We start from the raw sequence: 57671 nt of genomic DNA on the forward strand, positions 1-57671 counted from the left end.
GCGTGGTGATGTAGTAGTAGACGTTCTCTTGCGCTTCGCCGTACATACGCACCAGACCGTCATGCATGATGACTGCCACTTCGTAAGCATAAGAAGGATCGTAAGAGATACAGTTAGGGATAGTCAGAGACTGAATATGGCTGTGGCCATCTTCGTGCTGCAGACCTTCGCCGTTCAGCGTGGTACGGCCGGAAGTCCCGCCCACCAGGAAGCCACGAGCCTGCTGATCGCCTGCTGCCCAGCACAGGTCGCCGATACGCTGGAAACCGAACATGGAGTAGTAGATATAGAACGGGATCATTGGCAGGTTGTTGGTGCTGTAAGACGTTGCCGCCGCCAGCCATGACGCGCCAGCGCCCAGTTCGTTAATCCCTTCCTGCAGGATCTGACCTTTCTCGTCTTCTTTGTAGTAAGCAACCTGCTCGCGGTCCTGCGGGGTGTACTGCTGACCGTTCGGGCTGTAAATACCGATCTGACGGAACAGACCTTCCATCCCGAAAGTACGCGCTTCATCGGCGAGGATCGGAACCAGACGATCTTTGATCGACTTGTTCTTCAGCATCACGTTCAGGGCACGCACGAAGGCGATGGTGGTCGAAATTTCTTTGTTCTGCTCTTCCAGCAAGGCGGAGAACTCTTCCAGCGCAGGCATTTCCAGCTTCTCGCTGAAGTTTGGCTGGCGGGTTGGCAGGTAGCCACCCAGTTTCTCACGCTGACCGTGCAGGTATTTGTACTCTTCAGAGTCTTTCTCGAAGGTGACATACGGCAGTTTTTCGATGTTGCTGTCGTCAACCGGCACGTTGAAACGATCACGGATATAGCGCACGCCATCCATGTTCATTTTCTTCACCTGGTGAGCGATGTTTTTGCCTTCCGCGGATTCGCCCATACCATAGCCTTTAATGGTATGTGCCAGAATAACCACAGGTTTCCCTTTGGTATCCTGCGCTTTTTTCAGGGCAGCAAAGACTTTCTTCGGATCGTGACCGCCACGGTTCAGTGACCAGATTTCATCGTCAGACATGTCTTTAACCAGCGCAGCGGTCTCCGGGTAACGCCCGAAGAAGTGCTCACGCACGTAAGCGCCATCGCGGGATTTGAAGGTCTGGTAGTCACCGTCAACGGTCTCGTTCATCAGCTGAACCAGTTTACCGGTGGTGTCTTTACGCAGCAGTTCATCCCAACGTCCGCCCCAGATAACTTTGATCACTTCCCAACCGGCGCCAGCAAAGATGCCGTCCAGTTCGTTGATGATTTTGCCGTTACCGGTGACCGGGCCATCCAGACGCTGCAGGTTACAGTTGATGATGAACACCAGGTTGTCCAGCTTCTCACGGGTGGCGATAGTGATCGCCCCTTTGGATTCTGGCTCATCCATCTCACCGTCGCCGAGGAAGGCGTAAACGGTCTGCGCCGCGGTGTCTTTCAGACCACGGTGCTCAAGGTACTTGAGGAATTTCGCCTGGTAGATCGCGCCGATAGGGCCCAGGCCCATGGATACGGTCGGGAACTGCCAGAAATCAGGCATCAGTTTCGGGTGCGGGTAAGAGGACAAGCCTTTCCCGTCAACTTCCTGGCGGAAGTTGTTCATCTGCTCTTCGGTCAGGCGGCCTTCAAGGAAGGCACGTGCGTAAACGCCCGGAGAGATGTGGCCCTGGAAGTACACCAGATCGCCGCCGTCTTTTTCGCTACGCGCACGGAAGAAGTGGTTAAAGCACACTTCATAGATGGTCGCAGAAGACTGGAAGGAGGACATGTGACCACCGAGGTCCAGATCTTTCTTCGATGCACGCAGAACGGTCATGATGGCGTTCCAGCGAATTGCGGAACGGATACGACGTTCGAGAGAAGTATTGCCCGGATAGTCCGGCTCGTCTTCAACAGCAATAGAGTTGACGTAGTTGCGGGCGTTCACGCCTGCCGCGATTTTAACGCCACCTTTACGTGCTTCGCTCATTACCTGGTCGATCAGGAACTGTGCGCGCTCAACACCTTCTTCACGGATGACCGATTCGATCGCCTGTAGCCAGTCGCGAGTTTCGATCGGATCCACGTCATTGTGTAAACGTTCTGACATGGGGGTATTCCTTATCTGTGTCTAATACGTTGAATTGTCTGGAGCCTGTCCCACTGTGTCCGCAATCCTTCAGGCACAGTGAGACAGGCTCGTCGTGTATACCTTGCCAGTGGCAGGGCATAGTTCCGCGTTATGGTTACGCGTTAGTCCTTACGTTGCTGTAATCGTCGTAAGGAGCGCTCTCTGCGACTCTGCTCCCGACTTCTGTCCAGCAATATTTCCTCGATAAACGCCAGGTGACGGTGTGAGGCTTCGCGCGCCTTTTCGGGTTCGCGTGCCACAATCGCCTCAAAAATTCTGGCGCGGTGACCGCCTACTTTTGCCAGCATTTCCCGGCGCGAGTAGAGCAATTCGAAGTTCTGTCTGACGTTCTGTTCCAGCATCGGCCCCATGCTGCGGAGTAAATGCAGCAGCACCACATTATGGGCCGCTTCTGTTACAGCGATCTGATACTGCATCACCGCATCCGCTTCTGCGTCCAGATCCCCGCTGTCTTGTGCGGTCTGGATCTGCACATGGCAGTGGCGAATACGTTCAAAATCATCGTCCGTGCCCCGGAGCGCGGCGTAATACGCGGCGATCCCTTCCAGTGCATGGCGCGTTTCCAGCAGGTCAAACTGGGATTCCGGGTGGTCAGCCAGCAGTTCAACAAGCGGGTCGCTCAGGCTCTGCCACAGGCTGGTTTGCACAAAGGTGCCACCGCCCTGACGACGCAGCAGTAAACCTTTCGCTTCCAGACGTTGGATAGCTTCACGCAGAGAAGGACGGGAGACATCAAACTGTTTTGCGAGCTCACGTTCCGGGAGCAGCTTTTCACCCGGACGCAGGGTCCCTTCCATAATCAGGGACTCGAGCTGTTGCTCGATAGCATCGGATAGCTTTGGTTGGCGGATTTTACTGTAGGCCATCATCCCTTCTTCTGCCATTTGCCGAAGTTAATTGGTAATACCAATTGCAAAAAGGTGCCCGTAAACTAACAAAGTATTCACCTTATGTCCATATGGCAACCCACTGAAACAGGACCCACGTCTCGTTTTCCCATAGAGGACGAGTCCCAAAAAAGGGGGGGAAAAGCGGGGCGTTTCAAATGTTAAATTTTTTAACTTTTCTGAAACAAGGCAAGCGTTTAGTGGGTAAAAATCCACCGGCCATAAGGCAACGATATTCGTCTTTTGGCCGGGTTTGTGACAGAAACATGAATTGTGATTAAGCGATGAATTTTTAGGCATTCTCCCGCACAAAAAGCGAAAGCGAGTGCAATGGCCACCGCTTATCACTATTCTTGTCGCGAAGGTAGCATGAGCCTCTTTTTAGTGTCTCTGGCACTGTAAATTTTTCAATACGTTACCTGTGACAACTGACTGACAAAGACGCGTCTTTTGTTGAAAATAATAACGACATCATGAGGTTTATATGGAACAAACACAGGGCGACACGCTGAAGCGGGGATTGAAAAACCGCCATATTCAGCTGATCGCGTTGGGCGGTGCCGTGGGTACGGGCCTGTTTCTCGGCATTGCCGATACCATCCGCATGGCGGGCCCGTCGGTGCTGCTGGGCTACGCGATCGGCGGCTTTATTGCCTTCCTGATTATGCGTCAGCTGGGTGAAATGGTGGTCGAAGAGCCGGTAGCCGGTTCCTTCAGCCACTTTGCCTACAAGTACTGGGGCAATTTTGCCGGTTTCGCCTCTGGCTGGAACTACTGGATCCTGTATGTGCTGGTGGCGATGGCGGAACTGACCGCCGTCGGCAAATATATCCAGTACTGGTATCCGGATATTCCGACCTGGGTGTCCGCTGCCGTGTTCTTCGTGGTGATCAATGCCATCAACCTGACCAACGTAAAAGTGTACGGTGAGATGGAGTTCTGGTTCTCGATCATTAAAGTGGCTGCGGTCGTGGCGATGATTGTGTTCGGCTGCTGGTTACTGTTCGGTGGCCATGCCGGACCTGAAGCCCGCGTCTCCAACCTGTGGGATCGTGGCGGTTTCTTCCCGAACGGCATCTCCGGCCTGGTGATGGCGATGGCGGTGATCATGTTCTCCTTCGGTGGCCTTGAGCTGGTCGGCATCACCGCAGCAGAAGCGGATAACCCCGAGCAAAGCATCCCGAAAGCGACCAACCAGGTGCTGTATCGCATCCTGATTTTCTATATCGGCTCGCTGACCGTGCTGCTGTCGCTGTATCCGTGGACCAAAGTGATTGGCGGTGCCAGCCCGTTCGTAATGATTTTCCACGAGCTGGGCGACAGCCTGGTGGCGAATGCGCTGAACGTGGTGATCCTGACGGCGGCGCTGTCGGTGTATAACAGCTGCGTGTACTGCAACAGCCGTATGCTGTTTGGCCTGGCGCAACAGGGCAACGGCCCGAAAGCGCTGCTGAAGGTCGATTCACGCGGCGTGCCGGTAATGGCCATCGCGGTTTCTGCTGCCGCCACCGCCTTCTGCGTACTGATCAACTATCTGATGCCGGGTGAGGCCTTCGGTCTGCTGATGGCTCTGGTGGTGTCGGCGCTGGTGATTAACTGGGCGATGATCAGCCTGGCGCACCTGAAGTTCCGCCGTAAGAAAGATCAGCAGGGCGTGGTCACCCGCTTTAAGGCGCTGCTCTATCCCGTAGGTAACTATCTCTGCCTGCTGTTCCTGGCCGGTATTCTGGTGATTATGGCGATGACGCCAGGCATGGCGATCTCCGTCTGGTTGATCCCGGTGTGGATTGCCATTCTGGGCGTGGGTTATCTGCTGAAGTCACGGTCTCAGAAAGCCTGACAGCATGAGGGCACCCCGGTGCCCTCTTCTTTTCCTTCCGCTCGTTCACCAGTTCTGCTTACTGTTCATCGTCGGCTTACCCGCCTGAAAGCATAAATGTTATCCACCTCACACTTTCTCGCCGACAGGGATTTTGTCCATTTCTGCGACGCTTTCCACCAGCGCAAATCCCCCCTAAGCCATTAATACTGCACTTCATGATTCCAGTAAGGGAAAAATCCATGAAGGGCACTGCACTTTCGATTAAAGAGAAGATTGGCTACGGCATGGGCGATGCAGGCTGCAATATGATCGGCGGCGCCATCATGCTGTTCCTTAATTATTTCTACACAGACGTGTTTGGTCTGGCGCCCGCGCTGGTCGGCGTGCTGCTGCTGTCGGTAAGGGTTATCGATGCGGTGACCGACCCAATCATGGGCGCGATTGCTGACAGAACGCAGAGCAAATATGGCCGCTTCCGGCCCTGGCTGCTGTGGATTTCCCTGCCTTATGTGCTGTTCAGCGTGCTGATGTTTACCACGCCAGAATGGACCTATAACAGCAAGGTTATCTATGCCTTTGTCACCTACTTCCTGATGTCGCTGACCTATACGGCGATCAATATTCCCTATTGCTCGCTGGGCGGCGTGATCACCAATGACCCGAGCGAACGCGTCTCCTGCCAGTCTTACCGCTTTGTGATGGTCGGTATCGCCACCCTGATCCTTTCCCTTTCCCTGCTGCCGATGGCGGAGTGGTTTGGCGGAGAAAACAAAGCCCGCGGTTACCAAATGGCGATGAGCGTGCTGGCGCTGATTGGCCTGTGCATGTTCCTGTTCTGCTTCGCCACGGTGCGCGAGCGTATCCACCCGGCGGTGCCAAGCAATGACGATCTCAAATCTGACCTGAAGGCCGTGTGGAAAAACGACCAGTGGGTTCGCATCCTGCTGCTGACCTTCTGCAACGTCTGCCCCGGCTTTATCCGTATGGCAGCCACCATGTACTACGTCACCTGGGTGATGGGCCAGTCAACGCACTTCGCCACGCTGTTTATCAGCCTGGGCGTCATTGGCATGATGATTGGGAGTACGCTGGCGAAGGTGATGACCGACCGCTGGTGCAAACTGAAGGTATTTTTCTGGACCAACATCGTGCTGGCGATTTTCTCCAGCGGCTTCTACTTCCTCGATCCTCACGCGACCGTGCTGGTGGTGGTGATGTACTTTGTGCTGAATATCCTGCATCAGATCCCTTCACCGCTGCACTGGTCGCTGATGGCCGACGTGGATGACTACGGTGAATGGAAAACCGGGAAACGCATTACCGGCATCAGCTTCTCCGGCAATCTGTTCTTCCTGAAAGTGGGACTTGCGGTCGCCGGTGCCATGGTGGGCTTCCTGCTCTCGTATTATGGCTACGATGCGGGTGCGAAAGCGCAGGCACCGAGTGCCATCAACGGTATTATGCTGCTGTTTACCGTGATCCCAGGCGTGGGCTATCTGATCACCGCCGGCGTGGTTCGCCTGCTGAAAGTGGATCGTCCGATGATGCTGCAAATCCAGCAGGACCTGGAAAAGCGTCGGCAGAACTTCCAGCAATTGAACGACTATCACGACAGTAAATCCCCAATCAAACCGGTGAATACATAATGACTTCCTCACTCTGGCAAAATCCGTTAATCGAGCAGCGCGCCGATCCTTTTATCCTGTTCGATCGCGGCAGCTACTACTTTATCGCCTCCGTCCCGGAATATGACCGGCTGGAAATCCGCCAGGCAAAAACGCTGGCCGCACTGGCTGAGGCCTCGCCGGTTGTGGTTTGGCGAAAACCAGACAGCGGCGAAATGAGCGAGCTGATCTGGGCACCCGAACTGCACAGAATCGACGGTATCTGGGTCATCTACTTTGCCGCGGCGCCCACCCAGGCGATCAAAGACGGCCTGTTCCAGCACCGAATGTTTGCGCTGGCCTGTACGGACGATAATCCCCTCACCGGCACGTGGCGTGAATGCGGGCAGATTGTCACCCCGATCGACAGCTTTGCGCTGGATGCCACACACTTTGTGCATCAGGGAAAGAACTGGTATTTGTGGGCGCAGAAAGATCCGGCCATCGCCGGTAACTCCAACCTCTATCTTGCGGAGCTTGCCACGCCGTGGGCGATAAAAGGTGAGCCGGTGATGATCAGCCGGCCGGAGTTTGACTGGGAATGCCGGGGGTTTAGCGTCAACGAAGGCCCTGCCGCAATCCGCCATGGCAATCGTCTGTTTGTCAGCTATTCCGCCAGCGCAACCGATGAAAACTACTGCATGGGCTTACTGTGGATTGAGGCGGACGCGGACCCGATGGACAGTGCTAACTGGCATAAATCGGCGCTACCGGTCTTTACCACCAATACTGATCATCGCCAGTTTGGGCCCGGTCATAACAGTTTTACGGTCTCAGAGAAGGGAGAGGATGTGCTGGTCTATCATGCGCGGAATTACACCGAAATTGAGGGCGATCCGCTGTATGACCCTAATCGTCATACGCGGATCAAAACCTTTAGCTGGAATGCGCAGGGGATGCCGGAATTTGGCACGCCACCTGCCGATTCGTCGTCAGACCAGCGTGCCGTAAATGGTTAACAGCGCCACCACCACCACCATCACCCACGAAACCTTCTTCGCAAGCGCCACGGCGACGCGAGGGGTTTCGACCTTATCGGTGTGCGGATCGCGTGCCAGAGAGAACTGGGCAAGCCGCGTCAGCACCTGATATTGCGAGGTGTGGCGGTCGCCAAGGGAAGCAAACCAGGCGGGCAGCGCGCGCTCGCCATGGCCAAGCAGCGCATAGGCCACGCCCACTGCCCTGACCGGCAGCCAGTCAACAATATGCAGGATCGCATCCACGCCCGACTGTGAGCGCTCCAGCGGTGAATGATGACGCGCCAGCCACGACTGCCACGCCCGCAGGAAGGCGTATCCCACCAGCAATACCGGGCCCCAGGGGCCGCCAACCACAAACCAGAACAGCGGCGCCAGATAGTAGCGGAAGTTAATCCACATCAGCGCGTTTTGCAGTTCGCACAGGTATTCCCGTTCGTCGCAATCGACCGGAATACCGTGGATGAGCGTCAACTCTTCCGCCATCGCCTGATGCGCATCGGTGTCATTATGGCTCGCCGCTTTCAGATAGGTATGATAATGCAGGCGAACAGACCCGGCACCGATGCACAGCAGCCCAACCGCAATCCAGAACAGCAGTTGCAGTATGCCGAAAAACAGTCCTTTCAGCGCCAGCAGACAAACCACCATCACCGCCATCGCCAGCAGCATCATCGATAGCGTACGCACCAGCGAAAACCGGTGCTTCTTACGAAACAGCGGCGCCAGGTGATGATCCAGCTGCCAGTGCTCGCCCATTTTGAACAGGCGTTCCCAGCCCAGAACCAACAACAAACTAAAAAGCGTCATGCCTGTTACTCCTGTACTGGGGCGTCCGGGCGGCTGCCCAGCGCGTCCCGAAATCTTGTCCAGTCGAAAGCCGGACCCGGATCGGTTTTTCGTACCGGCGCAATATCACTGTGCCCGGTGATGTGCTCGGCTATTCCGGGATAATGGGCGATAAGCAGCGCGGTGAGTTCTTCCAGCGCCTGATACTGCGCATCGGTGTAGAGCAGGTTGTCCGTCCCTTCGAGTTCGATGCCAATGGAAAAGTCATTACAGGCCTCACGGCCCTGATAGGTCGATACGCCAGCGTGCCATGCGCGAAGGTGAAAAGGAACGTACTGCACGATTTCACCGTCGCGGCGGATCAGGCAGTGCGCGGAAACCCGCAGCTGGGCGATATCGGCAAAATAGGGATGGGCGTGGGGATCTAAAGTCCCGGTGAATAACGCATCGATCCACGGACCGCCAAACTCACCTGGAGGCAGGCTGATATTGTGGATCACCAACAGCGACGGCGTTTCATTATCCGGACGCTCATTGAAATGCGGCGAGTGAACCCGCTTCACTCCGTGGATCCAGCCCTCGTGCAACTGCATGCCCTGCTCTCCTTTTATAACGATTTCATCAGAGTAGCATGAATCATTTTTGGATAACCAAACTTCTGATAAGCGCCAAATCCGGCGGATGAAAATTATTTTGTTTTTCCTGCATCCAGTTCGCCTCCCCAGCCGTAGATAGCTTTGTAAGGCAAATGTGCCTTCTCTGACTCTCAAAGGAACACATCATGAAAACAATCGTTCGCACGGCGCTTTGCGCATCATTACTGTTCAGCGGTGTCGCCATGGCTGACTCGATGAGCAACAACGTTATGGTCGGCGGCTCTGCGATGTTCCCATCAAAAAACATCGTTGAAAATGCGGTGAATTCCAAAGATCACACCACGCTGGTGGCGGCAGTAAAAGCGGCTGGCCTGGTCGATACCCTGCAGAGCAAAGGCCCGTTCACGGTCTTCGCGCCTACCAATGCCGCGTTTGCCAAACTGCCTGCGGGTACCGTCGACAACCTGCTGAAGCCGGAAAATAAAGCCATGCTGACCAGCGTGCTGACCTATCACGTGGTTGCCGGCAACTATGACATGAAGATGTTAGAGAAAAAGATTAAACAGGGTAAAGGCCATGCCGAGCTGAAAACCGTTAACGGTCAGCCACTGTGGATTATGAGTAACGGCCCGCACAATATTCAGCTGAAAGATGGTCAGGGAAATGTCGCTAATATCAGCACTTACGATGTTCATCAAAGTAACGGTGTGATCGACGTTATTGATACCGTGCTGATGCCGAAATAAGAAAAAAGCGTTATACCAGGTGCAGCAGGTTTACTCAGATCCTCTGCACCTTTTTTTACAGGAAGCTTCATGACAGACGATGTTATCGACAGTCAGGTCCTTTTACTGCAAGCGGTCGGCCGAGGGGACAGGCGGGCGTTTGAACAGCTTTACCGCCAACTTTCCCCTTATCTTTTCGCCATCGCGTTGCGCATGCTTCGGCGGCGCGGCTGGGCCGAAGAGGTACTTCACGACACAATGCTGGCCATCTGGCAGCGAGCGGCCAGCTACGATCCCCAGCTGAGCGCGCCGAAGACCTGGATGACCACGCTTATCCGCCATCGGGCCATTGATTATCTTCGGCTGAAGGGCAACCAGTCCTCTCCGCTGGATACGCTGGATATCGACACGCTGAACGAAGATTACACTGAGGGACTCTCCTGCACCTTTGCGGACGGTTTACCCTCGACCTCTGAAGCCCGCAGATTAGCGGACTGCCTGGATCATCTTCCGGGAGAACAACGACAAAGTGTGATGCTGGCCTATTATCAGGGCCTGTCGCACAGCGAAATTTCTGAGCACCTGCAGCAACCGGCTGGCACCGTCAAAAGCTGGATCCGTCGCGCATTGGCCCATTTGAAAGAGTGTGTGGGAATATGAAAACAAGAAGCCAATACGATTCGGCCCTCGCCGCAGAATATGCCCTCGGCACCTTACGTGGCCCCGCGCGCCAGCAGTTCGAACGCCGGTTGCAACAGGAATCCGCCTTGCGGGAAGAGGTCATCCGCTGGCAGACAATGCTCGGCCATATGGACCACGCGGTGCAGCCCGTGGCCCCTTCTGCCGACCTCTGGCAAAAAATCCTGCGCGACCTGCCGCCAGAAAAACGTGCCCGGATGCCATTCCGCTGGCATTACCTCGGCTGGGCGCTGGCCGCGTCCTTCGCCGGTGCGCTGATCGTCAACATGATTCAACAACCCGCCTCTTTGCAGGCCGTTGCCGTGCTGAACAGTAGCGGGAGCCAGCAGGGTTCCTGGGTGGTTGCGCTGAATCAGGCCCGGAGCGAGCTGACGCTTCAGGCAATCAATGCCAGCGCGCTGCCGGCGAAGCAAAGCCTGGAGCTGTGGCTGATCCCGCCGGGACAAAAGCCGCAGTCATTGGGGCTGGTTGATCCCACGCGCATCACGCGCATCGCCTTGAACAGCAACCGACTCAGCGACCTGCCGCTGCTGGCCATCAGCCTTGAGCCGCAGGGCGGTTCACCCACCGGGCAACCCACGGGTCCGGTGGTGTTTAGCGGCAAGGTTTCGTCAATCTGACGGCGGCAATTGCTGCATCGCGGCTTGCTGGCAAGCTACCGCTAAACAGGCTAGCATGGTCGAACTCTCTATCCGACCTTTCGGAGTTCGATCATGACTACCCGCCGCTACGATCCGGACAGCCGCCGCACGGCATTGCTGGAACGTGTTGAGGATGATATTCCCCCAAGTGTTGCTCAGGCCCTGCGTGAAGATCTGGGAGGCGAAATTGACCCCTGCAAAGATATCACCGCCAGCCTGTTACCTGCCGATGCAACCTCGCATGCCGTTGTGATTACTCGCGAAGCGGGTATTTTTTGCGGCAAGCGTTGGGTGGAGGAAGTGTTTATCCAACTCGGCAATAAAACCCAGATCCTCTGGCATGTTGAGGACGGTGATGCGATCGCCGCCGATCAACCGTTGTTTGAAATCACCGGCCCTTCTGCATTGATCCTCACGGCAGAACGCACGGCGCTGAATTTTGTGCAGACGCTGTCTGGCGTGGCGACGGAAGTCAGCCGCTATGTGGCGATCCTTGAAGGGACCCGCACCCAGCTGCTGGATACCCGGAAAACCCTGCCGGGCCTGAGAACGGCCCTGAAATATGCGGTGCTCTGTGGCGGCGGCGCTAACCATCGCCTGGGGCTTTCTGACGCGTTCCTGATTAAAGAGAATCATATTATTGCCACCGGTTCGATTCGCGATGCCGTGGAAAAAGCCTTCTGGCTGCATCCGGATGTCCCGGTTGAAGTCGAAGTCGAGTCTTTGGACGAGCTGACCCAGGCGCTGGCTGCCGGTGCAGATATCGTGATGCTGGATAACTTCACCGTTGAGCAGATGCGTGAAGCCGTAAAGCAAACCGACGGCAGCGCGCTGCTTGAGGTCTCCGGCAACGTCACCGATGAAACGCTGCGGATCTTCGCAGACACCGGCGTCGACTACATCTCGGTCGGGGCGTTGACCAAACACGTCCGTGCGTTAGATCTTTCAATGCGCTTCAAATAAGCCTGCACATTGTGCCCCCACGCCATCGTCTTTGCGATGGCGTTTTTACCTTCAGCTTTCGTTATGCGATCCCCCTTCCAGCCCGTGCGCTGAATATTGCAACCGGTTAAAACTTCTTTCGGCCCGTCCCGGCATTACCGGCTTTCGCCATGGCAGCCTGATTTTTGCGGCGTTATCGTGCAGCCTCTTAATCACAAGGAGGTTTGGCATGAAACAGCAGCAAGGATTTACTCTGATCGAGCTGATGATCGTTATTGCCATCATCGCGATTTTGAGTGCCATTGGCTTGCCGGCGTATCAGGGCTATCTGCAAAAAGCGGCGCTCACCGATATGCTGCAAACCGCGCTCCCCTATAAAACTGCCGTCGATCTCTGTGCCATTGAGCACGGCGGGTTTGGCAATTGCAGTGAGGGAAGTAACGGTATCCCCAACGGCAAAGGATCGCGCTACGTCGCGGCGGTCGGCATTAATGCCGGAGTGATTTCACTGACCGGACAGGAGAGCCTCAGCGATCTGCGGGTCGCCATGCGGCCTGACTGGGATGCGGCGCTGGGTCAAATCAGCTGGCAACGCAGTTGCAACAGCGCCCAGGCAAGCCTGAAAGAAGCCTGCGAGAATGTCTTCCGCTTCGATGACGCTAGTAGTGAGGTGGCAGAATGATCCTCGAGTCTACGCAACGTGCCGTAGAAGCACTTTGCCAACGCCATCACGCGGTGATCGTCAGTTTTACCGCCGAGCGGTTACAGCTGGCGATGGCGACCCTGCCGGAAGAGGAGCTGCTCGCATCCCTGCGTTTTGCCACCCACTGTGCGCTGGACATTGAATGCTGGCCGGAGGCACGCCTTGAGCAGTTTCGACAGCAGCAGAAAAACGCCCCTTCTCAGCAACCCACCGCAGCAACCGATCGCGGCGCGCCAGATAAAATCCAGCAACTGTTACTACTGGCCGTGCAGCGGCGCGCGTCGGATATTCATCTTGAACCGCAGGCCAATTCATTAAGGGTCCGGTTACGTGTCGATGGCGTGCTGCAAACCCTCTCAGGCAATGAACAGGATAACGCCGCAGCCTTGCTGGCACGGCTGAAAATATTGGCCAGTCTGGACATTACCGAACGCCGGACGCCTCAGGATGGCCAGTTTACCGTTGAGCTGAACGGTAACCCGGCGTCGTTCCGCCTCTCGACGCTGCCCACACAGTTTGGTGAAAAGGCCGTTATCAGGCTGCTGCAAAGCGAGCCGCAGGCGGTGGCGCTGGATAAGTTAGGCATGCCGCCTGCCCTGCTTAAGATTTATTGCCAGGCACTGGCTCGCCCGCAGGGTTTGATTTTGGTAACGGGACCGACGGGCAGTGGGAAAACGTTCACGCTTTATAGCGGCTTAAACTCGCTGAACACGCCACAGCGTAATTTATGCAGCGTCGAAGACCCGATCGAGATCCCGCTGGCCGGGATAAACCAGACCCAGATCCACCCGAAAGCCGGGCTGGACTTCAACCTGGTGCTTCGCGCCCTGCTGCGTCAGGATCCGGACGTGATTATGCTGGGCGAGATCCGCGATCGGGAAACGGCAGAAACGGCGGTGAAGGCTGCGCAAACCGGTCACCTGGTGCTGTCGACACTGCATACCAACTCCACTCTGGAAACCTTAACCCGCCTCGGACAGATTGGCATTCCAGGTTACCTGCTCGCTTCAGCCCTAAAGCTGATTGTCGCCCAGCGGCTGGTGCGTCGTCTTTGCCCTCACTGCCGGCAGAAAAGCGAGGCCGTCGCCCACTTCCCGCCCGCTATCTGGCCCGGCACCGTGCAAAACTGGCAGGCACCGGGCTGTGAGCGTTGCTACTCGGGCTTTTATGGCAGGGTGGCGCTGTTCGAGATGCTGCCGATCACCGCCCGGTTGCAAAATGCGATTGCCGCCAACAGCCCGGCAGAGCAGCTCGAAATGATTGCCCGCCAGCATGGAAGAAACTCGCTGTTTATCGAAGGACTGCATTGCGTCAATCGTGGCGACACTACCCTGGAGGAGCTGAACAGGATTGTCGGTAACAATGATGGCTGAACCTTATCTGTTTCGCTGGCAGGCGATGGATCAAAGCGGCAGGTTGGTTGAAGGTGCCCTGTTTTGCCAAAGCCAGCAAGAGGTTATGGATCGCCTGCTGGCTGACGGGCTAATGCCACTGTCGCTTTCTGCCGCTAAACGCTACCGGGCGCGTGAGTGGCAATGGGCGCAGAAAATTGCCTTCTTTCGTCAGCTGGCGACGCTGTTGAAGGCCGGTCTGACCCTGTCTGCCAGTCTGCATCTGCTGGCGGAAGAGCATCCTCATCCCGGTTGGCAGGCATTGTTCAGGCAGTTGGAAAACAACGTGGCGGAAGGCATGTCCTTTTCTGACGCGCTGGCGCTGTGGCCGCAGGTCTTCCCACCGCTGTTTCCGGCATTGATGTACGTTGGCGAGTTGACCGGCAGGATCGATGAGTGCTGTCTGCAACTGGCCTGTCAGCAGGAGCGCCAGCAGCAACTGCAAAAAAAGGTGACAAAAGCGCTACGCTACCCTTTGTTTATCCTGTCGCTGGCTCTGTTGGTCAGCATTGGCATGCTGGTGTTTGTGCTGCCGGAATTTATGTCTGTCTATCAGGCTTTCAATGCGCCGCTGCCGGCGTTCACTGCGGGCGTCATCGCGCTTTCAGGGGGGGTACAGAATTACGGTTTTCAGTTGCTGGTGGGTCTGACGGTTCTGGCCTTCAGCTGGCGCTGGCAGACCAAACGCGCCCCGGAATGGCAAAAGAGGGAGCAGCGCTGGCTGTTAGCCTTACCGCTAACCGGCAAGCTGTATCAGGGTGGACTGTTAAGCCGGATATTTATGACGCTGGCACTGACACAGCAGGCCGGGCTGACACTGCTACAAAGCTTGCAGGCGGTGGAGAAAACGCTGACCTCATTGCTGTGGCGTGAAGCGATCCAACAGCTTCAACAGCATATTGCTACTGGCTATCCGCTTTACCAGGCCCTGAAGCAACACCCGCTTTTCAGCCCGGTGTGTTATCAGCTGATAAAAGTGGGTGAAGAGTCTGGCTCACTGGACAGCATGCTGGAACGGCTGGGAGAATTACATGAAGAGATGACTCATGAGCTGGCAGACAATCTGGCCGCCGCGCTGGAACCGATGATGATGGTGATTACCGGGGTGCTGGTGGGCGCGTTGGTAATCGCTATGTATCTGCCCATCTTCAATCTGGGGGATGCGTTGGGGTAAAAAGGGGATCCAGCCGGCCATGGAAGTTAGCTGGCCGGATGGGCGCGCCGTTAAGCGGACAATGGCGGTGGCGCGTTGGCAGTTGCCTGCGCCGGTTGCCGGTTGCCGTTGTCCGCGAAGGCAACGCGAACAGGCTAGCGGTTAAATACGCGGTTTTCCTGCTCGTTAACCCGAATAAAGGTGGTGCGCTTGGTCAGCTCTTTCAGATGCTCAGCACCGACATAGGTACAGGCTGAACGCAGGCCGCCAAGGATATCGCGCACGGTGTTGTCGACCGGGCCACGGAAGGGGATCTTAACGGTTTTACCTTCCGCTGCGCGATAGCCCGCCACGCCGCCAACATGGCGCTTCATCGCAGATTCGGAACTCATGCCGTAGAACAGCATAAACGCTTCGCCCTCTTCTTCCACCAGCGTGCCTTCGCACTCTTCATGGGCTGCCAGCATACCGCCAAGCATCACAAAATCAGCGCCGCCGCCGAACGCTTTTGCCACATCGCCTGGCATAGAACAGCCGCCATCGCTGACAATTTGCCCGCCGAGGCCATGCGCCGCATCGGCACACTCAATCACCGCAGAAAGCTGCGGATAGCCCACGCCCGTTTTGACCCTGGTGGTGCAAACCGAGCCCGGACCAATGCCCACTTTGACAATGTCAGCGCCCGACAGGATCAGTTCTTCAACCATTTCGCCGGTCACCACATTGCCCGCACAGATGGTTTTGCCCGGACAGGCTTCACGGGCGCGCTGCAGGAACTCAACGAAATGTTCGGAGTAACCGTTAGCCACATCGATACAGATGAAATTCAGCAGCGGCGAAAGCGCCAGAATCTGCTTCATCTTGATGAAGTCGGCATCGGAAGTGCCGGTAGAAACCATCACATGCTTCAGCACATTTTCAGGCACACGGGAGACGAACTGCTGCCATTGCTCAACGCTGTAATGTTTATGTACCGCGGTGAGCATATCAAAGGACGCCAGCGCTTCGGCCATAGTAAAGGTGCCCACGGTATCCATATTGGCAGCAATGATCGGCACACCTGACCAGGCAACACCGGAATGTTTGAAGGTAAATTGACGGGTAAGTTCTACCTGAGAGCGGCTTTTCAGCGTGGAACGCTTTGGCCGAATAAGGACATCTTTAAAGCCTAATTTAATATCTTCTTCAATACGCATGATAGGTTTCCTGGTTGATGGCGCGAAAGTCAGCAATTGCCAGCTCCAGTGACGCTATCATACGCGCTAAAATCGCGCGGACAAGACTGCGAAAGCAGGTTTATTTACGCTACAATCTCATAAATTTATCTGCTATCCGCTCGTGTGACCGGTGCCTCATTTTTAAGCCAGTAGCCGCCTTGTTAATCCTCCGCGATACCGACTGCCCACACTCAGAGCCAGGAGAGAAGAGGCTTATGCGCTATACTGTTGCGCTGACCGGTGGCATCGGCAGCGGAAAAACCACCATTGCCAACGCCTTTGCCGACAGAGGTGTGGATATCGTCGATGCTGATGTGATTGCCCGTCAGGTCGTCGAGCCAGGCCAGCCAGCGCTTGCTGCGATCCGCCAGCGATTTGGTGCAGACGTGATGCAAAGTGATGGCAGCCTCGATCGTAAAGCGCTGCGTCAGCGCATTTTCACCTCGGGGGAGGATAAAACCTGGCTCAACGCCCTGCTCCATCCCCTTATTCAGGCAGAAACACGCCGCCAGCTCGCGCTAACTCACTCCGTTTGGTGTTTGTGGGTCGTGCCGCTCCTGGTTGAAAACAATCTTCAGCATCTGGCGAACCGGGTGCTGGTCGTCGACGTGGATCGTGAGACCCAGTTAAGACGCACCATCGCCAGGGATGGTATCAGCCGCGAACAGGCGGAACATATTCTGGCTGCCCAGGTATCGCGCGAACAGCGCCTTGCGGTAGCAGACGACATTATTGATAACGGCGGGTCACCCGAGTCGGTGACCGCGCGCGTTGCCCTGCTTGACCAGCAATATCGCCAGCTGGCCGGGGCCATTGACCAGGATTAACAGCATGAGCACAACGATTCTATTTGAGTATCCACTGAACGAAAAAATGCGCACCTGGCTAAGAATCGAGTTTTTAACCAGCCAGTTAGAAAACAGCCGAACCATAACCGATCCGCTTGGAGCACTGACCTTTTTCCGTAACGCGGCCGAACTGCTTGATGTGTTTGAACGCGGCGAATTACGCACTGACATTGTGAAAGAGCTGGAAAAACAGCAGCAGAAATTGCGCGCCTGGGCGGATGTGCCGGGTGTGGATATGGAACTGATCGATACGCTGCGCGACAAGCTTAAAGCCTGTTCCGGCACGCTGATGGCCGCCCCACGAATGGGTCAGCTGATGCGTGAAGATCGTCTGATTGGCCTGGTACGCCAGCGGCTGAGTATTCCCGGCGGCTGTTGCAGCTTCGATCTGCCGACTCTGCATATCTGGCTCCATGTCGGACAGGAACAGCGTGATGCCCAGGTTGCGGTCTGGATGGAATCGCTGATGCCCATCCGCGAAGCGCTGACCCAAATTCTGGATTTGATCCGTCAGTCTGGTGAGTTCCGTACCCAAACCAGCGTCAACGGTTTTTTCCAGGACAACGGCGAAGGTGCCGAGCTCCTTCGGCTTCAGCTTTCGCTGGATGATTCCCTATACCCGCAGGTTTCCGGTCACAAAAGCCGCTATGCAATTCGTTTTCTGCCATTAGACAGTGAACGCGGTGAAGTGCCGGCACGCCTCGATTTTGAACTTGCCTGTTGTTAAGGTTTTGCCTGATGAATAAAGATGATGTGATAGTTGTTAACTGCCCGACCTGTGCGAAAGAGGTGATTTGGGATGAACTGAGCCCGTGGCGGCCATTTTGCTGCAAACGCTGTCAGTTAATCGACCTTGGGGAATGGGCGGCGGAAGAAAAACGTATTGCCAGTAATGACCAGCATTCAGAAAGCGAAGGCTGGAGCGAGCACGACCCAAACCACGATTAAGATGCTCCCGCCATGGCTGGCGGGAAGCTTGTTAAAGCACTTCAGCCAGCAGTCGACGAACGATTGCGGCATTGGCGGGAGGAAATTCATCCGCTACTAATTCCCGTTGCGCTACCCAGCGCTGCGGTTGCCCTTCGCGGCCATAAGGTTCTCCCTGCCAGCGATCGACAATAAAGAAGTGCAGCGTCACGTGGAAGCTGCTGTCGCCATGCTCCCCTGAGCCATACGCCACGGCGTTTTCAACCTCAATGCCCGTCTCTTCATGCAGCTCACGCTTTAGCGCCTCTTCAGGCGTTTCACCCGCTTCAATTTTGCCACCCGGGAACTCCCACATGTTCGCCATATGCGAGCTGGCTGAACGCCGTGCGAGGAAAATATTCTGGTTTTGATCGCGGATAATACCTACCGCCACTTGCAGCTGCTTCATTCACTTTCACTCTGAGAAACTTTACACCTCGCCACTATTCCAGCGTTGACGGGGAATGGCAAGCCAGAATCCGCCTGTTTCGAGCCCGCCCGAAAATCTGCTTTGCAAGGCAATGTAATCATCACCTGTACGTTCTGCGACCTCAACTGAGGCGTATAGTACCGGCAAATGCGACTGAAGCATGGGGACCGGGGAGGGGAAATGATGGTGCAGGCATTACAGGGATCGGGGCTGTTATGGGCAAGTGGCATCTGGCTAACGACAGGCCTGATCGGCACGATGATGGGCAGCCTGGTCTGGCTGCTGAGTGACTGGTTGCCCGCTAAGATACGGGGTGTGTCCTTCGAGATCAGCCGTGAAGGTATTCCCGGCTTCTGGCTGCTGCCAACGCTCTGTTGCGGCATTTCATTGCTGGTAGCCGCAGTGCTCCCCGCCCGGCTGCTGCCCGCTTCCCTGTTGTTAAGCTGGATACTGCTGGCGTTGATCGTTATCGACCTGCGCTATCTGCTGCTTCCAGATGTACTGACCCTCTCGCTGCTGTGGCTGGGACTGCTCGGCAACGTCGCAGGCGTGATTCCCTCACTGCTTCTCACCGAGGCGGTGCTTGGCGCGGCGGCTGGCTTTACGGTGCTGGCGCTACTTTCCTATGGCTACCGGATGGTCTGCAAAAAAGAAGGACTGGGGCTGGGAGATGCGAAGTTGCTTGCTGCACTGGGTGCCTGGCTCGGGGTGTTCCGGCTGCCCATACTGGTGCTGATGGCCTCGCTCGCCTCGCTAATTGCTTTAGGCATAATGCAGTGGCTGTCAGGACGTCCATTGCGCGATCCCTTTCCGTTTGGCGCGGCGCTGGCAGTTAGCGGCTGGTTATTGTTTATCTGCAACCCTGGTGAGGCATAAAAAAAGGGCCGGAGAATTTTCTCCAGCCCTTTAATGGTCACCGTCTGCTGTTAAGCAAGACGACCGTGACACTGCTTGTATTTTTTACCTGAACCACATGGGCAAAGATCGTTACGGCCAACTTTACGCTCGCCGGTTTGATCTGCCATCTCGATGGCGGCTTCGGTTTCAACATCAACGTGGCTCAGCTGCTGCTGGCTAGCCAGGCGTTCAGCTTCTTCACGGCGCTGCTCTTCCATTGCTTCCACTTCTTCAGGCATACGTACCTGAACTTTGCACAGCGTACTGATCACTTCATATTTCAGTGATTCCAGCATCGCAGCAAACATGGCGAAGGATTCACGTTTGTATTCCTGCTTCGGATCCTTCTGCGCATAACCACGCAGGTGGATACCCTGACGCAGATAATCCATTGCGGCCAGGTGCTCTTTCCACAAGGAATCCAGCGTTTGCAGCATGACGCCTTTCTCGAAGTTACGCATCATCTCGACGCCAACCACTTCTTCTTTGCGCAGATACTGCTCTTTCGCGTGTTGCATGATGCGCTCGCGCAGCGTCTCTTCATGCAGTTCTGGCTCTTTATCCAGCCATTCTGCCACCGGCATATCCAGATCGAAGTCGTTTTTCAGACGCTCTTGCAGACCTTGCACATCCCACATTTCTTCCAGGGACTGCGGTGGAATGAAGGTGTCCAGCGTGGTTTTGAACACGTCTTCGCGGATGCTGCTGATAGTTTCTGATACGTCTGATACGTCCAGCAGTTCATTACGCTGAGAGTAAATCGCACGACGCTGATCGTTAGCAACGTCATCATATTCCAGCAGCTGCTTACGAATATCGAAGTTACGGCTTTCCACTTTACGCTGGGCGTTGGCGATCGCTTTGGTCACCCACGGGTGTTCAATCGCTTCACCAGGCTTCATGCCCAGTTTACGCATCATATTAGACACGCGATCGGAGGCGAAAATACGCATCAACGCATCTTCCATCGACAGGTAGAAACGGGATGAACCGTTATCACCCTGACGACCCGAACGGCCGCGCAACTGGTTATCGATACGACGTGATTCATGACGCTCGGTACCAATGATGTGCAGACCGCCCGATGCCAGTACCGCATCATGACGGATTTTCCACGCGCTTTTAATCGCGTCGATCTGTTCTGCGGTTGGATTTTCCAGTTCAGCAATCTCTGCCTGCCAGCTGCCGCCCAGCACGATGTCTGTACCACGACCCGCCATGTTGGTGGCGATGGTGACGGCACCCGGCTGACCTGCCTGCGCCACGATATCTGCTTCGCGGGCGTGGAATTTGGCGTTCAGTACCGCGTGCTCAATCTTGGCAAGTGACAGCTGCTCAGAAACCACTTCGGATTTCTCAATGGAGATGGTACCCACCAGCACCGGCTGACCATTCGCGGTACGCTCGCGGATGTCTTCGATGATCGCGTCGATCTTCTCTTTCTCGGTCATGTAGACCAGATCGGCCAGATCTTTACGCACCATCGGACGGTTGGTTGGTACAACAATAGTTTCCAGCTTATAGATCGAGCTGAATTCGAACGCTTCGGTGTCCGCTGTACCGGTCATCCCGGCCAGTTTGTTGTAAAGACGGAAGTAGTTCTGGAAAGTGATGGAAGCCAGAGTCTGGTTCTCATTCTGGATTTCCACGCCTTCTTTCGCTTCAATTGCCTGATGCAGACCGTCAGACCAGCGACGTCCCTGCATGGTACGGCCGGTGTGTTCATCAACGATGATCACTTCGCCGTCTTTTACAATGTAGTCAACGTCGCGGGTGAATAGCACATGAGAACGCAGAGCGGCGGTCACGTGGTGCATCATCATGATGTTGCCTGGGGAGTACAGCGACTCGCCCTCTTCCATGATGCCTTCGCTGACCATCAGCTCTTCAATCGCCACCAAACCCCGTTCGGTCAAGTGAACCTGGCGGGCTTTCTCATCTACTGAGAAGTGGCCTTCGCCCTGGAAGCTGTCGGAATCTTCTTTTTCCTGACGGATCAGGCTTGGGATGATTTTGTTGACCTTGATGTACAGCTCAGAGCTGTCTTCCGCCGGACCCGAGATAATCAGTGGGGTACGGGCTTCATCGATCAGGATGGAGTCAACCTCATCCACCAGCGCATAGTTCAGCTTACGCTGTACACGGTCTTCAGGGCTGAAGGCCATGTTGTCACGCAGGTAGTCGAAGCCGTATTCGTTGTTGGTGCCGTAGGTAATATCGGCAGCATACGCTTCACGCTTGGCCGGTGCTGGCATACCTGGCAGGTTGATACCAATGCTCAGGCCAAGGAACTCGAACAGCGCACGGTTGTTTTCCGCATCACGAGAGGCCAGATAGTCATTGACCGTGACCACGTGGACGCCTTCGCCGCTCAGGGCATTCAGGTAAGCTGGCAGCGTTGCGGTCAGGGTTTTACCCTCACCAGTACGCATTTCAGCGATGCAACGGTCATTCAGTACCATGCCGCCCAGCAGCTGTACGTCAAAGTGACGCATACCAAATACACGCTTACTGGCTTCACGAACGGTAGCAAAGGCTTCCGGGATCAGGTTTTCCAGCACTTCGCCTTTTGCCAGACGGGCGCGGAACTCAACGGTTTTGGCCTTCAGCTCATCATCAGACAGCTTCTCAAAATCCGGTTCCATTTTGGTGATCTGATCGACGACTTTGCGCATACGGCGCAGGGTGCGGTCATTGCTACTGCCAAAAACTTTGGTTAATAATTTGATTAACATAGTAAATACTTTCTCTCAGCCACCACATGACGTGGTGAAGCGCTTAATTATAAGGTAGGTGTAATGAACGTAGACGTTACGCGAGAGAGGCAGGTCCGGCACGAATGCCCTGAACCTGAGCAAGCCACAGGCCGGTCTGATAACGGGGTTTTGCTGCGCTCTGAGGCTCAGTGGTCTGACGAATGATCGTCGGCGGTCTGGCTTCGTGCGTCAGTAAGGCGTTCAGCGTATCCAGCAGCGCCAGTTTCTGCACTTCAAGCGGCATAACCTGCTCGGCAGTGGGCTGATTGGCTGGCGTTAGCGTGAAGGAGAGATGCCGAATAACGGTGCGGATGGCGTGCTGATGCCAGTAATCCACGTTAAAATTAGGACGACGGACGCTTTCCTGCAGCAGTGCGAGGCTGTCGAAGCGCACGCCATTGCTGATATTCAGGCTTCGGGAGGCGGTTTCTGGTAAAGTTGTCCGGTCGCTGGCAGCGTGAGGCAGGCCAAGACCAGCCGCGACCATCCCCAACAGGAGATGCGGCCAGAAATAACGTCTGCCAAGTTGTCGCCAACGATTTAGAATTCCGATCACTGTTTCCGCCGGAGCTTGCTATGCGTGATAGTCGCCCGCATTCAATTGAAAATTTATTCGAAGTCACCGATGCCAAAGGTATGCTGCAATCCATTCAGCAGCGCGCCATTGCGCTAAACAAACTGAACCGGGCCGTGCAGGGTATTCTTCCTGCGCAGATGCATCCCTGGTGCCGCGTGGCCAATTTTCGCCAGGGCATTCTGGTGCTCGAAACCGCTAATGCCAGTTGGATGATGCGCTTACGCTATGAACAATCCAGCCTGCTGTCAGCTTTACGAGCGCAAATATTACCATCATTGACGGCAATCGACATCACGATAAATCCTTCACTGGCTGCAAAAGGGCAGGAAAGCGTGCAAAAAAGCGGCGGTCGACCTGAAGCAGAAGAAAATTCGCCGGGACGTCAACTGAGTGAACAGAGTGCGGAGATACTGCGGAGTGTGGCGAGCCGGGGCTCTGAAAAACTGAAGAAGACGATAGAACGACTGGCCTCACTGGCCGGAGAGAGTACCAGCTCAACCAGTCGTAATAAGTAATGCTGACTTTATGCCCACACCAGATTTGGTGCTCTGAAGGTCACTGGCAACTCGGCTTCGTCCTCGAACGTTGCCCATTCCCAGGCTTCTTGCTTAGCCAGAACCGCCTGAAGCAGCTTGTTGTTTAGTGCATGACCTGATTTATAGGCAGTGAATGCGCCGATAATGTTGTGGCCACACATGAACAGGTCACCGATGGCATCCAGCATTTTGTGACGGACGAATTCGTCTTCAAAACGTAAACCGTCTTCGTTCAACACGCGGTAATCATCCACCACGATTGCACAGTCAAAACTGCCGCCGAGGCACAGGCCACGGGACTGCAATGCTTCGATATCACGCATAAAGCCGAACGTACGGGCACGACTGATCTGACGTGCAAAGGCTTCAGCAGAGAAATCCATGCTGTAGCGCTGTGAACCGGAATCGATCGCCGGATGGTTAAAGTCGATGGTGAAATCCAACTTAAAACCGTTGTGCGGCGTAAACTCGGCCCATTTGTCACCATCTTCAACCCGGACTGGCTGTTTGATGCGGACAAATTTCTTCGCAGAATTCAGTTCTTCGATGCCTGCGTCCATCAGCAGATAAACAAAGGGGGCGGCGCTGCCATCCATAATAGGAATTTCTGGCGCGTTCACTTCCACCACGATGTTATCGATGCCCAGACCCGCAAGTGCTGCGTTCAGGTGTTCGACTGTCGAAATACGCACGTCATGCTCATTAACCAGGCAAGTACAGAGCATGGTATCACGCACGGATTTGGCATCAGCCGGGAAATCTACCGGTGGATTCAAGTCAGTGCGACGATAGATGACCCCGGTATTAGCCGACGCGGGGCGCAACGTCAGCGTGACTTTTTTGCCGGTATGTAAACCGACTCCAGTCGTCTGAACGATACGTTTTAATGTCCGTTGTTTGATCATCGTATTATCTCGCAAAATTACTCATCCGACCGCCAGTATAACTTACTGACGGGCGAACATTTTAACACAAAGAGCGGAGAATCCCAATTCTCAGGAAATTCCTAATCCGCCTGCTTACGCAGGAAGGCCGGAATATCAAGGTAATCAGGCTCTTTGTTAGTTTGCGTGCTCGGATCGTTGACCACTTTAGCGGCAGGTTTCTGCTCCTGAGGAAGCGGTGCCATACCGTGCTGCTGGTAACGGTGATCCATAACAGGCTGAGTCTGCTGCTGCTTGTTAGTGACCAGGGTAATCTCTGGACGCTTGTCCATGCCAATACCGGTAGCCACGACGGTTACGCGCAGTTCGTCGTTCATTTCCGGGTCCAGCGAGGTGCCGATAACCACGGTCGCATTGTCAGAAGCAAACGCACGGATGGTGTTACCCACCGTTTCAAACTCATCCAGACGCAGGTCGAATCCGGCGGTGATGTTAACCAACACACCACGCGCGCCAGACAGGTCGATATCTTCCAGCAGTGGGCTGGAAATCGCCATTTCGGCCGCTTCTTCTGCACGGTCTTCACCGCACGCCACGCCAGAACCCATCATCGCGTAGCCCATTTCGGACATCACGGTGCGCACGTCAGCAAAGTCGACGTTCATCAGGCCAGGACGGGTAATCAGTTCGGCAATACCCTGCACCGCGCCTTTCAGCACGTCGTTCGCTGCGCCAAACGCATCCAGCAGTGAGATACCACGGCCGAGCACTTTCAGCAGCTTGTCGTTTGGAATAGTAATCAGTGAATCGACATGCTTGGACAGCTCAGCGATACCCTGCTCGGCGAATGCCATGCGCTTCTTGCCTTCAAAATTGAAGGGCTTGGTCACCACAGCAACCGTCAGGATACCCAATTCTTTTGCAACTTCAGCGACAACTGGCGCTGCACCGGTACCGGTACCGCCACCCATGCCTGCAGCGATGAACACCATGTCTGCACCATCAAGTGCCTGACGCAGTGCTTCACGGTCTTCTTCTGCCGAGTTACGACCCACTTCCGGGTTCGCACCGGCACCCAGACCTTTGGTAATACCATTACCAATCTGGATAGTCTGGCCAACCGCAGTTTTACGTAACGCCTGCGCGTCCGTGTTTACTGCAAAGAACTCAACACCTTCGATGCGCTCACGCACCATATGCTCTACGGCGTTGCCGCCGCCGCCGCCGACGCCGATGACTTTAATCACCGCGTCATTGGTTAATTCCATTGGTTCAAACATAATTTCTCTCCGTTATGTGCCTGTCGCCTGGAGATCACAAAAAGTCTAGCATGATCCCCTTTTCTCTAAATTAAAACTCTTTTCTCAGCCAGCTGTTGATTCGTTTGAACCAGTTGCCCACTGAGGCTCTTTTTTCGACATCCGCCTCACCGTTAAGGTGTGACTCTTTTCCGTAGTGCAGTAAGCCAACCGCTGTTGAGTAGTACGGCTCCTGCGCGTAATCCGTTAATCCTGTGATGTTTAACGGCTGTCCGATACGCACCTGCGTGTGGAACACACGCTGGGCGCAAGCCGCTAATCCTTCAATTTGTGCTGCGCCACCGGTCAGGACGATACCCGCTGCCAGATGGTGCTTAACGCCCTGTTGGCGAAGCTGTTCCTGCAACTGCAGGATCTCGTCATTGACCAGATTCAGCAGTTCGGTGTAGCGAGGTTCAATGACCTCTGCCAGCGTCTGACGTTGCAGACTTCTCGGTGGACGTCCACCAACGCTTGGCACTTCGACATTTTCGTCTTTACCGACGATGGAACCCAGCGCGCAACCGTGGCGAACTTTAATCGCTTCCGCATCGGTCGGTGGTGTGCCAAACGCATAAGCGATGTCGCTGGTCACAACGTTACCAGCATATGGGATCACCTTGGTGTGACGCAGCGCGCCACCGGTGTAAACCGCGATATCCATGGTGCCGCCGCCAACGTCCACTACGCAGACGCCCAGCTCACGCTCATCTTCAGTCAGCACCGCAAAGCTGGATGCCAGACCGGCGAAAATCAATTGGTCAACTTTCAGGCCACATCGTTCAACGGCTTTTACAATGTTTTTCGCCATATCGTTGTGACAGGTGATCAAATGCACTTTTGCCTGCATTCTCACGCCGGACAAGCCGACCGGATTTTTGATCCCTTCCTGATAGTCGATCGCATATTCTTGCGGAATAACATGGAGGATGCGGTGCTCGTCACGAACACGGACGGATTTGGCGGTGTGTACCACGTTCTCCACATCTTCCTGTGTCACTTCCTCTTCGGAAATAGGAACCATCCCTATTTCGTTCTGGCAACTGATGTGTTTGCCCGATAATGCAAGGTAAACCGACGAAATCTGACAATCAGCCATCAGCTCAGCCTGGTCGATCGCACGCTGAACACATTTGACCACGGATTCGAGGTCGTTCACCCCGCCTTTATCCATTCCGCGGGAAGGACAGCTGCCCACGCCAATGATATTGACCATGCCATCGGGCAGAATTTCCCCTACCAAAGCGGCAACCTTCGCGGTGCCAATCTCGAGTCCAACTACCAGTTTTCTGTCCGTCGACTTGATCATTGTTGTTTAACCTGTGCCTGATTCTGTTGCTGATTATTGTCGGGGGTCTTAATTTCTGCCGGTGCCCATCCTACTGCCGCGCCAGAGTCGTACCGCAGATCCACGTAAGTGATACGTTTGTTTTCTGCCTGTCCCTGCTGCTGCAGCGTGGGGTAGAGCTGAATGAAACGTTTTAAACGCTTCATATCTTCGTTACGTCCCAGTTCCAGACGGACATCATCGCTCAACACCAGTTGCCAGGACCGCCTTGCGGTCATCGACGCCACCTTCAATTTAAATTTGCTTGCCGCCAGCAGATCGCTCATCTGGTGATAGCCGGTCAGCACTTCTGTTTCGCTCCCTTCCGGGCCATACAGCATTGGCATCTCTTCCTTGCCAATGTGGTTAGCCGGCACGGAGAATGACTTTCCGTCTGCATCAACCATATGCAGGTCGTTCCAGCGCGCAACGGGCACATACTCAACCAGATGGATCTTCAGCTCGTCAGGCCATTGCTTGCGCACGCTGACCTGCTGGATCCACGGCAGACGTTCAATCTGCTGCTGGATGACGTCGACATCCTGGGACATAAACGTTCCCGGCGCGCCCAGCGACAAAATTGCCTGGCGAATATCGTCGTTGGTGGTGTAGTGGGTCTGCCCGGTCACCACCAGCTTTGACAGCGGCTGCCTTGAGGCATCATCCATCCACTTCACCACCACAAATCCGGCGGCGATCACCACGCCAAGCACGATCGTCAGAAAGATGATGCCTGCCAGTCTGGAGCCATTACTGCGCCCGGATCGCGCTTTTTCCTGCGCCTCACGGTTTCGAACATTCAGAGCAGCCTGGGACATATCAGTCCGCCAGCTCCAGAATGCGCGCGACCAGCTGGGAGAAACTCAACCCCGCCTGCTTACCCGCCATCGGCACCAGACTGTGCCCGGTCATGCCTGGGGAAGTGTTCACTTCCAGCAGGTAGAACTGACCGTCGCCGCCCATCATCACGTCAACACGTCCCCAGCCACTACAGCCTAATGCGCGCCAGGCTTTAATCACGATATCGCTCAGTTCAGCTTCCTGTTCAGCAGACAATCCGCTTGGGCAGAAGTATTCAGTATCGTCAGAAAAGTATTTTGCTTCATAGTCATAGAATTCAGAAACCACCTTTATGCGTATTGAAGGCAATATTTCATCGCCAATCACCGCTACGGTGTATTCCGGGCCGCTTAAAAACGCTTCGACCAACACATCGTCGTCATGGCGGAACGCTTCAACCAGCGCAGCCTGAAGCGTGTCAGCGCTGTTCACCCGGCTGATGCCAACGCTGGAACCTTCGCAACTTGGTTTTACGAAAACCGGCAAGCCCAGCGCGGCGATTTTTGCTTCCGTCTCGGGCGTCAGTCCGGCGTCCATTTCCTTACGGGTCAGCGCCACATAAGGAGAGACCGGAAGACCACAGCCCTGCCAGAGGAATTTGGTACGCAATTTGTCCATAGTAATGGCCGACGCCATTACGCCGCTGCCGGTATAAGGGATGGACAAGAACTCCAGCACGCCCTGCAGCGTGCCATCTTCGCCACCGCGACCGTGCAGTGCGATAAAGGCTTTATCAAAGCCCTCTTCTTTCAGGCGCATCACCGGGAAATCACGGATATCTACCGCATGTGCATCAATACCGGCTTCAATCAGCCCGGCCAGCACTGCATTACCTGACATCAGCGAGACTTCTCGCTCCGCAGAGGTGCCACCCAGCAATACCGCTACTTTCTCAGCCATGATGTTCCCCTTCTTTATTCTGCAGTTGTAACTTTTGTTCTGACAGCGTGCGGGCAATACGGCCGACGTTGCCTGCACCCTGAATCAGGATTAAATCGTTGCCGGACAGTTTTGGTGCCAGCATATCGAGCACCGCATCGTGGTCAGAGACCAGGATTGGATCCACTTTGCCACGGCCACGGATGGTGCGACAGAGTGAACGGCTGTCCGCGCCGGGGATCGGTGCTTCACCGGCCGGATAGACATCCAGCATCAGCAACACATCGACCTGAGACAGCACGTTAGCGAAATCGTCATACAAATCACGCGTACGTGAATAGCGGTGCGGCTGGAACACCATCACCAACTGCTTGTCCGGCCAGCCCGCACGGGCGGCTTTAATGGTCACATCCACTTCGGTCGGATGGTGGCCGTAATCATCAACCAGCATCGCCGTGCCGGCAGTACCGTTGGCCGCCTGCACCGGGTATTCCCCCAGGAAGTCAAAGCGGCGTCCCGTGCCCTGGAAGCTCTCCAGCGCACTGAGGATCTCTGCATCTTCAATGCCTTCTTCGGTCGCAACCGCAACCGCTGCCGCCGCATTCAGCGCGTTATGACGGCCCGGCGCATTCAGGGTCACGTGCATCAACGGCTTGTCGTGACGGACCAGGGTGAAATGTCCCTGAGCGCCATTCTGCTGGTAATTCTCTACCCGGACGTCAGCATCCTCGCTGAAGCCGTAGGTGGTGATATGGCGGCTGATACGCGGGATCAACTCGCGGATCACCGCATCGTCAATGCACAACACCGCACGGCCATAAAACGGCAGATTGTGCAGGAAGTTCACGAACGTCTGTTTCAGGTTCTCAAAGTCGCCATGGTAAGTATCCATATGGTCGGCTTCGATATTGGTCACAATCGCCACCATCGGCTGCAAATGCAGGAAGGAGGCATCGCTCTCGTCGGCTTCAGCAATCAGATAACGGCTGCTTCCCAGACGGGCGTGTGTGCCGGCGGCTTTGACCAGGCCACCGTTGACAAAAGTCGGATCCAGTCCGCCTTCCGCATAAATGCTTGAAACCATCGCGGTGGTGGTGGTTTTACCGTGCGTGCCGGCAACAGCAATGCCGTGGCGGTAACGCATCAGTTCAGCCAGCATTTCTGCGCGGCGGATCACCGGGATACGCGCTTCACGCGCGGCAACGACTTCAGGGTTATCCTGAGACACCGCGGTAGACACCACCACCACGCTGGCGTCACTGACGTTCTCAGGGCGATGGTTGAAATAAATGGTCGCACCCAGGTTGCTCAGATGCTGAGTCACCGCATTCGGTGCCAGGTCGGAACCACTGATTTCATACCCTTCATTGGCCAACACTTCGGCAATACCGCCCATGCCAGCACCACCGATGCCAACAAAGTGAATGTGCCGGACGCGACGCATCTCGGGCACTATGGAACGCAGTTTTGCCAGTTGTTGTGTATTCATCTCTTCTGCCTGTCGCACCCTTTCAGTAGCGTGTTGCGGACCGGAATGCTCCGGGCCTGAAATTCTGTTAAAGCGCAGCTTTACTGACTTCCGCTGCAACCCGGTCGGTCGCATCGGGGATCGCTACGGCACGCGCTTTTTCTGCCATTTGCAGTAAAGTCGGTCGATCCCAACGGGCCAGCGTGTCTGCCACACCCTCCGCAGTAAACTGCGGCTGTTCATAAATTTTGGCGGCGCCCGCCTGCTCCAGCGGTATCGCATTCCAGTACTGCTGGCGGTCTTTATGCTGAAACGGGACAAAAATCGCCGGTAAGCCTGCGGCGGCGACTTCACTGACCGTCAGCGCACCTGAACGGCAAACGACGACGTCTGCCCAGGCATAGGCCGCAGCCATATCGTCGATAAATTCGGTGACTTTATGCTGCGTCAGGTTTAACTGCTCATAAACCTGATTCACGCCTTCCAGAGCCCCCTTCCCTACCTGGTGCCAGAGGGTAACTGAGTCACCCAACAGCGCCGCAACCTGAGGCATGGTCTGGTTCAGCACCCGCGCGCCCTGGCTTCCGCCGATGATCAGCACGCGGATTGGGCCACTGCGGTTGGCCAGACGTTCAGCCGGTAACGGCAGCGCCAGCACATCGGTACGCACCGGGTTGCCAACAACGTCGGCATTGGGGAAGGCGCCAGGGAATGCCTGCATCACCTTTTTAGCAATTTTCGCCAGCCATTTGTTGGTCAGGCCGGCAATACCGTTCTGCTCATGCAGCACCACCGGGATACCGCAGCTCCAGGCCGCTAAGCCACCCGGGCCGGAAACGTAGCCGCCCATCCCCAGCACCACATCCGGCTTGTAGGCCTTCATGATGGCTCTGGCCTGACGCACCGCGTTGAAAATACGCATTGGCGCGGTGAGCTGCGCCTTCAGGCCTTTACCGCGCAGGCCGGAGATCCGGATAAAATCGATGTCGATGCCGTGCTTAGGAACCAAATCGGCTTCCATACGATCGGCCGTGCCCAACCAGCGAACCTGCCAGCCCTGATCCATCAGATGATGCGCAACCGCCAGCCCGGGGAAAACGTGCCCACCGGTTCCGCCAGCCATTACCATCAGTCGCTTCCCTTTCATCGACTACCCCGCGTAAACGCCTGCGCTTTTGCCAGACGCGTTTCATAATCAATACGTAACAAAAACACGATGGCGGTCGACATGATGATCAAACTCGAACCACCGTAACTGATCAGCGGCAACGTCAGACCTTTGGTCGGTAACATGCCCGCTGCAGCGCCAACGTTAACCAGCGCCTGGAAGCTGAACCACACGCCAATCGAGCATCCAAGGAAGCCGGAAAAACGCTGGTCAAGCTCAAGCGCACGACGACCAATGGACATCGCGCGAAAAGCGACGAAGAATACCATTAACAGGGCTAAAACCACACCGATATAACCCAGTTCCTCACCGATAATGGAGAAGATAAAATCGGTATGTGCCTCCGGCAGATATTCCAGTTTCTGCACTGAATTTCCCAGCCCCTGGCCCCAGAATTCCCCACGACCAAAAGCCATCAGAGACTGGGTCAGCTGGTAGCCGCTGCCGAACGGATCTTCCCAGGGATTCCAGAAGGACGTGACGCGGCGCATACGGTACGGTTCGGCCACAATCAGCAGGCAAACTGCGAAAATACCGGAGCCGATGATCGCCAGGAACTGCCAGAGTTTTGCCCCGGCGAGGAACAGCATCGCCAGCGTGGTGACGAACAGCACCACCACCGTACCCAGGTCAGGCTGAGCCAGCAGTAACACCGCCAGCACCACCATCACACCCATCGGCTTGCAGAAGCCCCAGAAGTTGTTACGCACCTCTTCCACCTTGCGCACCAGATAGCTCGCCAGGTAGCAGAATAACGACAGCTTGGAGAGCTCTGCGGGCTGAATACGCAGCGGGCCCAATGCAATCCAGCGTGAGGCGCCGTTGACCGAGCTGCCCACCACCAGCACCACTAACAGCATCACTACCGTCACCAGCAGCATGATATTGCTGTAACGCTGCCAGAAATCCATCGGCACGCGCAGCGTTACCAGCGCCATGCCGACCGCCAGCGCAATATAGAATGCATCACGCTTGGCAAAATAGAACGGATCGTCAGACAAACGCTGACCGACCGGCATCGACGCCGAGGTCACCATCACAAATCCAATGATCGCCAGACCGATGGTCAGCCACAGCAGCGTGCGATCATAAAGAACCATTGAGCTGGCGTCGCTCTCGCGTGGGCCCATCACCCAATCTTTCAGACGATTCGTGACGCCACCGGCAAGGCTTAATCCTGGTAAACGCATCAGCCAAGCTCCTTTGCCAGTTGAGTGAACGCGTCGCCGCGCTGCTCGAAGTTTTTAAACTGGTCCAGGCTGGCGCAGGCTGGGGAAAGCAGCACCATATCGCCTGGCTTCACCCGCGTGGCGATCTGCTTCATCGCGTCTGCCAGCGTGTCTGTGCGTACGGCGATCTCAGGGCGCAGCTCAGCCAGCGCTTGCGCATCACGACCAAAGCAGTAAGTGCGGACGTTATCGCCCTGCAGGTAGCGGGTCAGCGGGCTGAAATCAGCCGACTTGCCATCGCCACCCAGCAGCAGCCACAGGGTGCCCTGCACCTGCAGTCCGTTCAACGCCGCTTCGGTACTGCCGACGTTGGTGGCTTTGGAATCATTAATCCAGCGCACGCCGTTACGATCCAGCGCAATCTGGAAGCGGTGCGCCAACCCGCTAAAGGTGGATAAGGCTTTCAGGCTGGATGCCAGCGGCAGACCAACGGCCTCAGCCAGTGCCAGAGCAGCCAGCGCATTGGTCTGGTTATGCTGACCAACCAGCGTCATGTCGCTGGTTTTCATCAGGTTGTCACCCTTCACGTTCAGCCAGCTCTGGCCAGATTCCGTTGCGAGGTGATAATCGCCGGCGTTGATGCCAAAGCTGACGCAGCGCGCATCCAGTCCACGTACCGGGAAGGTCATCGCATCATCGGCGTTGACCACGCAGACGGCAGCGTTTTCATAGACGCGCAGTTTGGCGGCACGGTACTGCTGCATGCCTAACGGATAGCGATCCATATGATCTTCAGTAACATTGAGGATTGTTGCCGCGGCGGCCTTCAGGCTGGCGGTCGTTTCCAGCTGGAAGCTCGACAGCTCCAGCACATACAGTTGCGCCGGTTGCTCCAACAGCATCAGCGCAGGCAAACCAATATTGCCCCCCACGCCAACCTGCCATCCGGCCGCCTTCGCCATATCGCCCACTAAGGTGGTCACGGTGCTTTTGCCATTGGAGCCGGTGATCGCCACGATCGGCGCCTGGGCTTCACGGCAGAACAGCTCGATATCCCCGACGATTTCCACACCCGCTTGCGCGGCATCCATTAACGACGGATGCGCCAGCGCCATACCCGGGCTGGCAACGATCAAATCAGCGCTCTGCAACCAGTTGTCATTCAGCGAACCCAACCAGCGCTCAACGCTGGCGGGCAGTTTATCGAGGCCCGGCGGGGCGACACGGGTATCCATCACGCGTGGCGTCACGCCGCGCGCTAAAAAGAAATCAACACAGGAGAGCCCGGTCAGGCCCAACCCGATAATGACCACTTTTTTACCCTGATAGTCAGCCATTGTTACCGCACCTTCAGTGTTGCCAGGCCAATCAGCACCAGCATCAGAGAAATAATCCAGAAGCGCACAATCACACGCGGCTCCGGCCAGCCTTTAAGTTCGTAATGGTGGTGGATCGGCGCCATACGGAAAATGCGCTGACCGCGTAATTTGAAGGAACCCACCTGCAGGATCACTGACAGGGTTTCAACCACAAACACGCCGCCCATGATCACCAGCAGGAATTCCTGACGCAGCAGCACGGCGATGGTGCCGAGCGCGCCGCCCAGCGCCAGTGAGCCGACATCGCCCATAAACACCTGAGCCGGATAGGTGTTGAACCACAGGAAGCCCAGACCGGCACCGACGATCGCCGTACAGACGATCACCAACTCGCCGGCATGGCGCAGATAAGGGATATGCAGGTATTCCGCAAACTTAACGTTACCCGTTGCCCAGGCAACCAGCGCAAAACCGGCGGCGACAAACACGGTCGGCATAATGGCCAGGCCATCGAGGCCATCGGTCAGGTTAACGGCGTTACCGGTGCCGACAATCACGAAGTACGCCAGCACCACATAGAACAGGCCCAGCTGGGGCATGATGTCTTTGAAGAACGGCACCACTAACTCAGTGGCTGGCGTCCCTTTCCCGGCGATGTACAACCCGAAGGCGACACCCAGCGAGATCACCGACATCCAGAAGTATTTCCAGCGTGCGATCAGCCCTTTGGTGTCTTTACGCACCACTTTGCGGTAGTCGTCGACAAATCCGATGATGCCGAAGCCGACTAATACCACCAGCACGCACCACACGTACGGGTTAGAAGGATAAGCCCACATCAGCACGGATACGGTGATGGAGAACAGGATCATCACCCCGCCCATCGTTGGCGTGCCGCGTTTGCTGAAGTGTGATTCCGGACCGTCGTTACGGACGACCTGACCAAAGGACATTTCCTGCAGACGGGCGATCATTTTCGGCCCCATCCACAAAGAGATAAACAGGGCGGTCAGCAGGCTGACAATGGCGCGAAACGTCAGATAGGAAAAGACGTTAAAGCCAGAATAAAAAGTGACCAAATGTTCGGCCAGCCAGACTAGCATGTTCCTTTCTCCTGTAAGCTCTGTACTACCTGCTCCATGGCGGCACTACGCGAACCTTTGACTAAAATAGTGATGACGTCATGCTCAGCGAGCAGCGTCTGCAGACGTGCCGTAACGGCCGCCTTGTCTTGTAAATGCTCTCCTGCGCCGCTGGCTTCACTGATAAGGTGACTCATCTTGCCAACGCTCAGAACTTTATCGATTCCTGCCAGCCGTGCGGCTTCGCCCACTTCGCGGTGGCACTCTTCTGCCTCATCGCCCAGCTCGCCCATATCGCCCACCACCATTACGCGGTAACCCGGCATCTCGGACAGCACCTGTGCGGCAGCCGTCATTGAACCGACGTTGGCGTTGTAACTGTCATCCAGCAGCAGTTTGTTCTCTGCCAACGCTACCGGATATAAACGTCCCGGTACGGCCTGAAGATGGCTTAATCCCTTCTGGATAGCGCTTAATGGAGCATCGACCGACAATGCCAGTGCCGCAGCGGCCAGCGCATTGGCGATGTTGTGACGTCCCGGCAGCGGGAGCTGAATGGCGATGCTGCCAGCAGGCGTGATCATCACGAAGTGCGTACCGCTGCTGGTGACCTTAACGTCGGTCGCGGAGAAGTCGCTGTCAGCTTGCGGCGCGGAGGAAAAACGCCAGACCGTTTTGCTGTGCAGGGAATGCTGCCAGTGCGGCCAGTCATTGCTGTCTGCATTGAGGATCGCCGTGCCGTTGATCGGCAATCCCTGGAAAATTTCGCCTTTGGCTTTTGCCACACCCGCCAGCGATCCAAATCCTTCCAGATGCGCGGCCGCCAGGTTATTCACCAGCGCCGTTTCAGGACGGGTAATTTCTGTGGTGTAAGCAATTTCGCCCTGGTGATTGGCACCCAGCTCGACGACGGCATATTGATGCGAGGCATTCAGGCGCAACAGGGTCAGCGGTACCCCGATATCATTATTCAGGTTTCCTGCGGTATAGAGCGTCTCGCCACATTCACGAAGAATGGCGGCCGTCATCTCTTTCACCGAGGTTTTACCTGAGGATCCGGTCAGAGCCACCACGCGCGCGGTGGATTGCTGGCGCACCCAGCCGGCCAGCTGACCCAGCGCGATGCGGGTATCAGCTACCACGACCTGAGGCACAGCAACAGTTAAGTGCTTACTCACCAGAAGTGCAGATGCACCGGCCGCCATCGCCTCACCAACAAAGTCATGGGCATTAAAACGTTCACCCTGTAGAGCGATGAACAGGCAACCCGCGCTGACTTTGCGAGTATCGGTGGTGACTTCATCGACGGAGAGGTCACCACCGAACAGTTTGCCGCCAGTTAAGTCGGCCAGCTTTTGCAGCGTCAGTGTAATCATGCGATCACTCCCAGCAGACGGGCGACCGTAATGCGGTCTGAGTAGTCCAGTCGGCGGTTGCCAACTATCTGATAATCTTCGTGGCCTTTACCGGCAACCAGCACGATGTCGCCATCCTGCGCCTGCATCACCGTGTTAGTGACCGCTTGCGCACGACCAGGCATAACGCGAGCGCGACCGGCATCCAGCAGGCCGCTCAGCACATCGGCGACGATAGCCGCCGGATCTTCGCTGCGCGGGTTGTCATCAGTGATCACCACCACGTCAGAGAATTGCTCGGCGATAGCTCCCATAAGTGGGCGCTTACCTTTGTCACGATCGCCGCCGCAGCCAAAGACACACCACAGTTTGCCTTTACAGTGCAGACGCGCGGCTTCCAGCGCTTTTTCCAGCGCATCCGGCGTGTGGGCATAATCCACCACTACCGTCGGTTTGCCTGGCGCACTGAACACTTCCATACGGCCCGTTACCGGTTGCAGTTGATTGCCGGTGGCAATCAGCGAATCCAGCGGATAGCCCAGAGCCAGCAGCGTGCCTAACGCCACCAGCAGGTTACTGACGTTGAAGGCGCCCATCAGGCGGCTTTCAATTTCGCCTTCGCCCCAGCTGGAATCAAAACGGATTTTAGCGCCGTTGTCGTGGTAATCGACTTCGGTCGCCTGCAGCCAGCGGCCATGGCAGCCGGGATCAATGTTGTCTTCCATGGTGACGGCGACCGCATCCGGCAGCTTCTGCAACCAGCGGCGACCGACTTCATCATCGGCATTGACGATGATCTGGCCGACCTGATGTTCAGAGAACAGCAACCATTTCGCGGCTTCGTAGCGCGCCATATCACCATGATAATCAAGGTGGTCACGGCTCAGATTGGTGAAAGCGGCCGCGGCGAAAGGCAGTGCCGCAACGCGATGCTGTACCAGACCGTGCGAAGAGATCTCCATTGCCGCCAGCGTCGCGCCCTGCTCAACCAGTGAGTGCAACGTTTGCTGAACCTCAACCGCAGAACCGGTGGTGTTTTCTGCCGGAACAAGATGGCCGTAGAGGCCATTGCCCACGGTCCCCATCACCGCGCCGGTTTCACCCAGTAACTGGCCCCATTGCGCCAGCAGCTGCGTCGTCGTGGTCTTACCGTTGGTGCCGGTCACACCAATCAGACGGAGCTTATCGCCCGGCTGCTGGTAGAAGCGTCCGGCCAGCGCCGATAAACGCTGCGAAAGCTGTGCGAGATAAATCACCGGCACGCCGTGCATTTCGGTGATGTCGCCATCTTCAGCTTCACCCTCTGCATCGGCTATCACCGCAGCAACGCCCTGGGCGATAGCTTGTGGAATAAAGCGGCGACCATCGGCCGCATGACCTTTAATCGCGACGAACAGATCGCCGGACGCGGCCTCGCGGCTGTCCAGGATCATTTCATGCAGCGCCCGCTCAGGTGCACCAGGCACCCACGGGGCCAGTAAGTCGCGCAAACTACGATCGGTCACTGGATCCCTCTCTTCTGTTCTCTACCATCTCGGTTTTTTCCGTCGGTGTCGGTGGCAGCGCATCCGGTTCAATATTCATGGTGCGCAGAACGCCGCCCATGATCGCGCCAAACACCGGTGCAGAAACTGCACCACCGTAATATTTGCCACCCTGTGGATCGTTAATCACCACAACCAGCGCAAAACGAGGACGGCTTGCAGGTGCAACACCTGCGGTATAAGCAATGTACTTGTTAACGTATCCACCATCCGGCCCGACTTTCTTCGCGGTACCCGTTTTAATGGCGATACGATAACCCTTGATCGCGGCCTTCACGCCGCCGCCGCCCGGCAGAGCAACGCTCTCCATCATATGCATGACGGTACGGACCAGCTCTTCAGGGAAGACGCGTTCGCCCGCCACCGGCGGATCAACTTTGGTAATAGACAGCGGGCGCAGAACGCCATAACTGCCAATCGTTGAGTAGACTCGCGCTAACTGTAACGGCGTTACCATTAGCCCGTAGCCGAAAGAGAAGGTGGCCCTCTCTATGTCAGACCACCGTTGTTTTTGAGGATATAAGCCACTGCTTTCTCCGACCAACCCCAAATTGGTCGCCTTACCCAATCCAAAGCGTGCGTAAGTATCTACTAACGCTGAGGATGGCATCGCTAACGCCAGCTTTGAAACACCAACGTTACTCGATTTCTGCAGAACCCCGGTCAGGGTCAGTTCGTTGTAGCGCGCCACGTCTTTAATTTCATGGCCATTGACGCGGTACGGAACGGTATTCAGCACGCTGTTTTCTTTCACCACGCCACGTTGCAGCGCGGTCATCACCACCATCGGTTTCACGGTAGAACCCGGTTCAAAGATGTCGGTGATGGCGCGGTTACGCATCACGTCTTTGGTGGTGCCAGTGAGATTATTGGGGTTGTAAGCCGGGCTGTTGGCCATTGCCAGCACTTCGCCGGTGTTGACATCAACCAACACTGCGGTGCCGGACTCGGCTTTATTGAAGGCCACTGCGTTGTTGAGTTCGCGGTAGACCAGCGCCTGTAAACGTTCGTCGATGCTCAGCGCGAGATTATGCGCAGCACGACTGTCGACCGAGGAGATGTCTTCAATCACGCGGCCGTGGCGGTCTTTACGCACCGTTCGCTCACCCGGTTGGCCGGTCAGCCATTTATCGAAGCTTTTCTCAACGCCTTCAATCCCCTGGCCATCAATATTGGTGAAACCAATCAGGTGCGAGGTGACCTGGCCTGCCGGGTAATAACGGCGTGACTCTTCGCGCAGGAAGATGCCGGGCAGCTTCAGTTTTTTGATGTAATCGCCGATGGCAGGATTGACCTGGCGCGCCAGATAGACAAAGCGGCCTTTCGGATTGGCGTTGACTCGGGCGGCAAGCTGGTCCAGCGGAATGGACAGGGCATCCGACAGCGCTTTCCAGCGGCTATCAAGAGTAATACCGCCCTTATCGTGAAGTTCTTTCGGGTCAGCCCAGATAGCATTGACCGGCACGCTGACCGCCAGAGGGCGTCCGGCGCGGTCGGTAATCATGCCGCGAGACGTGGGCACCGCCTGCACGCGAAGAGAACGCATATCGCCTTCGCGCACCAGTTTGTCCGGGTTAATCACCTGCAGATAAGCCACACGGGAGAGCAGGAAGACCAGGCCAAGGAAAATGCAGCCGCACAACAACGCAAAACGCCAGCTTACAAAGCTGGCCGGATTCTCGCTGCGTTTAACCTTCTTGTTGCTTGCGGCTTTCATTCAGTCCCTTAAGGTTGTACCACGATGTTTTCCTGCGATGGATCGACATGCTGCATTTGCAGTTTTTCCGTTGCCGTCCTCTCAACCCGGCTGTGATCGCCGAGGGCATTCTCTTCCAGGATCAGGTTGCGCCATTCGATATCCAGCGCATCCCGCTCCAGCACTAACTGTTCGCGCTGTGCGGTGAGCAGGCGCGTTTTATGCGCCGTGGTCACCACTAACACCGCCGAGATCAGCACAGCGACCGCGAGGATCACCGGGATTTTACCGTGGCGAAGGATATCGCCGCCGATCACGCCCGGTAAGCTGTGGCGCTCGTTGCCAATCATGACGCCGTCCTCTCTGCAACGCGTAAGACTGAACTGCGGGCGCGTGGATTCTCTTTCACTTCCTCGTCACCCGGCATCATTTTGCCGAAGGCTTTAAGGTGGCGGCCACCCAGCTTAGCCAGCTGCGCTTCGGTCATCGGGATCCCGGCAGGGACCTGAGGTCCGCGACTCTGCTCGCGCATAAAGCGTTTAACGATGCGGTCTTCCAGTGAATGGAAGCTGATCACCGATAAACGACCTTCCGGTGCCAGAGCCGTCAGCGCGCCTTTCAAGGCCTGCTCAATCTCTTCCAGCTCGCTGTTGACCCAGATGCGAATCGCCTGGAAGCTGCGGGTCGCCGGGTGCTTAAACTTGTCTTTCACTGGCGTGGCGGCGTAGATCACATCCGCCAGCTCTTTGGTGCGCGTCATCGGCTGTTCGCGGTTGCGTTCGACAATGGCGCGGGCAATACGCTTGGCAAAACGCTCTTCGCCAAAGGTCTTCAGCACAAAAGCGATGTCGCTCTCTTCAGCCTGCAGTAACCACTGCGAAGCCGACTGTCCTTTGGTGGGATCCATGCGCATATCCAGCGGTCCATCACGCATAAAGGAGAACCCGCGTTCGGCATCATCCAGCTGCGGCGATGACACGCCAAGATCCAGCAGAATGCCGTTGATCTTGCCGGTCAGGCCGAGTTCGTCGGCATAGTCTGCCAGCGCGGAAAAAGGGCCATGGATGATCTGGAAACGTGGGTCAGCGATCTCTGCAGCGGCGGCAATCGCCTGCGGATCGCGGTCTATGGCGTAGAGACGGCCTTGCTCTCCCAGTTGAGAGAGGATCAGGCGTGAATGTCCACCTCGTCCAAAGGTGCCATCGAGATAAATACCGTCAGATTTAATGTTGAGGCCATTAACCGCCTCATCTAACAGCACCGTGGTATGTTTGAAATTATCCTGCATAGCTATAGTGACAAATCCTGCAAACGCTCAGATAACGGTTCCTGAGTCGACTGCTCTGCGTCAATATCCTCCCTGACTTGTTGATACCAGGTCTGTTCATCCCACAGCTCAAACTTGTTGAACTGTCCAACCAGCATCACTTCTTTGGTCAAATTCGCATGCTGACGTAGCGTTGTGGCTACCAGCAAACGACCTGCATTATCCATCTGACACTCGCTGGCATGTCCCAGTAACAGGCGCTGTACGCGGCGTTCTGCCGGGTTCATGCTCGATAAGCGGGCCAGTTTACGTTCAATAATTTCCCATTCGGGCAGGGTATAAAGCAGCAGGCATGCCTGGTGAAGGTCAATGGTACAAACCATTTGCCCTTGTGATTCCCCGATCAGCGTTTCGCGATAGCGCGTGGGTACGGCGAGCCGTCCCTTGCTGTCGAGATTGACTAACGTTGCCCCACGGAACATGCCAGCCTCACCCTCCAGTTACCCCTGTTCACCACTTTACACCACAATTTCCCACCAAAGGAGTTTACGGAGCGAAGGAAAACATTGTCAAGGCGCAGCAGAGGTTGGAGAGAATTATTTCTGAGCCAGTTAAAACTGGAGGGAGTTAAAAAAGAACGCGGTCTGGTCAGGAATTTAAAAATAAACTAATGAATAGTGGCAGGAAATTCTGCGGTAAAATTAGATTGTTCAAAAATATGCCAGTTCTACGCCGTAAATTCCTCACCCTCAACTTTGCGACATGGACGGCATTTTAGGGTATATCCTAAGAGATTCCTACCTCAGTCGCGCTGCGCCTGCGCTTCTGTCCGCTGGTTTGTCCTAAATTTTTAATAATCAGGAAGATTTAGATAAATGATAAGCGGCGGACTGATTCGACTTTACTTTTATTTACGTGAAACCTGGTCTCAGAAATCTCACGACAATTTATCGGTTGTTAACGCAGGCTGATTTTTCCTAAGCAATCAAAAAGAAAAAAGGCAGCCTGGCTGCCTTTTTATGTGGAAATGTTAACTCGCTTTACGGCTTAACCTGCCCCGCCGATAAAGATTACGCCGGATTCGCGTTAATCCCGGCTTCGGTTTTCGCGGTTCATCCAGACTCGCCAGCACCAGCTCAAGCACCCGTTCGGCCACATCCCGATGACGCTGGCCAACCGCCAGCACCGGACAATCGAGGAAATCCAGCAGCTCATGATCGCCGAAGGTGGCAATCGCCAGATTGCTTGGCAGACGTCCCTCACGTTTCAGCGTCACGTCCATCACGCCCTGCAACAGGCCGAAGGAAGTGGTAAACAGCGCATCGGGCATATCATGCGTCTCCAGCCACTTCTCGAACAGCGCGGCTGCCGCGGTCCGTTCAAAGCTGTTGGCGTAGATAAAGTCGATGGTGCGTTCGTCCCCTTTCCAGGCATCCCGGAACCCCATCTCGCGCAGGAAGCTGACGGATAACTCAGGTAAGGCGCCCATAAACAGAATCGATTCGACCGGCTGCTTACGGAGTTCAGCGGCCAGCATTTCGGCATCATCCTGATCGGCACCGACCACGCTGGTGAAATGCTCGCGATCCAGCGCACGGTCAAGGGCGATGATCGGTAACGGATCGTTGATCCAGCGCTGATAGAAAGGATGTTCCGGTGGTAAAGACGTTGAGACGATGATCGCATCAACCTGGCGCTGCAACAGATGCTCCACGCAGCGCATTTCGTTATCGGGCTGATCTTCAGAACAGGCAATCAGCAGCTGATAGCCGCGCTGACGCGCCTGTCGTTCAAGGTAATTCGCGATACGCGTGTAGCTGGTATTCTCCAAATCAGGAATAACCAGCCCTATCGACCGCGTACGTCCCGCGCGGAGCCCGGCAGCCACCGCGTTGGGATGGTAATTATGCTCGCGCACGACTGCCATGACCTTTTCGACGGTTTTGTCGCTGACACGATACTGCTTAGCTTTGCCGTTAATAACATAGCTGGCAGTCGTGCGCGAAACACCGGCCAGGCGCGCAATTTCATCCAGTTTCACAATAACCCCACGCTAGCACCGTGACGGCGCAGAAAATAGCCACGTCCCGGCTATGGATAAGAGATTTGTTACATCTAACAGCAGAACAGTTTAGCGAGCAACCGCTTTTACTTCTGTGCGTTAGCTTTCAGACAAAAAATAAAAAACCCAGCATTACGCTGGGTTAGCAGAAGAGAGCGATAATCACCGGTCGTGATTAACGCATAATGCGGTCGCCACGAGAAACGCCGACGATACCGGAGCGGGCGACTTCAACAATTTCCGCCACTTCACGCACGGTGTTGAGGAACGCATCCAGCTTATCGCTGGTGCCGGTAAGCTGAACCGTATAAAGCGAAGGCGTTACATCCACAATTTGCCCACGGAAAATCTCAGCGCTACGTTTCACTTCTTCACGGCCGTAACCGGTGGCCTGAACTTTTACCAGCATCACTTCTCGTTCGACGTAAGCGCCCTGACCTAATTCCGTCACGCGCAACACGTCCACCAGCTTGTGCAGTTGCTTTTCGATCTGCTCCAACACCTTGGCATCACCCACGGTCTGAATAGTCATGCGCGAAAGCGTTGGGTCATCTGTCGGTGCCACGGTCAGGCTTTCAATGTTATAGCCACGCTGGGAGAACAGGCCAACCACGCGGGACAATGCGCCGGATTCGTTTTCCAGCAGTACTGATAAAACACGACGCATAATTAAGTCCTCTCCGTTTTGCTAAGCCACATTTCGTCCATTCCCCCGCCGCGGATATGCATCGGGTAGACGTGCTCAGTGCCATCGACGTTAACATCGACAAACACCAGACGCCCTTTACCTAACTCCTCCAGTGCCTGAGTCAGCTTGGCTTCCAGCTCTTCAGGACGGCTGATATTGATGCCGACGTGGCCATAAGCTTCTGCCAGTTTCACAAAGTCAGGCAAGGATTCCATATAAGACTGGGAGTGACGGCCAGAGTAGATCATGTCCTGCCACTGTTTCACCATGCCCAGCACGCGGTTGTTCAGGCTCAGCACCAGCACCGGCAGATCGTACTGCAGCGCGGTGGAAAGTTCCTGAATGTTCATCTGGATACTGCCGTCGCCGGTGACGCACACCACCGTAGCTTCCGGTACCGCCAGCTTGACGCCCAGCGCGGCGGGCAGACCGAAGCCCATCGTGCCGAGGCCACCGGAGTTGATCCAACGACGCGGTTTGTCGAACTGATAATAGAGCGCGGCAAACATCTGATGCTGACCAACGTCGGAGGTGACATAGGCTTCACCATGAGTCAGACGGCAGATGGTTTCGATAACCGCCTGAGGTTTGATCTGCTCACTCTTACGATCGAACTCCAGACACTGGCGGGAACGCCACTGATCGATGCTTTGCCACCAGTCGCGAAGACTGTCGAAATCCTGCTGTTTGTCACCCTGTTCCAGCAGCTCAAGCATCTGCGTCAGCACCTGCTTAGCATCGCCGACGATCGGCACATCTGCCGGCACAGTCTTGGAAATTGACGTCGGATCGATGTCAATGTGCAGCACGGTAGCATTCGGGCAATATTTCGCCAGATTGTTCGTGGTGCGGTCATCAAAGCGCACGCCGACGGCGAAGATCACGTCAGCGTTATGCATGGTCATGTTGGCTTCATAGGTGCCGTGCATACCCAGCATGCCGACGCTCTGGCGATGGGTGCCGGGGAAGGCGCCCAGGCCCATCAGCGAACAGGTGACCGGCAGGTTAAGTTTTTCGGCGATCTGACGAAGCTCATCATCACAAGCGGAATTGATTACGCCGCCGCCGGCATAGATCACAGGCTGTTTCGCCGCCAGCAAGGTCTGTAAGGCTCGCTTAATCTGGCCTTTGTGTCCCTGAGTGGTCGGGTTGTATGAGCGCATGCTGACTTCATCTGGCCAGACATACGGTAATTTGTTCGCCGGGTTCATCATGTCTTTCGGCAGATCGATCACCACCGGACCGGGACGTCCGCTGGCAGCCAGCCAGAATGCCTTTTTCATAATGGTCGGAATATCTTCAGCCGACTTGACCATAAAGCTGTGCTTAACCACCGGGCGGGAAATCCCCACCATGTCGCACTCCTGGAAAGCATCGTAACCAATCAGTGAGGAAGGCACCTGGCCGGAGAGCACGACTAATGGGATTGAATCCATATAAGCAGTGGCGATGCCGGTGATGGCGTTAGTCGCGCCTGGGCCGGAGGTGACCAGCACCACGCCCACTTCACCGGTGGAACGGGCGTAGCCGTCCGCCATATGCACCGCGCCCTGCTCGTGACGAACCAGAATATGATCGATGCCGCCGACGGTTTGTAGCGCATCATAGATATCAAGTACTGCCCCGCCGGGGTAGCCGAATACATGTTTAACGCCCTGATCGATCAACGATCGGACGACCATCTCGGCTCCTGACAACATCTCCATTTTTGCCTCCAGGCTCTTAAGGTGCTGAATTATCGTATAGGCAGATAAGGTCAAAACCTGTGTTTATGCAAAGACGCTGGAAATCATTTCCAGAATCCAGGTACAGGGTGAATCCCTGGCTATTTTTATGCGTTGATGGACGTACCATAACCGTAGAAAAGTTGGCAGGCAAACCTGCAAGCACGGCTTTTAACGAATATCAGGTCCGCAAGGCACTACCGCTAATGGGGACTTGTCGACAAATACACTGACCAAAGGCTGAAAGAAAAGCGGTTTGTTCTGGTGAGCAATTCTTTTGCAGTGTGATCGTTTTGTTATCAAAACGTTCACAGCCTTAATTCAAGCTCACCTGTTCAAACATCGCGCCTAAATTAGTTTTATCTGCTGCCAGCATTTAATTATCAAACATATTTCGCTGAAGAGAAGCGGCATAAGTCTGCGGGCAAGTCATAAGATTTTCCTATGCAAACCATTGATTAACCGCTTTTTTAAAGGCCAGTTCGGCGCGAATAATCCGGCCGCAGTCCCTGCTGAAAAATATTCCTGTTTGACCGCCTTCCTTTTTGTTCTGCTCACGGGCTTCCCCTCAGAATATCTTTCCTGAGCCGCGTTGACTGCCGCCGTTATAACCTTACGGCTAAGGTTGACATCGCCCCCGCAAATCAAGTATCAATAAGGGAACAGCAAATTTATGAGGTCTGAAGACATGATTCGTACCGCTCGCCTACTCGGTCTACTACTAAACGCATCCCAATTGCGCGGTAGACTTGTGGGCGAAGAAATGAATCAGTGATTCAGGCTTACAAACCTAAAGAACCCGCGCCGATGCGCGGGTTTTTTTATGCTCGTAGCACTGGTAAAGCAAACACGACAAGGAATATCCCGATGAGCCAACAAGTTATTATTTTCGATACCACTCTGCGTGATGGCGAACAGGCCTTACAGGCCAGCCTGAGTGTGAAAGAAAAGCTGCAGATCGCCCTGGCGCTGGAGCGCATGGGTGTGGACGTGATGGAAGTGGGTTTCCCAATTTCTTCCCCCGGTGATTTTGAATCCGTCCAGACCATTGCGCGTCAGATCAAAAACAGTCGTGTTTGCGCCCTCGCCCGCTGCGTAGAAAAAGATATCGATGCCGCTTATGAAGCCCTGCGCGTGGCCGAGGCTTACCGTATCCATACCTTCCTGGCCACCTCGCCAATGCATATCGCCACCAAGCTGCGCAGCACGCTGCCCGAAGTGATTGAGCGTGCGGTAACCATGGTGAAACGCGCCCGTAACTACACCAACGACGTGGAATTCTCCTGTGAAGATGGCGGACGTACGCCGATTGATGATCTCTGCCGCGTCGTGGAAGCGGCGATCAACGCCGGCGCCACCACCATCAACATCCCGGACACCGTGGGCTACACGCTGCCGGAAGAGTACAGCAACATCTTCGCGCAGTTGCGTAATCGCGTGCCGAACATTGATAAAGCCATTCTGTCGGTGCATACCCATGACGATTTGGGCATGGCAACCGGCAATGCCATTGCCGCCATTCAGGCCGGCGCGCGTCAGGTTGAAGGCACCATCAACGGTCTGGGCGAACGTGCCGGTAACTGTGCGCTGGAAGAAGTGATCATGGCGATCAAAACCCGCAGCCAGTTGATGAATGTGAATACCAACATCCATCACCATGAGATCTACCGTACCAGCCAGCTGGTCAGCCAGATTTGTAATATGCCGATCCCGGCTAACAAAGCGGTAGTCGGCACCGGTGCCTTCGCTCACTCTTCCGGTATCCACCAGGATGGCGTACTGAAGAACCGCGAAAACTACGAAATCATGACCCCGGAATCTATCGGCCTGAATAAAATCCAGCTGAACCTGACCTCCCGTTCTGGCCGTGCCGCCGTGAAGCACCGCATGGATGAGATGGGCTATAAAGAAAACGACTACAACCTGGATAACCTGTACGACGCGTTCCTGAAGCTGGCTGACAAGAAAGGCCAGGTCTTCGACTACGATTTGGAAGCGCTGGCCTTCATTAATAAGCAGAACGAAGAACCGGAACATTTCCGTCTGGATTACTTCAGCGTGCAGTCAGGCTCCAGCGTGATGGCGACCGCGTCGGTCAAACTGGCCTGCGGTGAAGATGTGAAGTCCGAAGCAGCAACCGGTAACGGTCCTGTCGACGCGGTTTATCAGGCGGTTAATCGCATTACCGATTTCGATGCCGAGCTGGTTTCCTATCAGCTGACGGCAAAAGGCCACGGCAAAGATGCGCTGGGCCAGGTGGATATCGTGGTGAAGTACAACGACCGTAAATTCCACGGCGTCGGTCTGGCAACGGATATCGTCGAGTCTTCGGCGAAAGCGATGATCAATGCCCTGAACAACATCTGGCGCTCGCGTCAGGTCGAGCAAGAGTTGCAGCGCAAATCTCAAACAACCGATCATAAGGAAGTGGTGTAATCATGTCAGGCTCTTACCATATTGCAGTATTGCCCGGTGATGGCATCGGCCCGGAAGTGATGGCTCAGGCCAGTAAAGTGCTGACTGCCGTACGTGAGCGCTTCAACCTGCGCATCACCACCAGCGAATATGACGTTGGCGGCATCGCCATCGATCGTCACGGCGAGCCTCTGCCGGCGGCGACGGTAGCCGGCTGTGAACAGGCTGATGCGATCCTGTTCGGTTCTGTTGGTGGCCCAAAATGGGAACACCTTCCACCGGCCGAACAGCCAGAGCGCGGGGCGCTGCTGCCACTGCGTAAGCACTTTAAACTGTTCAGCAACCTTCGCCCAGCCAGCCTGCATAAAGAGCTGGAAGCGTTCTGCCCACTGCGCAGTGATATCGCCGCGAAAGGCTTTGATATCCTGGTGGTGCGTGAACTGACCGGCGGCATCTATTTTGGTCAACCAAAAGGCCGCGAAGGCAGCGGCCAGCACGAGCGCGCGTTCGATACCGAGGTCTATCACCGTTTTGAGATTGAGCGCATTGCCCGCATTGCCTTCGAGTCAGCGCGCAAACGTCGCAATAAAGTGACCTCAATCGACAAAGCGAACGTCTTGCAATCATCGATCCTGTGGCGCCAGATAGTGAATGAAGTGGCGAAGGATTATCCGGACGTTGAACTGAGCCATATGTATATCGATAACGCCACCATGCAGCTGATCAAAGAGCCGTCGCAATTCGACGTGATGCTTTGCTCCAACCTGTTCGGCGATATCCTGTCCGATGAGTGTGCGATGATCACCGGCTCGATGGGCATGTTGCCTTCTGCCAGCCTGAACGAGCAGGGTTTTGGCCTGTTTGAACCGGCAGGCGGATCGGCCCCGGATATCGCAGGCAAGAACATCGCCAACCCAATTGCCCAGATCCTGTCACTGTCGCTGCTGCTGCGCTTCAGTCTGAATGCCGCAGACGCCGCCGATGCGATTGACCAGGCCATCAGCCGCGCGCTGGCTGAAGGTCACCGCACGGGCGATTTAGCCGGTGGCGGCCAGTCCGTCGGCACCGAGGAAATGGGGTCGATTATCGCCCGTTACATTCGCGAAGCCTGATTATGAAAACATTATACGAGAAGCTGTTTGATGCGCATCTGGTGCACGAAGCGCCAGGCGAGACGCCACTGCTGTATATCGACCGTCATCTGGTGCATGAAGTGACCTCCGCGCAGGCCTTTGATGGTCTGCGTGCACACAATCGCCCGGTGCGCCAGCCGTCAAAGACCTTCGCCACCATGGATCACAACGTCTCTACCCAGACGCGTGATATCAATGCGAGCGGTGAGATGGCGCGGATCCAGATGTCGATGCTGATCAAAAACTGTGAAGCCTTCGGCGTACGTTTGTATGACCTCAAGCACCCTTTCCAGGGCATCGTACATGTGATCGGTCCTGAGCAGGGCCTGTCCCTGCCGGGTATGACCATCGTCTGTGGCGACTCGCATACCTCCACTCACGGTGCCTTTGGCGCGCTGGCGTTTGGTATCGGGACCTCAGAAGTTGAGCATGTGCTGGCCACCCAGACGCTGAAGCAGTCCCGCGCCAAAACCATGAAGATTGAAGTGGTGGGACAAACCGCACCGGGCATCACTGCTAAAGACATTGCGCTGGCGATCATTGGCAAAACCGGCAGCGGCGGCGGCAATGGCCATGTGGTCGAATTCTGTGGTCCTGCGGTAGAAGCCCTGAGCATGGAAGGCCGCATGACGCTGTGTAATATGGCGATTGAACTGGGCGCGAAAGCGGGCCTGGTTGCGCCTGATGACACCACCTTTGATTACGCCCGCGGCCGCCAGTTTGCGCCGAAAGGGGCGGAATGGGATGAAGCGGTCGCCTGGTGGCGGACGTTGAAATCCGACAGCGGTGCGCACTTCGACAAAGTGGTGACATTAAATGCGGCGGACATCGCACCACAGGTTACCTGGGGCACCAACCCCGGTCAGGTGATCGCCGTTAACGAGGTGATCCCCGATCCGGCCTCGTTCAGCGATCCGGTTGAGCGTGCCTCAGCCGAGAAGGCGCTGGCCTATATGGATTTGCAGCCTGGCATCCGGCTGACCGAAGTGAAGATCGACAAAGTCTTTATCGGCTCCTGCACCAACTCACGTATTGAGGATTTGCGGGCGGCGGCATCGGTGGTGAAAGGCCACAAGATTGCGCCAGGCGTTCAGGCCTATGTCGTGCCGGGATCCGGTCCGGTTAAAGCGCAGGCGGAAGAGGAAGGGCTGGACAAAATCTTCCTTGATGCCGGTTTTGAATGGCGCTTACCCGGCTGCTCAATGTGTCTGGCAATGAATAACGACCGGCTGAATCCCGGTGAGCGTTGCGCATCTACCAGCAACCGTAACTTCGAAGGTCGTCAGGGCCGCGGTGGCCGCACGCATCTGCTAAGCCCGGCAATGGCTGCGGCTGCGGCGGTTGCAGGCCATTTTGCAGACATCCGCGAACTGATTTAAAGAGGCTGTATGGCGAAGAAATTTACCCAACATACCGGCATCGTGGTGCCGATGGATGCGGCAAACGTCGATACCGATGCGATTATCCCGAAGCAATTTTTGCAGATGGTGACGCGCACTGGTTTTGGCCGCAACCTGTTTTACGACTGGCGTTACAGCGATGCCGAAGGCCAGATCCCCAACCCGGATTTCGTGCTGAACAAGCCCGCGTTTCGCGGTGCCAGCATTATGCTGACGCGGGAAAACTTTGGCTGCGGCTCCTCCCGTGAGCATGCGCCCTGGGCGCTGACTGACTTCGGTATTCAGGCGATTGTCGGCAGCGATTTTGCCGATATCTTTGCCAATAATTCGTTTAACAATCAGCTGCTGCTGGTGTCGTTAAGCGAGGAAGAGGTGGACACGCTGTTCCAGCTGGTTGCCGCACAGCCGGGCGTGGAAATCACCGTCGATCTGGAAAAGCAGGAAGTCATCGCCGATGGCAAGCACTACGCATTCAGCATCGACAGCTTCCGCCGACACTGCCTGATCAACGGGCTGGATAACATTGGCCTGACGCTACAACATGACGCTGAGATTTCGGCGTATGAGAAAACCCAGCCGGCCTTTCTGCGTTAGTTGCCCCCACGGGCGGAAGCACTTCCGCCCGTATTCCCCTTACACATCCTTCACCTTTGCAGACATCACCAGCGCGCCAATCGACAGCACCAGTGCCGCCCAGTACACCGAATAATGGCCAAAGGTTTCCGCCAGCGCGCCCTGAATCACGCCCGCCAGAATCACCCCCGTCGAAATACTGTTGGTAAACAACGTGGTCGCCGCACCGGGCCTTCCCGGCATCAGATCCTGGAAATAGAGCATGCCGATCCCGGCGACAATACCAATAAAGATGGCATTAAAGATCTGCAACGCCATCAGCGCCGCTTTATCGTGGAACACCACCAGCCCCAGATAGAATATCGCCCCGGACGCCACCGCAAACAGCATCATGTTGCGCTTGCCGAAGCGCTTCACATAATGGCCGGCCAACAGCATCGCCGGGATTTCCAGCCCGGCCGCCACGCCCATCAGCAATCCAGCCAGCTTATCCGGCAACCCCAACACGCTGCTGATATAAAGCGGCATATCGATGATATACATGGTATTGCAGGTCCACATCAGCAATGACGCCATAAACAGCAGCCGCACATCTTTATTCTTCCACGCGCTGATTTGGGTGATCACCACTTCAGGCGGTTGTTCCACACGCGGCACCGACGGCAGCGCAAACCAGATCAGCGCGACGCAGACCACAAACAGTCCGGCGGCAATCAAAAACATGGTGGTGAAGCCGTAATTCAGCGCCAGCGCAAAGGACAACGGCGGCCCGACAACCCAGGCCAGTGACAGCTGGGCACGCATCACCGAGCTGAACATCACCACCTCACGGGCGGAGCTGTCAGCATATTCGCGGGCAAGGGCAAAGATTTGCGGCATCGACACGCTGGCCAGCGCGGAGAGCAGCACGCCAAAGGTAATCAGCGTCAGATAGTCACGGTTAAACGCAAAGATCAGCGCGTTGCCAATCGCCATCACGCAGCAAAACAGGATCAGCATGCGGCGGTCGCCCCGGTTGTCCGAGCGCTTTGCCAGCAGAATGCTCACCGCAATGCCGGCTATCGCATTGATGGTGTAGAACAGCCCGACCCAGAACGGACGAACGGCCACTTCACGGGTCAGAAACAGGCTAAGCGTCGGCGCCTGAAGCGCACCCGCCACGCCCACCATAAACGACACGGCCATAAAGGCGACGTAAACAGGATTGATACGGCGACGGCGCGTGAGGAGCGATTTCATAGCTGATCCTTCAAAAAAAAGTCGCCACAGAGGTGAGTCGACAAACAGCAAGCATAGAAGAAAACATGGAGCAGCGAAAAAAGCCAGCCAGGTATTAACCCGGCTGGCTGGTGAAAGGCACCATACTCAGAATCATCAATGTCAGAGCGCATTCGAAGAATGTCTCCCGCTCTTTCATCTGCGGGCATTATTGTCCTAATATAAGGAAGAAAAAACAGATTGCTTTCTGATAAGGGTTCCTCTTTTATGTCTTCTGCCCGCTTACAACAACAGTTTATCCGCCTGTGGCAGTGCTGCGAAGGCCAGCCGCAGGAGACGACGCTCAACGATTTGGCGGTACAACTGAGCTGCTCCCGCCGGCATATGCGCAACCTGCTGAATGCAATGCAGGACCAGGGCTGGCTTGAATGGCAGGCGGAAGCCGGGCGGGGAAAACGCTCCAGGCTCAGCTTCCATTACACCGGGCTGGCATTGCAACAGCAGCGGGCGGAAGAGTTGCTGGAGAACGATCGCATCGACCAGCTGGTGCAACTGGTGGGCGATAAAAACGCGGTCAGACAGATGCTGATCTCGCATCTTGGCCGCAGTTTCCGCCAGGGAAAACATATCCTGCGGGTGATGTACTATCGCTCGTTATTGAATCTGTTACCCGGTACGCCGCTGCGTCGTTCTGAAACCCACCTTGCCCGTCAGATTTTTAGCAGTCTGACGCGGATAAATGAGGAAAATGGGGAAATCGAAGCCGATATTGCGCACCACTGGCAGCAGCTCTCTCCGCTGCACTGGCGGTTTTATCTGCGCCCGGCGATCCACTTTCATCATGGTCGCGAGCTGGAGATGGCCGACATTATCAGCAGCCTTGAGCGACTGAAGCCCCAGCGCCTGTATGCCCATTTCGATCGCATCGAGTCCTCAGCGCCCTGGACGCTGGATATTCATCTGCATCAGCCCGACAACTGGCTTCCCTGGCTGCTGGGCAGCGTCAGCACCATGATCCTGCCAAAAGAGTGGCCCTTCCTCGCGGACTTCGCCCGTCAGCCGATTGGCACCGGCCCGTATGCGGTGGTGCGCAATCAGACCACCCAACTGAGGATCCAGGCGTTTGATGACTATTTTGGTTACCGCGCGCTGATTGATGAAGTGAATATCTGGGTGCTGCCGGAAATCAGTGATGAGCTGGTTTATGCCGGGGTTAAGCTGGAAGGCAAAGGGCTGGAAGAAAAGTCAGAAGAGAGTCGTCTGGAAGAAGGCTGCTATTTCCTGCTGTTTGACCAGCGATCCGAACAGGGTCGCGATGAACAAATCCGTCGCTGGGTCAGCACGCTGTTCAACCCGATCGCCCTGCTGAACCATGCCGGTATTGGCTATCAACGCTACTGGTTCCCGGCTTATGGCCTGCTGCCGCGCTGGCATCATCGCCGCGATATGGCTGCCAGCCAGAAGCCCGACGGGCTGACCACCCTGACGCTGACCTGGTATAACGATCACGTCGAGCATCAGGGCATCGCTAATGCGTTACGGCCGATCCTCGCCGAACAGGGTGTGGAGTTGATCACCCAACAGGTCGATTATGACGTCTGGCACCGCGGCGAAGCCGAAAGCGATATCTGGCTTGGCAGCGCCAACTTCACCCTGCCGCTGGAATTTTCCGTGTTTGCGCTGCTGTACGAAATCCCACTGGTTCACCACTGCGTGACGCTGGACTGGGAAAAGGATGCGCAACTCTGGCGCGAACAGAAGCTGCCGCTGGCCGACTGGGGCAAGCAGCTGATCAACACCTGGACGCTGCATCCGCTGTTCCATCACTGGCTGCTGCTGGAAGGTCAACGCAGCATGCGCGGGGTCAGAATGAATATGCTGGGCTGGTTTGATTTTAAATCCGCCTGGTTCGCCCCTGACGACGCATGATGCTTTCGTTACCCAGCGGAAATCACTAGAATAGGCCGTTCTCAACGGGGTGCGTTCGCGGTGTTTCACTGCCAGCGCTGAGACAAACCCGTCGAACCTGATCCGGATAATGCCGGCGTAGGGATTTGAGACTCTCCAGATTGCTCAGATCCTTTGCGACACCTAACTTTCAAGGAACGCAAAGTGTTAAAAAAAGTTCTGCCTTTACTGATCCTCAGCACCTTTCCGGCCTTCGCGGCTAAACCCGTCCTGACTGTTTATACCTACGACTCATTTTCCGCTGACTGGGGACCGGGTCCTGCCATCAAAAAGGCGTTTGAAGCGGACTGCGGCTGCGAGCTGAAATACGTGGCGCTGGAAGACGGCGTCTCGCTGCTTAACCGTCTGCGGATGGAAGGCAAAAACAGCAAGGCCGACGTGGTGCTGGGCCTCGATAACAATCTGCTGGATGCGGCAGAGAAAACCGGCCTGTTCGCACCAGGCCAGGTGGATACCAGTAAGGTCATCGTTCCGGGTGGCTGGAACGATAAGACCTTTGTGCCGTATGACTATGGCTGGTTCGCCTTTGTGTACGATAAAACCAAGCTGCAAAATCCACCCACCAGCCTGAAAGAGTTGGTCAACAGCGACAAGCCGTTAAAGATTATTTATGAAGATCCCCGCACCAGCACCCCGGGCCTCGGCCTGCTGTTGTGGATGCAGAAAGTGTTCGGCGATAAGGCACCGGAAGCCTGGCAGAAGCTGGCGAAGAAAACCGTCACCGTCACCAAAGGCTGGAGCGAAGCTTACGGGCTGTTCCTCAAGGGTGAAGGCGATATGGTGCTGAGCTACACCACCTCTCCGGCTTACCACCTGATTGAAGAGAAGAAATCGCAGTATGCCGCCGCCAATTTCAGCGAAGGTCACTACCTGCAGGTAGAAGTGGCCGGGCAGCTGAAAAGCAGCAAACAGCCGGAACTGGCGCAGAAATTCATGAAATTTATGCTGGATAAACCGTTCCAGGACAGCATCCCAACCGGCAACTGGATGTATCCGGTGGTGAAAAGCACGCTACCTGCAGGTTTCGATACCCTGACCGTCCCGTCCAACTCGCTGCAATACACGCCACAGGAAGTCGCCAGCCAACGTAGCCAATGGATCAGTGCATGGCAACGCGCCGTCAGCCGCTGATTGCTGGCCCGTTGGTGCCCGGTGCGCTGGCGGCGACGCTGCTGGTCGCCGTGGCCCTGACCGCATTCAGCGCGCTATGGCTGAGTGCACCGGCGATCCACTGGCGGGAGCTCTGGCAGGATGACTATCTCTGGCACGTCCTGCGCTTCTCCTTCTGGCAGGCCTTTCTTTCCGCAGTACTGGCGGTTGGGCCGGCGATCCCGCTGGCCCGCGCGCTTTACCGACGCCGCTTCCCCGGCCGGGACACGCTGTTAAGACTCTGCGCGATGACGCTGGTGTTGCCGGTGTTAGTGGCGGTATTTGGCATCCTCAGCGTCTATGGCCGCACGGGCTGGCTGGCCGATCTCTGCGCGTTGCTGGGCATTCCCTATACCTTCACGCCCTATGGCTTACAGGGCATTTTGCTGGCGCATGTGTTCTTTAATTTGCCGTTAGCCGCGCGTCTGCTGCTGCAGGCGCTGGAACAGATCCCCGGTGAGCAGCGCCAGCTGGCCGCTCAGCTGGGATTGCGCGGCTGGAACCATTTCATGGTGGTCGAATGGCCCTGGCTGCGGCGGCAAATCCTGCCTGCCGGCGCGCTGATTTTTATGCTCTGTTTTGCCAGCTTCGCAACCGTACTGTCGCTGGGCGGCGGACCAAAAGCCACCACCATCGAACTGGCGATCTTCCAGGCGCTGAACTTTGATTACGATCCGGGCCGTGCCGCCCTGCTGGCGATGATTCAGATGGTCTGCTGTCTCGGATTGGTGATGTTAAGTCAGTGGCTCAGCAAAGCGATTCCGTCGGGCACGGCAAGCATCAACGGCTGGCGAAATCCTGAAGACAGCGGGCGCGCCAAAGTGTGGGATGCGCTGTTAATCTTCGCCGCGCTGTTTTTATTACTGCCGCCGCTGCTGGCGGTCATCGTGGATGGCCTGAATCAGGGGCTGCCCGCGGTACTACGCCAACCGGCGCTGTGGCAGGCCACCTTCACCTCAATACGCATTGCGCTTGGCGCGGGGTTGCTGTGTGTGATCCTGACGGTGATGCTGCTGTGGAGCAGCCGGGAATTGCGCCTGCGTCAGCGCGTCTGGCTCGGCCAGTCGATGGAACTGAGCGGCATGTTGATTCTGGCGATGCCCGGCATCGTGCTGGCGACCGGCTTCTTTCTGCTGCTGAATGCCACCGTGGGCCTGCCGGACGCCGCCGATGGCATCGTGATTTTTACCAATGCGCTGATGGCCATTCCTTACGCCATGAAGGTGCTGGAAAACCCTCTGCGGGACATGGCAGAACGCTATAACCGGCTCTGTTTGTCGCTGGATATTCACGGCTGGAATCGCGTCAAACTGATCGAACTGCGCGCGTTAAAGCGCCCTCTTGCTCAGGCGCTGGCGTTTGCCTGCGTGCTGTCGATTGGCGATTTTGGCGTGGTGGCACTGTTTGGTAATGAAAATTTCCGCACGCTGCCGTTTTATCTTTATCAACAGATTGGCTCCTACCGTAGCGAAGATGGCGCGGTCACTGCGCTGCTGCTTTTGCTGCTCTGCTTCCTTCTGTTCACCCTGATTGAAAAACTGCCGGGACGCCATGCTGACGTTAACTAATCTGACCTACCTGTATAACCATCTGCCGATGCGCTTTTCACTGAGCATGCAGGCGGGAGAAAGGCTGGCGATCCTCGGCCCGAGCGGTGCGGGGAAGAGCACCCTGCTGAGCCTGGTCGCGGGATTTCTCGCGGTAAATAGCGGCAGCTTGCTGCTGAATGGCGAAGATCACAGCCACACGCCACCGGCGAAGCGACCGGTTTCCATGCTGTTCCAGGAGAATAACCTGTTCCCCCATCTGACGGTGGCGCAGAATATCGGTCTTGGCCTGCAGCCGGGGCTGAAGCTGGATCCTCAGCAGAAGCAGGCGTTGCAGGACATCGCGCGAAGAGTGGGTCTGGACGCCTTGCTGGACCGTTTGCCTTCGCAACTTTCCGGTGGGCAACGGCAGCGGGCGGCGCTGGCGCGATGTCTGGTGCGCCAGCAACCGTTGCTGCTGTTAGATGAGCCGTTCTCTGCCTTGGATCCGGCCCTGCGCAAGGAGATGCTGCAGCTGGTGGATGAGGTCTGTCACGAGAGGAAGATCACGCTACTGATGGTGTCGCACAGTATTGAGGATGCCGCGCGGATAGCGCCACGCAGCATACTGATTGTCGACGGACGGGTTTACTGGGACGGCAGCACCGACGTGCTGCTCAATGGCGACGTGGCTGAAGCCGCCGTGCTGGGCATTAATGTCCGATAAAGACTTCTGACAACAGATGGCGGAATATCGGCATCATCGGGTGGAATTGCAGGGCGACAAAGCTGGCCACGGCAATAACCATCACCAGCGGCGCCAGCCAGCGCAGACGACTCGACGGCAGATACGCGCTGGCCCAGTCGGCCTGCTTTTTCGAACGTAACCAGCGCCATCCCAACCAGCATCCCAGCCAGACCAGCAATGCCACCGCCAGCAACAGCCATTTAAACATGCTGCTGTTCGCCCCTTTGGGCACATCAATCGCCACACCCGCCAGAATGCCCGGCAACAGATACAGCGGTGGCCAGAGCACGCAGCCAATGATATTCGGCGGGATAAACTTCTTCACCGGCAGTTCAAGCATTCCCGCCACCAGCGGAATCAGCGGACGGGTCGGCCCGACAAAACGCCCGACAATGATGGTAAACATGCTGTGCTGATGCAGCGCATGTTCGGTTTT

Annotated in this window: 52 protein-coding genes and 1 riboswitch (2 of these 53 only partly in view); of the genes, 23 read left to right on the forward strand and 29 right to left on the reverse strand. The window is 55.9% G+C overall.

Going from position 1 to position 57671, the window contains the following annotated elements:
• Together aceE and pdhR are read right to left on the reverse strand one after the other, a co-directional pair.
• A protein-coding gene (gene aceE, locus AC1UKS_RS17935) for a pyruvate dehydrogenase (acetyl-transferring), homodimeric type (protein ID WP_013200783.1) crosses the window boundary here: on the reverse strand, window positions 1-2077 show its 5' portion. The gene continues 587 nt to the left of window position 1, outside the view; only the first 2077 of its 2664 coding nucleotides appear in the window; the start codon lies at window positions 2075-2077; the stop codon falls past the left edge of the window.
• Between the two features lie 143 nt (window positions 2078-2220).
• The gene (gene pdhR / locus AC1UKS_RS17940; protein ID WP_013200782.1) at window positions 2221-2985 is read right to left on the reverse strand and encodes a pyruvate dehydrogenase complex transcriptional repressor PdhR; all 765 of its coding nucleotides are present in this window, start codon (window positions 2983-2985) and stop codon (window positions 2221-2223) included.
• Window positions 2986-3490: 505 nt separating this feature from the next.
• Between pdhR and aroP the strand changes: the two genes are divergently transcribed.
• From aroP to AC1UKS_RS17955, 3 genes are all read left to right on the forward strand, one after another.
• Window positions 3491-4846 (forward strand): aromatic amino acid transporter AroP, encoded by a 1356-nt coding sequence (gene aroP, locus AC1UKS_RS17945; protein WP_482434714.1) that lies wholly within the window; start codon window positions 3491-3493, stop codon window positions 4844-4846.
• A gap of 221 nt (window positions 4847-5067) precedes the next feature.
• Window positions 5068-6474, forward strand: coding sequence for a glycoside-pentoside-hexuronide (GPH):cation symporter (locus AC1UKS_RS17950; RefSeq protein ID WP_482434715.1), 1407 nt, complete (start codon window positions 5068-5070; stop codon window positions 6472-6474).
• Window positions 6474-7451, forward strand: coding sequence for a glycoside hydrolase family 43 protein (locus AC1UKS_RS17955; protein WP_482434716.1), 978 nt, complete (start codon window positions 6474-6476; stop codon window positions 7449-7451). Before AC1UKS_RS17950 ends, AC1UKS_RS17955 begins: the two co-directional genes overlap by 1 nt.
• On the opposite strand, the gene ampE is transcribed toward AC1UKS_RS17955, so the two are convergent.
• Window positions 7425-8279, reverse strand: a complete 855-nt coding sequence (gene ampE, locus AC1UKS_RS17960; protein ID WP_482434717.1) for a beta-lactamase regulator AmpE — start codon at window positions 8277-8279, stop codon at window positions 7425-7427. The genes AC1UKS_RS17955 and ampE overlap by 27 nt on opposite strands.
• Before the next feature lie 5 nt (window positions 8280-8284).
• Complete coding sequence (gene ampD / locus AC1UKS_RS17965; protein ID WP_482434718.1) at window positions 8285-8851, reverse strand: 1,6-anhydro-N-acetylmuramyl-L-alanine amidase AmpD; 567 nt, start codon at window positions 8849-8851, stop codon at window positions 8285-8287.
• A 188-nt stretch (window positions 8852-9039) separates the two neighbouring features.
• Between ampD and AC1UKS_RS17970 the strand changes: the two genes are divergently transcribed.
• The 7 genes from AC1UKS_RS17970 (at window position 9040) to hofC (ending at window position 15129) form a co-directional block, all read left to right on the forward strand.
• On the forward strand, window positions 9040-9600 hold the full coding sequence (locus AC1UKS_RS17970; RefSeq protein WP_013200777.1) for a fasciclin domain-containing protein: 561 nt from the start codon (window positions 9040-9042) through the stop codon (window positions 9598-9600).
• A gap of 69 nt (window positions 9601-9669) precedes the next feature.
• On the forward strand, window positions 9670-10239 hold the full coding sequence (locus AC1UKS_RS17975) for an RNA polymerase sigma factor (protein ID WP_482434719.1): 570 nt from the start codon (window positions 9670-9672) through the stop codon (window positions 10237-10239).
• A complete protein-coding gene (locus AC1UKS_RS17980) occupies window positions 10236-10898 on the forward strand; it encodes an anti-sigma factor (protein WP_482434720.1) in 663 nt (220 codons plus the stop codon). The genes AC1UKS_RS17975 and AC1UKS_RS17980 overlap by 4 nt, the downstream gene beginning before the upstream one ends.
• 93 nt (window positions 10899-10991) lie before the next feature.
• Window positions 10992-11882 (forward strand): carboxylating nicotinate-nucleotide diphosphorylase, encoded by an 891-nt coding sequence (nadC, locus tag AC1UKS_RS17985; protein ID WP_482434721.1) that lies wholly within the window; start codon window positions 10992-10994, stop codon window positions 11880-11882.
• Window positions 11883-12090: 208 nt separating this feature from the next.
• Window positions 12091-12543, forward strand: a complete 453-nt coding sequence (gene ppdD / locus AC1UKS_RS17990) for a prepilin peptidase-dependent pilin (RefSeq protein ID WP_482434722.1) — start codon at window positions 12091-12093, stop codon at window positions 12541-12543.
• Window positions 12543-13937, forward strand: a complete 1395-nt coding sequence (gene gspE, locus AC1UKS_RS17995) for a type II secretion system protein GspE (RefSeq protein WP_482437032.1) — start codon at window positions 12543-12545, stop codon at window positions 13935-13937. The genes ppdD and gspE overlap by 1 nt, the downstream gene beginning before the upstream one ends.
• Window positions 13930-15129: a protein transport protein HofC gene (hofC, locus tag AC1UKS_RS18000; protein WP_482437033.1), complete on the forward strand. Its 1200-nt coding sequence runs from the start codon at window positions 13930-13932 to the stop codon at window positions 15127-15129. The genes gspE and hofC overlap by 8 nt, the downstream gene beginning before the upstream one ends.
• Before the next feature lie 134 nt (window positions 15130-15263).
• On the opposite strand, the gene AC1UKS_RS18005 is transcribed toward hofC, so the two are convergent.
• A complete protein-coding gene (locus AC1UKS_RS18005; protein ID WP_013200771.1) occupies window positions 15264-16304 on the reverse strand; it encodes a GMP reductase in 1041 nt (346 codons plus the stop codon).
• 236 nt (window positions 16305-16540) lie between these two features.
• On the opposite strand from AC1UKS_RS18005, the gene coaE reads away from it, so the two are divergent.
• From coaE to yacG, 3 genes are read left to right on the forward strand one after another with little or no spacing between them, the layout of a single operon-like run.
• On the forward strand, window positions 16541-17152 hold the full coding sequence (coaE, locus tag AC1UKS_RS18010) for a dephospho-CoA kinase (RefSeq protein WP_013200770.1): 612 nt from the start codon (window positions 16541-16543) through the stop codon (window positions 17150-17152).
• Between the two features lie 4 nt (window positions 17153-17156).
• Entirely contained in the window at window positions 17157-17900 is a 744-nt protein-coding gene (gene zapD / locus AC1UKS_RS18015) for a cell division protein ZapD (RefSeq protein ID WP_265908841.1), read from the forward strand.
• 11 nt (window positions 17901-17911) lie between these two features.
• The gene (gene yacG / locus AC1UKS_RS18020) at window positions 17912-18121 is read left to right on the forward strand and encodes a DNA gyrase inhibitor YacG (RefSeq protein ID WP_013200768.1); all 210 of its coding nucleotides are present in this window, start codon (window positions 17912-17914) and stop codon (window positions 18119-18121) included.
• Window positions 18122-18152: 31 nt separating this feature from the next.
• Here yacG and mutT read toward each other — a convergent pair whose 3' ends face one another.
• Window positions 18153-18548: an 8-oxo-dGTP diphosphatase MutT gene (gene mutT / locus AC1UKS_RS18025; protein ID WP_265908842.1), complete on the reverse strand. Its 396-nt coding sequence runs from the start codon at window positions 18546-18548 to the stop codon at window positions 18153-18155.
• 201 nt (window positions 18549-18749) lie between these two features.
• On the opposite strand from mutT, the gene AC1UKS_RS18030 reads away from it, so the two are divergent.
• Window positions 18750-19445 (forward strand): prepilin peptidase, encoded by a 696-nt coding sequence (locus tag AC1UKS_RS18030; RefSeq protein ID WP_482434723.1) that lies wholly within the window; start codon window positions 18750-18752, stop codon window positions 19443-19445.
• Window positions 19446-19495: 50 nt separating this feature from the next.
• Here AC1UKS_RS18030 and secA read toward each other — a convergent pair whose 3' ends face one another.
• Both secA and secM read right to left on the reverse strand, forming a co-directional pair.
• Window positions 19496-22201: a preprotein translocase subunit SecA gene (secA, locus tag AC1UKS_RS18035; RefSeq protein ID WP_151038255.1), complete on the reverse strand. Its 2706-nt coding sequence runs from the start codon at window positions 22199-22201 to the stop codon at window positions 19496-19498.
• Window positions 22202-22277: 76 nt separating this feature from the next.
• Window positions 22278-22778, reverse strand: coding sequence for a secA translation cis-regulator SecM (secM, locus tag AC1UKS_RS18040; RefSeq protein ID WP_053140249.1), 501 nt, complete (start codon window positions 22776-22778; stop codon window positions 22278-22280).
• A gap of 20 nt (window positions 22779-22798) precedes the next feature.
• Between secM and AC1UKS_RS18045 the strand changes: the two genes are divergently transcribed.
• Window positions 22799-23314 (forward strand): DUF721 domain-containing protein, encoded by a 516-nt coding sequence (locus tag AC1UKS_RS18045; RefSeq protein ID WP_013200763.1) that lies wholly within the window; start codon window positions 22799-22801, stop codon window positions 23312-23314.
• 8 nt (window positions 23315-23322) lie between these two features.
• Here AC1UKS_RS18045 and lpxC read toward each other — a convergent pair whose 3' ends face one another.
• The 19 genes from lpxC to ilvI all read right to left on the reverse strand — a co-directional run bounded on the left by lpxC (window position 23323) and on the right by ilvI (window position 45087).
• Window positions 23323-24240: a UDP-3-O-acyl-N-acetylglucosamine deacetylase gene (gene lpxC, locus AC1UKS_RS18050; protein WP_053145520.1), complete on the reverse strand. Its 918-nt coding sequence runs from the start codon at window positions 24238-24240 to the stop codon at window positions 23323-23325.
• Between the two features lie 101 nt (window positions 24241-24341).
• Window positions 24342-25499 (reverse strand): cell division protein FtsZ, encoded by a 1158-nt coding sequence (gene ftsZ, locus AC1UKS_RS18055; RefSeq protein ID WP_013200761.1) that lies wholly within the window; start codon window positions 25497-25499, stop codon window positions 24342-24344.
• 70 nt (window positions 25500-25569) lie between these two features.
• Window positions 25570-26826: a cell division protein FtsA gene (ftsA, locus tag AC1UKS_RS18060; RefSeq protein WP_013200760.1), complete on the reverse strand. Its 1257-nt coding sequence runs from the start codon at window positions 26824-26826 to the stop codon at window positions 25570-25572.
• Window positions 26823-27662 carry a cell division protein FtsQ gene (ftsQ, locus tag AC1UKS_RS18065; protein ID WP_265908846.1) on the reverse strand — a complete coding sequence of 280 codons (840 nt, stop codon included), beginning with the start codon at window positions 27660-27662 and terminating at the stop codon, window positions 26823-26825. The genes ftsA and ftsQ overlap by 4 nt, the downstream gene beginning before the upstream one ends.
• 1 nt (window position 27663) lies before the next feature.
• Window positions 27664-28584 (reverse strand): D-alanine--D-alanine ligase, encoded by a 921-nt coding sequence (locus AC1UKS_RS18070; RefSeq protein WP_105760793.1) that lies wholly within the window; start codon window positions 28582-28584, stop codon window positions 27664-27666.
• Window positions 28577-30052: a UDP-N-acetylmuramate--L-alanine ligase gene (gene murC / locus AC1UKS_RS18075; RefSeq protein WP_013200757.1), complete on the reverse strand. Its 1476-nt coding sequence runs from the start codon at window positions 30050-30052 to the stop codon at window positions 28577-28579. Before murC ends, AC1UKS_RS18070 begins: the two co-directional genes overlap by 8 nt.
• 67 nt (window positions 30053-30119) lie before the next feature.
• Window positions 30120-31178, reverse strand: coding sequence for an undecaprenyldiphospho-muramoylpentapeptide beta-N-acetylglucosaminyltransferase (gene murG, locus AC1UKS_RS18080; RefSeq protein WP_482434724.1), 1059 nt, complete (start codon window positions 31176-31178; stop codon window positions 30120-30122).
• Complete coding sequence (ftsW, locus tag AC1UKS_RS18085) at window positions 31175-32389, reverse strand: cell division protein FtsW (RefSeq protein ID WP_013200755.1); 1215 nt, start codon at window positions 32387-32389, stop codon at window positions 31175-31177. Before ftsW ends, murG begins: the two co-directional genes overlap by 4 nt.
• Entirely contained in the window at window positions 32389-33705 is a 1317-nt protein-coding gene (gene murD, locus AC1UKS_RS18090) for a UDP-N-acetylmuramoyl-L-alanine--D-glutamate ligase (protein WP_482434725.1), read from the reverse strand. Before murD ends, ftsW begins: the two co-directional genes overlap by 1 nt.
• A gap of 2 nt (window positions 33706-33707) precedes the next feature.
• Window positions 33708-34790, reverse strand: coding sequence for a phospho-N-acetylmuramoyl-pentapeptide-transferase (gene mraY, locus AC1UKS_RS18095; protein ID WP_013200753.1), 1083 nt, complete (start codon window positions 34788-34790; stop codon window positions 33708-33710).
• Entirely contained in the window at window positions 34784-36145 is a 1362-nt protein-coding gene (gene murF, locus AC1UKS_RS18100; RefSeq protein WP_482434726.1) for a UDP-N-acetylmuramoyl-tripeptide--D-alanyl-D-alanine ligase, read from the reverse strand. Before murF ends, mraY begins: the two co-directional genes overlap by 7 nt.
• On the reverse strand, window positions 36142-37629 hold the full coding sequence (murE, locus tag AC1UKS_RS18105; protein ID WP_206404431.1) for a UDP-N-acetylmuramoyl-L-alanyl-D-glutamate--2,6-diaminopimelate ligase: 1488 nt from the start codon (window positions 37627-37629) through the stop codon (window positions 36142-36144). The genes murF and murE overlap by 4 nt, the downstream gene beginning before the upstream one ends.
• On the reverse strand, window positions 37616-39385 hold the full coding sequence (locus AC1UKS_RS18110) for a peptidoglycan glycosyltransferase FtsI (protein ID WP_013200750.1): 1770 nt from the start codon (window positions 39383-39385) through the stop codon (window positions 37616-37618). The genes murE and AC1UKS_RS18110 overlap by 14 nt, the downstream gene beginning before the upstream one ends.
• Before the next feature lie 8 nt (window positions 39386-39393).
• Entirely contained in the window at window positions 39394-39714 is a 321-nt protein-coding gene (gene ftsL / locus AC1UKS_RS18115) for a cell division protein FtsL (protein WP_013200749.1), read from the reverse strand.
• Window positions 39711-40652: a 16S rRNA (cytosine(1402)-N(4))-methyltransferase RsmH gene (rsmH, locus tag AC1UKS_RS18120; protein ID WP_265908850.1), complete on the reverse strand. Its 942-nt coding sequence runs from the start codon at window positions 40650-40652 to the stop codon at window positions 39711-39713. Before rsmH ends, ftsL begins: the two co-directional genes overlap by 4 nt.
• 2 nt (window positions 40653-40654) lie before the next feature.
• Complete coding sequence (mraZ, locus tag AC1UKS_RS18125) at window positions 40655-41113, reverse strand: division/cell wall cluster transcriptional repressor MraZ (RefSeq protein WP_013200747.1); 459 nt, start codon at window positions 41111-41113, stop codon at window positions 40655-40657.
• Window positions 41114-41661: 548 nt separating this feature from the next.
• Entirely contained in the window at window positions 41662-42672 is a 1011-nt protein-coding gene (gene cra, locus AC1UKS_RS18130; protein WP_013200746.1) for a catabolite repressor/activator, read from the reverse strand.
• Window positions 42673-42868: 196 nt separating this feature from the next.
• Complete coding sequence (gene ilvN, locus AC1UKS_RS18135) at window positions 42869-43360, reverse strand: acetolactate synthase small subunit (RefSeq protein ID WP_013200745.1); 492 nt, start codon at window positions 43358-43360, stop codon at window positions 42869-42871.
• A gap of 2 nt (window positions 43361-43362) precedes the next feature.
• Window positions 43363-45087 carry an acetolactate synthase 3 large subunit gene (ilvI, locus tag AC1UKS_RS18140; protein WP_265908851.1) on the reverse strand — a complete coding sequence of 575 codons (1725 nt, stop codon included), beginning with the start codon at window positions 45085-45087 and terminating at the stop codon, window positions 43363-43365.
• A gap of 885 nt (window positions 45088-45972) precedes the next feature.
• On the opposite strand from ilvI, the gene leuA reads away from it, so the two are divergent.
• The 4 genes from leuA to leuD are packed head-to-tail and all read left to right on the forward strand — an operon-like array spanning window position 45973 to window position 50647.
• Window positions 45973-47541 carry a 2-isopropylmalate synthase gene (gene leuA, locus AC1UKS_RS18145; RefSeq protein ID WP_013200743.1) on the forward strand — a complete coding sequence of 523 codons (1569 nt, stop codon included), beginning with the start codon at window positions 45973-45975 and terminating at the stop codon, window positions 47539-47541.
• A 2-nt stretch (window positions 47542-47543) separates the two neighbouring features.
• A complete protein-coding gene (gene leuB / locus AC1UKS_RS18150; RefSeq protein WP_134823472.1) occupies window positions 47544-48632 on the forward strand; it encodes a 3-isopropylmalate dehydrogenase in 1089 nt (362 codons plus the stop codon).
• 2 nt (window positions 48633-48634) lie between these two features.
• A complete protein-coding gene (gene leuC / locus AC1UKS_RS18155) occupies window positions 48635-50032 on the forward strand; it encodes a 3-isopropylmalate dehydratase large subunit (RefSeq protein ID WP_482434727.1) in 1398 nt (465 codons plus the stop codon).
• 9 nt (window positions 50033-50041) lie between these two features.
• Entirely contained in the window at window positions 50042-50647 is a 606-nt protein-coding gene (gene leuD / locus AC1UKS_RS18160; RefSeq protein WP_265908855.1) for a 3-isopropylmalate dehydratase small subunit, read from the forward strand.
• Between the two features lie 39 nt (window positions 50648-50686).
• Here leuD and AC1UKS_RS18165 read toward each other — a convergent pair whose 3' ends face one another.
• Complete coding sequence (locus tag AC1UKS_RS18165; RefSeq protein WP_206404433.1) at window positions 50687-51865, reverse strand: sugar efflux transporter; 1179 nt, start codon at window positions 51863-51865, stop codon at window positions 50687-50689.
• A 246-nt stretch (window positions 51866-52111) separates the two neighbouring features.
• Between AC1UKS_RS18165 and sgrR the strand changes: the two genes are divergently transcribed.
• The 4 genes from sgrR (at window position 52112) to thiQ (ending at window position 57214) form a co-directional block, all read left to right on the forward strand.
• Window positions 52112-53773: an HTH-type transcriptional regulator SgrR gene (gene sgrR, locus AC1UKS_RS18170; RefSeq protein WP_482434728.1), complete on the forward strand. Its 1662-nt coding sequence runs from the start codon at window positions 52112-52114 to the stop codon at window positions 53771-53773.
• Window positions 53774-53808: 35 nt separating this feature from the next.
• Window positions 53809-53915, forward strand: a riboswitch (TPP riboswitch).
• Between the two features lie 41 nt (window positions 53916-53956).
• Window positions 53957-54943 carry a thiamine ABC transporter substrate binding subunit gene (gene thiB, locus AC1UKS_RS18175; RefSeq protein ID WP_482434729.1) on the forward strand — a complete coding sequence of 329 codons (987 nt, stop codon included), beginning with the start codon at window positions 53957-53959 and terminating at the stop codon, window positions 54941-54943.
• Window positions 54919-56529, forward strand: a complete 1611-nt coding sequence (gene thiP / locus AC1UKS_RS18180) for a thiamine/thiamine pyrophosphate ABC transporter permease ThiP (protein WP_482434730.1) — start codon at window positions 54919-54921, stop codon at window positions 56527-56529. The genes thiB and thiP overlap by 25 nt, the downstream gene beginning before the upstream one ends.
• Window positions 56513-57214 carry a thiamine ABC transporter ATP-binding protein ThiQ gene (gene thiQ / locus AC1UKS_RS18185; RefSeq protein WP_482434731.1) on the forward strand — a complete coding sequence of 234 codons (702 nt, stop codon included), beginning with the start codon at window positions 56513-56515 and terminating at the stop codon, window positions 57212-57214. Before thiP ends, thiQ begins: the two co-directional genes overlap by 17 nt.
• On the opposite strand, the gene AC1UKS_RS18190 is transcribed toward thiQ, so the two are convergent.
• Window positions 57201-57671, reverse strand: the 3' portion of a protein-coding gene (locus AC1UKS_RS18190) for a DedA family protein (RefSeq protein ID WP_482434732.1). The gene runs 297 nt beyond the window's last position; only the last 471 of its 768 coding nucleotides appear in the window; its start codon lies off the right edge, out of view; its stop codon occupies window positions 57201-57203. The genes thiQ and AC1UKS_RS18190 overlap by 14 nt on opposite strands.

This window comes from Erwinia sp. AK-PDG3-5 (assembly GCF_056821705.1).

Coding starts and splice junctions, on each gene's coding strand:
- leuC (WP_482434727.1), top strand. CDS start 48,635: ATGAAAACATTATACGAGAAGCTGTTTGATGCGCATCTGGTGCACGAA.
- ftsQ (WP_265908846.1), bottom strand. CDS start 27,662: ATGTCCCAGGCTGCTCTGAATGTTCGAAACCGTGAGGCGCAGGAAAAA.
- thiP (WP_482434730.1), top strand. CDS start 54,919: ATGGCAACGCGCCGTCAGCCGCTGATTGCTGGCCCGTTGGTGCCCGGT.
- ampE (WP_482434717.1), bottom strand. CDS start 8,279: ATGACGCTTTTTAGTTTGTTGTTGGTTCTGGGCTGGGAACGCCTGTTC.
- ilvN (WP_013200745.1), bottom strand. CDS start 43,360: ATGCGTCGTGTTTTATCAGTACTGCTGGAAAACGAATCCGGCGCATTG.
- murG (WP_482434724.1), bottom strand. CDS start 31,178: ATGAAAGGGAAGCGACTGATGGTAATGGCTGGCGGAACCGGTGGGCAC.
- ampD (WP_482434718.1), bottom strand. CDS start 8,851: ATGCAGTTGCACGAGGGCTGGATCCACGGAGTGAAGCGGGTTCACTCG.
- pdhR (WP_013200782.1), bottom strand. CDS start 2,985: ATGGCCTACAGTAAAATCCGCCAACCAAAGCTATCCGATGCTATCGAG.
- ftsW (WP_013200755.1), bottom strand. CDS start 32,389: ATGCGTTTACCAGGATTAAGCCTTGCCGGTGGCGTCACGAATCGTCTG.
- ilvI (WP_265908851.1), bottom strand. CDS start 45,087: ATGGAGATGTTGTCAGGAGCCGAGATGGTCGTCCGATCGTTGATCGAT.
- ppdD (WP_482434722.1), top strand. CDS start 12,091: ATGAAACAGCAGCAAGGATTTACTCTGATCGAGCTGATGATCGTTATT.
- murD (WP_482434725.1), bottom strand. CDS start 33,705: ATGGCTGACTATCAGGGTAAAAAAGTGGTCATTATCGGGTTGGGCCTG.
- AC1UKS_RS18045 (WP_013200763.1), top strand. CDS start 22,799: ATGCGTGATAGTCGCCCGCATTCAATTGAAAATTTATTCGAAGTCACC.
- lpxC (WP_053145520.1), bottom strand. CDS start 24,240: ATGATCAAACAACGGACATTAAAACGTATCGTTCAGACGACTGGAGTC.
- AC1UKS_RS18005 (WP_013200771.1), bottom strand. CDS start 16,304: ATGCGTATTGAAGAAGATATTAAATTAGGCTTTAAAGATGTCCTTATT.
- AC1UKS_RS17955 (WP_482434716.1), top strand. CDS start 6,474: ATGACTTCCTCACTCTGGCAAAATCCGTTAATCGAGCAGCGCGCCGAT.
- yacG (WP_013200768.1), top strand. CDS start 17,912: ATGAATAAAGATGATGTGATAGTTGTTAACTGCCCGACCTGTGCGAAA.
- ftsZ (WP_013200761.1), bottom strand. CDS start 25,499: ATGTTTGAACCAATGGAATTAACCAATGACGCGGTGATTAAAGTCATC.
- sgrR (WP_482434728.1), top strand. CDS start 52,112: ATGTCTTCTGCCCGCTTACAACAACAGTTTATCCGCCTGTGGCAGTGC.
- AC1UKS_RS17980 (WP_482434720.1), top strand. CDS start 10,236: ATGAAAACAAGAAGCCAATACGATTCGGCCCTCGCCGCAGAATATGCC.
- coaE (WP_013200770.1), top strand. CDS start 16,541: ATGCGCTATACTGTTGCGCTGACCGGTGGCATCGGCAGCGGAAAAACC.
- thiQ (WP_482434731.1), top strand. CDS start 56,513: ATGCTGACGTTAACTAATCTGACCTACCTGTATAACCATCTGCCGATG.
- ftsL (WP_013200749.1), bottom strand. CDS start 39,714: ATGATTGGCAACGAGCGCCACAGCTTACCGGGCGTGATCGGCGGCGAT.
- nadC (WP_482434721.1), top strand. CDS start 10,992: ATGACTACCCGCCGCTACGATCCGGACAGCCGCCGCACGGCATTGCTG.
- aroP (WP_482434714.1), top strand. CDS start 3,491: ATGGAACAAACACAGGGCGACACGCTGAAGCGGGGATTGAAAAACCGC.
- zapD (WP_265908841.1), top strand. CDS start 17,157: ATGAGCACAACGATTCTATTTGAGTATCCACTGAACGAAAAAATGCGC.
- AC1UKS_RS18030 (WP_482434723.1), top strand. CDS start 18,750: ATGATGGTGCAGGCATTACAGGGATCGGGGCTGTTATGGGCAAGTGGC.
- AC1UKS_RS18165 (WP_206404433.1), bottom strand. CDS start 51,865: ATGAAATCGCTCCTCACGCGCCGTCGCCGTATCAATCCTGTTTACGTC.
- mutT (WP_265908842.1), bottom strand. CDS start 18,548: ATGAAGCAGCTGCAAGTGGCGGTAGGTATTATCCGCGATCAAAACCAG.
- hofC (WP_482437033.1), top strand. CDS start 13,930: ATGGCTGAACCTTATCTGTTTCGCTGGCAGGCGATGGATCAAAGCGGC.
- AC1UKS_RS18110 (WP_013200750.1), bottom strand. CDS start 39,385: ATGAAAGCCGCAAGCAACAAGAAGGTTAAACGCAGCGAGAATCCGGCC.
- ftsA (WP_013200760.1), bottom strand. CDS start 26,826: ATGATCAAGTCGACGGACAGAAAACTGGTAGTTGGACTCGAGATTGGC.
- leuA (WP_013200743.1), top strand. CDS start 45,973: ATGAGCCAACAAGTTATTATTTTCGATACCACTCTGCGTGATGGCGAA.
- murF (WP_482434726.1), bottom strand. CDS start 36,145: ATGATTACACTGACGCTGCAAAAGCTGGCCGACTTAACTGGCGGCAAA.
- leuB (WP_134823472.1), top strand. CDS start 47,544: ATGTCAGGCTCTTACCATATTGCAGTATTGCCCGGTGATGGCATCGGC.
- rsmH (WP_265908850.1), bottom strand. CDS start 40,652: ATGCAGGATAATTTCAAACATACCACGGTGCTGTTAGATGAGGCGGTT.
- murC (WP_013200757.1), bottom strand. CDS start 30,052: ATGAATACACAACAACTGGCAAAACTGCGTTCCATAGTGCCCGAGATG.
- leuD (WP_265908855.1), top strand. CDS start 50,042: ATGGCGAAGAAATTTACCCAACATACCGGCATCGTGGTGCCGATGGAT.
- mraZ (WP_013200747.1), bottom strand. CDS start 41,113: ATGTTCCGTGGGGCAACGTTAGTCAATCTCGACAGCAAGGGACGGCTC.
- AC1UKS_RS17975 (WP_482434719.1), top strand. CDS start 9,670: ATGACAGACGATGTTATCGACAGTCAGGTCCTTTTACTGCAAGCGGTC.
- AC1UKS_RS18070 (WP_105760793.1), bottom strand. CDS start 28,584: ATGGCTGAGAAAGTAGCGGTATTGCTGGGTGGCACCTCTGCGGAGCGA.
- AC1UKS_RS17950 (WP_482434715.1), top strand. CDS start 5,068: ATGAAGGGCACTGCACTTTCGATTAAAGAGAAGATTGGCTACGGCATG.
- secA (WP_151038255.1), bottom strand. CDS start 22,201: ATGTTAATCAAATTATTAACCAAAGTTTTTGGCAGTAGCAATGACCGC.
- AC1UKS_RS17970 (WP_013200777.1), top strand. CDS start 9,040: ATGAAAACAATCGTTCGCACGGCGCTTTGCGCATCATTACTGTTCAGC.
- mraY (WP_013200753.1), bottom strand. CDS start 34,790: ATGCTAGTCTGGCTGGCCGAACATTTGGTCACTTTTTATTCTGGCTTT.